This window comes from Azospirillum terrae (genome assembly GCF_053470425.1).
In genome coordinates this window covers 164076-216280 of the sequence record NZ_JBPXMR010000004.1, presented here as the reverse complement: position 1 = coordinate 216280, position 52205 = coordinate 164076, and the positions used below count along the sequence as shown (strand labels likewise).

At 68.7% G+C, this 52205-nt stretch carries 59 protein-coding genes and 1 tRNA gene (2 of these 60 cut by a window edge); 41 read left to right on the top strand and 19 right to left on the bottom strand.

Annotated features, from left to right (window positions below; all coding sequences use genetic code 11):
- The 8 genes from rplO to ACSVDD_RS13425 form a co-directional block, all read left to right on the top strand.
- Positions 1–290 carry the 3' portion of a 50S ribosomal protein L15 gene (gene rplO / locus ACSVDD_RS13460; protein WP_448189873.1) on the top strand. The gene continues 196 nt to the left of window position 1, outside the view, so the window shows 290 of its 486 coding nt (coding positions 197–486); its start codon lies off the left edge, out of view; it ends in the stop codon at positions 288–290.
- A 141-nt stretch (positions 291–431) separates the two neighbouring features.
- Positions 432–1772: a preprotein translocase subunit SecY gene (gene secY, locus ACSVDD_RS13455; RefSeq protein ID WP_448189872.1), complete on the top strand. Its 1341-nt coding sequence runs from the start codon at positions 432–434 to the stop codon at positions 1770–1772.
- On the top strand, positions 1769–2416 hold the full coding sequence (locus ACSVDD_RS13450; RefSeq protein WP_448189871.1) for an adenylate kinase: 648 nt from the start codon (positions 1769–1771) through the stop codon (positions 2414–2416). The genes secY and ACSVDD_RS13450 overlap by 4 nt, the downstream gene beginning before the upstream one ends.
- A 283-nt stretch (positions 2417–2699) precedes the next feature.
- Positions 2700–3068 (top strand): 30S ribosomal protein S13, encoded by a 369-nt coding sequence (rpsM, locus tag ACSVDD_RS13445; protein WP_448189870.1) that lies wholly within the window; start codon positions 2700–2702, stop codon positions 3066–3068.
- 12 nt (positions 3069–3080) lie between these two features.
- On the top strand, positions 3081–3479 hold the full coding sequence (gene rpsK / locus ACSVDD_RS13440) for a 30S ribosomal protein S11 (RefSeq protein WP_119830003.1): 399 nt from the start codon (positions 3081–3083) through the stop codon (positions 3477–3479).
- A 131-nt stretch (positions 3480–3610) separates the two neighbouring features.
- Entirely contained in the window at positions 3611–4630 is a 1020-nt protein-coding gene (locus ACSVDD_RS13435) for a DNA-directed RNA polymerase subunit alpha (protein ID WP_448189869.1), read from the top strand.
- Between the two features lie 145 nt (positions 4631–4775).
- Positions 4776–5195, top strand: a complete 420-nt coding sequence (gene rplQ / locus ACSVDD_RS13430; RefSeq protein ID WP_448189868.1) for a 50S ribosomal protein L17 — start codon at positions 4776–4778, stop codon at positions 5193–5195.
- 118 nt (positions 5196–5313) lie between these two features.
- Complete coding sequence (locus tag ACSVDD_RS13425) at positions 5314–5892, top strand: YqaA family protein (protein ID WP_448189867.1); 579 nt, start codon at positions 5314–5316, stop codon at positions 5890–5892.
- Between the two features lie 85 nt (positions 5893–5977).
- Here ACSVDD_RS13425 and ACSVDD_RS13420 read toward each other — a convergent pair whose 3' ends face one another.
- Positions 5978–6241 (bottom strand): hypothetical protein, encoded by a 264-nt coding sequence (locus ACSVDD_RS13420; protein ID WP_448189866.1) that lies wholly within the window; start codon positions 6239–6241, stop codon positions 5978–5980.
- A 118-nt stretch (positions 6242–6359) separates the two neighbouring features.
- Here ACSVDD_RS13420 and ACSVDD_RS13415 point away from each other — a divergent pair, with 118 nt between their 5' ends.
- The 6 genes from ACSVDD_RS13415 to ACSVDD_RS13390 all read left to right on the top strand — a co-directional run bounded on the left by ACSVDD_RS13415 (position 6360) and on the right by ACSVDD_RS13390 (position 10277).
- The gene (locus tag ACSVDD_RS13415; RefSeq protein ID WP_448189865.1) at positions 6360–6641 is read left to right on the top strand and encodes a hypothetical protein; all 282 of its coding nucleotides are present in this window, start codon (positions 6360–6362) and stop codon (positions 6639–6641) included.
- A gap of 18 nt (positions 6642–6659) precedes the next feature.
- Positions 6660–7994 (top strand): replication-associated recombination protein A, encoded by a 1335-nt coding sequence (locus ACSVDD_RS13410; RefSeq protein ID WP_448189864.1) that lies wholly within the window; start codon positions 6660–6662, stop codon positions 7992–7994.
- A gap of 35 nt (positions 7995–8029) precedes the next feature.
- Entirely contained in the window at positions 8030–8305 is a 276-nt protein-coding gene (locus ACSVDD_RS13405) for a BrnT family toxin (RefSeq protein ID WP_448189863.1), read from the top strand.
- 365 nt (positions 8306–8670) lie between these two features.
- Complete coding sequence (gene crcB / locus ACSVDD_RS13400) at positions 8671–9063, top strand: fluoride efflux transporter CrcB (RefSeq protein WP_448189862.1); 393 nt, start codon at positions 8671–8673, stop codon at positions 9061–9063.
- 3 nt (positions 9064–9066) lie between these two features.
- Positions 9067–9411, top strand: a complete 345-nt coding sequence (locus tag ACSVDD_RS13395) for a DUF190 domain-containing protein (protein ID WP_448189861.1) — start codon at positions 9067–9069, stop codon at positions 9409–9411.
- Positions 9408–10277 (top strand): hypothetical protein, encoded by an 870-nt coding sequence (locus tag ACSVDD_RS13390; protein ID WP_448189860.1) that lies wholly within the window; start codon positions 9408–9410, stop codon positions 10275–10277. The genes ACSVDD_RS13395 and ACSVDD_RS13390 overlap by 4 nt, the downstream gene beginning before the upstream one ends.
- Here ACSVDD_RS13390 and ACSVDD_RS13385 read toward each other — a convergent pair.
- On the bottom strand, positions 10274–10864 hold the full coding sequence (locus ACSVDD_RS13385; RefSeq protein ID WP_448189859.1) for a cysteine hydrolase family protein: 591 nt from the start codon (positions 10862–10864) through the stop codon (positions 10274–10276). The genes ACSVDD_RS13390 and ACSVDD_RS13385 overlap by 4 nt on opposite strands.
- A gap of 123 nt (positions 10865–10987) precedes the next feature.
- Here ACSVDD_RS13385 and ACSVDD_RS13380 point away from each other — a divergent pair, with 123 nt between their 5' ends.
- The 3 genes from ACSVDD_RS13380 to ACSVDD_RS13370 all read left to right on the top strand — a co-directional run bounded on the left by ACSVDD_RS13380 (position 10988) and on the right by ACSVDD_RS13370 (position 13434).
- Positions 10988–11983, top strand: a complete 996-nt coding sequence (locus ACSVDD_RS13380) for an RluA family pseudouridine synthase (RefSeq protein WP_448189858.1) — start codon at positions 10988–10990, stop codon at positions 11981–11983.
- 75 nt (positions 11984–12058) lie between these two features.
- Entirely contained in the window at positions 12059–12742 is a 684-nt protein-coding gene (locus ACSVDD_RS13375; protein WP_448189857.1) for an HAD-IA family hydrolase, read from the top strand.
- Positions 12739–13434, top strand: a complete 696-nt coding sequence (locus ACSVDD_RS13370) for an ATP12 family chaperone protein (protein ID WP_448189856.1) — start codon at positions 12739–12741, stop codon at positions 13432–13434. Before ACSVDD_RS13375 ends, ACSVDD_RS13370 begins: the two co-directional genes overlap by 4 nt.
- A 62-nt stretch (positions 13435–13496) precedes the next feature.
- On the opposite strand, the gene ACSVDD_RS13365 is transcribed toward ACSVDD_RS13370, so the two are convergent.
- Positions 13497–14108 (bottom strand): PRC-barrel domain-containing protein, encoded by a 612-nt coding sequence (locus ACSVDD_RS13365; RefSeq protein ID WP_448189855.1) that lies wholly within the window; start codon positions 14106–14108, stop codon positions 13497–13499.
- Between the two features lie 133 nt (positions 14109–14241).
- Positions 14242–15123 carry a CAF17-like 4Fe-4S cluster assembly/insertion protein YgfZ gene (gene ygfZ, locus ACSVDD_RS13360; RefSeq protein ID WP_448189854.1) on the bottom strand — a complete coding sequence of 294 codons (882 nt, stop codon included), beginning with the start codon at positions 15121–15123 and terminating at the stop codon, positions 14242–14244.
- Positions 15124–15307: 184 nt separating this feature from the next.
- On the opposite strand from ygfZ, the gene ACSVDD_RS13355 reads away from it, so the two are divergent.
- The 5 genes from ACSVDD_RS13355 to ACSVDD_RS13335 are packed head-to-tail and all read left to right on the top strand — an operon-like array spanning position 15308 to position 21137.
- Positions 15308–16849: an ABC transporter ATP-binding protein gene (locus ACSVDD_RS13355; protein ID WP_448190068.1), complete on the top strand. Its 1542-nt coding sequence runs from the start codon at positions 15308–15310 to the stop codon at positions 16847–16849.
- Positions 16850–16876: 27 nt separating this feature from the next.
- Positions 16877–17953 (top strand): ABC transporter permease, encoded by a 1077-nt coding sequence (locus tag ACSVDD_RS13350; protein ID WP_448189853.1) that lies wholly within the window; start codon positions 16877–16879, stop codon positions 17951–17953.
- Entirely contained in the window at positions 17953–18882 is a 930-nt protein-coding gene (locus ACSVDD_RS13345) for an ABC transporter permease (RefSeq protein ID WP_448189852.1), read from the top strand. Before ACSVDD_RS13350 ends, ACSVDD_RS13345 begins: the two co-directional genes overlap by 1 nt.
- Before the next feature lie 55 nt (positions 18883–18937).
- Positions 18938–20014, top strand: coding sequence for a BMP family ABC transporter substrate-binding protein (locus tag ACSVDD_RS13340; RefSeq protein ID WP_448190067.1), 1077 nt, complete (start codon positions 18938–18940; stop codon positions 20012–20014).
- Positions 20015–20072: 58 nt separating this feature from the next.
- Positions 20073–21137, top strand: coding sequence for a hypothetical protein (locus ACSVDD_RS13335; protein ID WP_448189851.1), 1065 nt, complete (start codon positions 20073–20075; stop codon positions 21135–21137).
- A gap of 13 nt (positions 21138–21150) precedes the next feature.
- Here ACSVDD_RS13335 and ACSVDD_RS13330 read toward each other — a convergent pair whose 3' ends face one another.
- A complete protein-coding gene (locus ACSVDD_RS13330; RefSeq protein WP_448189850.1) occupies positions 21151–21549 on the bottom strand; it encodes a hypothetical protein in 399 nt (132 codons plus the stop codon).
- A gap of 49 nt (positions 21550–21598) precedes the next feature.
- A complete protein-coding gene (corA, locus tag ACSVDD_RS13325) occupies positions 21599–22570 on the bottom strand; it encodes a magnesium/cobalt transporter CorA (RefSeq protein WP_448189849.1) in 972 nt (323 codons plus the stop codon).
- A 92-nt stretch (positions 22571–22662) separates the two neighbouring features.
- Between corA and ACSVDD_RS13320 the strand changes: the two genes are divergently transcribed.
- Both ACSVDD_RS13320 and ACSVDD_RS13315 read left to right on the top strand, forming a co-directional pair.
- Positions 22663–23133, top strand: coding sequence for a c-type cytochrome (locus tag ACSVDD_RS13320; RefSeq protein ID WP_448189848.1), 471 nt, complete (start codon positions 22663–22665; stop codon positions 23131–23133).
- A gap of 102 nt (positions 23134–23235) precedes the next feature.
- The gene (locus ACSVDD_RS13315; RefSeq protein WP_448189847.1) at positions 23236–23634 is read left to right on the top strand and encodes a hypothetical protein; all 399 of its coding nucleotides are present in this window, start codon (positions 23236–23238) and stop codon (positions 23632–23634) included.
- Positions 23635–23640: 6 nt separating this feature from the next.
- On the opposite strand, the gene coaD is transcribed toward ACSVDD_RS13315, so the two are convergent.
- A complete protein-coding gene (coaD, locus tag ACSVDD_RS13310) occupies positions 23641–24159 on the bottom strand; it encodes a pantetheine-phosphate adenylyltransferase (protein WP_448189846.1) in 519 nt (172 codons plus the stop codon).
- Positions 24160–24306: 147 nt separating this feature from the next.
- On the opposite strand from coaD, the gene ACSVDD_RS13305 reads away from it, so the two are divergent.
- The 6 genes from ACSVDD_RS13305 to ACSVDD_RS13280 all read left to right on the top strand — a co-directional run bounded on the left by ACSVDD_RS13305 (position 24307) and on the right by ACSVDD_RS13280 (position 31881).
- A complete protein-coding gene (locus ACSVDD_RS13305; RefSeq protein WP_448189845.1) occupies positions 24307–24882 on the top strand; it encodes a hypothetical protein in 576 nt (191 codons plus the stop codon).
- Between the two features lie 114 nt (positions 24883–24996).
- Positions 24997–28572, top strand: coding sequence for a pyruvate:ferredoxin (flavodoxin) oxidoreductase (gene nifJ, locus ACSVDD_RS13300; RefSeq protein WP_448189844.1), 3576 nt, complete (start codon positions 24997–24999; stop codon positions 28570–28572).
- Positions 28573–28587: 15 nt separating this feature from the next.
- Positions 28588–29589, top strand: a complete 1002-nt coding sequence (locus tag ACSVDD_RS13295; RefSeq protein WP_448189843.1) for a dihydroorotate dehydrogenase-like protein — start codon at positions 28588–28590, stop codon at positions 29587–29589.
- A 74-nt stretch (positions 29590–29663) separates the two neighbouring features.
- Positions 29664–30572: a ribose-phosphate diphosphokinase gene (locus ACSVDD_RS13290; protein WP_448189842.1), complete on the top strand. Its 909-nt coding sequence runs from the start codon at positions 29664–29666 to the stop codon at positions 30570–30572.
- Between the two features lie 127 nt (positions 30573–30699).
- On the top strand, positions 30700–31218 hold the full coding sequence (locus ACSVDD_RS13285) for a hypothetical protein (RefSeq protein WP_448189841.1): 519 nt from the start codon (positions 30700–30702) through the stop codon (positions 31216–31218).
- Positions 31219–31455: 237 nt separating this feature from the next.
- Positions 31456–31881 carry an OsmC family protein gene (locus ACSVDD_RS13280; RefSeq protein ID WP_448189840.1) on the top strand — a complete coding sequence of 142 codons (426 nt, stop codon included), beginning with the start codon at positions 31456–31458 and terminating at the stop codon, positions 31879–31881.
- A gap of 29 nt (positions 31882–31910) precedes the next feature.
- Here the strand turns inward: ACSVDD_RS13280 and ACSVDD_RS13275 are convergent, their stop codons facing one another.
- From ACSVDD_RS13275 to ACSVDD_RS13240, 8 genes are all read right to left on the bottom strand, one after another.
- Positions 31911–32159 (bottom strand): hypothetical protein, encoded by a 249-nt coding sequence (locus ACSVDD_RS13275; protein WP_448189839.1) that lies wholly within the window; start codon positions 32157–32159, stop codon positions 31911–31913.
- Positions 32160–32558: 399 nt separating this feature from the next.
- Positions 32559–32930: a response regulator gene (locus ACSVDD_RS13270; RefSeq protein ID WP_448189838.1), complete on the bottom strand. Its 372-nt coding sequence runs from the start codon at positions 32928–32930 to the stop codon at positions 32559–32561.
- A 263-nt stretch (positions 32931–33193) separates the two neighbouring features.
- A tRNA-Thr gene (locus ACSVDD_RS13265) sits at positions 33194–33268 on the bottom strand.
- Positions 33269–33336: 68 nt separating this feature from the next.
- On the bottom strand, positions 33337–35262 hold the full coding sequence (locus tag ACSVDD_RS13260; protein ID WP_448190066.1) for a polysaccharide biosynthesis protein: 1926 nt from the start codon (positions 35260–35262) through the stop codon (positions 33337–33339).
- A gap of 32 nt (positions 35263–35294) precedes the next feature.
- Complete coding sequence (locus tag ACSVDD_RS13255) at positions 35295–36248, bottom strand: UDP-glucose 4-epimerase family protein (protein WP_448189837.1); 954 nt, start codon at positions 36246–36248, stop codon at positions 35295–35297.
- The gene (locus ACSVDD_RS13250) at positions 36245–37264 is read right to left on the bottom strand and encodes an MraY family glycosyltransferase (RefSeq protein ID WP_448189836.1); all 1020 of its coding nucleotides are present in this window, start codon (positions 37262–37264) and stop codon (positions 36245–36247) included. The genes ACSVDD_RS13255 and ACSVDD_RS13250 overlap by 4 nt, the downstream gene beginning before the upstream one ends.
- Positions 37261–38472 (bottom strand): glycosyltransferase family 4 protein, encoded by a 1212-nt coding sequence (locus ACSVDD_RS13245; protein ID WP_448189835.1) that lies wholly within the window; start codon positions 38470–38472, stop codon positions 37261–37263. Before ACSVDD_RS13245 ends, ACSVDD_RS13250 begins: the two co-directional genes overlap by 4 nt.
- A 12-nt stretch (positions 38473–38484) precedes the next feature.
- Positions 38485–39468: an NAD-dependent epimerase/dehydratase family protein gene (locus ACSVDD_RS13240; RefSeq protein ID WP_448189834.1), complete on the bottom strand. Its 984-nt coding sequence runs from the start codon at positions 39466–39468 to the stop codon at positions 38485–38487.
- 131 nt (positions 39469–39599) lie between these two features.
- On the opposite strand from ACSVDD_RS13240, the gene ACSVDD_RS13235 reads away from it, so the two are divergent.
- Genes ACSVDD_RS13235 through ACSVDD_RS13225 form a run of 3 tightly spaced genes read left to right on the top strand, consistent with a single transcriptional unit; the run spans position 39600 to position 42066 of the window.
- A complete protein-coding gene (locus ACSVDD_RS13235; RefSeq protein WP_448189833.1) occupies positions 39600–39938 on the top strand; it encodes a hypothetical protein in 339 nt (112 codons plus the stop codon).
- An 11-nt stretch (positions 39939–39949) separates the two neighbouring features.
- Complete coding sequence (asnB, locus tag ACSVDD_RS13230) at positions 39950–41923, top strand: asparagine synthase (glutamine-hydrolyzing) (RefSeq protein ID WP_448189832.1); 1974 nt, start codon at positions 39950–39952, stop codon at positions 41921–41923.
- Positions 41920–42066 carry a hypothetical protein gene (locus ACSVDD_RS13225; RefSeq protein WP_448189831.1) on the top strand — a complete coding sequence of 49 codons (147 nt, stop codon included), beginning with the start codon at positions 41920–41922 and terminating at the stop codon, positions 42064–42066. The genes asnB and ACSVDD_RS13225 overlap by 4 nt, the downstream gene beginning before the upstream one ends.
- Here the strand turns inward: ACSVDD_RS13225 and ACSVDD_RS13220 are convergent.
- Positions 42063–43235: an aminotransferase class V-fold PLP-dependent enzyme gene (locus ACSVDD_RS13220; RefSeq protein WP_448189830.1), complete on the bottom strand. Its 1173-nt coding sequence runs from the start codon at positions 43233–43235 to the stop codon at positions 42063–42065. The genes ACSVDD_RS13225 and ACSVDD_RS13220 overlap by 4 nt on opposite strands.
- 267 nt (positions 43236–43502) lie before the next feature.
- On the opposite strand from ACSVDD_RS13220, the gene dcd reads away from it, so the two are divergent.
- The 3 genes from dcd to ACSVDD_RS13205 all read left to right on the top strand — a co-directional run bounded on the left by dcd (position 43503) and on the right by ACSVDD_RS13205 (position 45914).
- Positions 43503–44057 (top strand): dCTP deaminase, encoded by a 555-nt coding sequence (dcd, locus tag ACSVDD_RS13215; protein ID WP_448189829.1) that lies wholly within the window; start codon positions 43503–43505, stop codon positions 44055–44057.
- A gap of 69 nt (positions 44058–44126) precedes the next feature.
- Positions 44127–45419 carry a UDP-N-acetylglucosamine 1-carboxyvinyltransferase gene (murA, locus tag ACSVDD_RS13210; RefSeq protein ID WP_448189828.1) on the top strand — a complete coding sequence of 431 codons (1293 nt, stop codon included), beginning with the start codon at positions 44127–44129 and terminating at the stop codon, positions 45417–45419.
- A gap of 30 nt (positions 45420–45449) precedes the next feature.
- Positions 45450–45914, top strand: coding sequence for a DUF2948 family protein (locus ACSVDD_RS13205; protein WP_448189827.1), 465 nt, complete (start codon positions 45450–45452; stop codon positions 45912–45914).
- 292 nt (positions 45915–46206) lie between these two features.
- On the opposite strand, the gene ACSVDD_RS13200 is transcribed toward ACSVDD_RS13205, so the two are convergent.
- Positions 46207–46833, bottom strand: a complete 627-nt coding sequence (locus tag ACSVDD_RS13200) for a TIGR00725 family protein (protein WP_448189826.1) — start codon at positions 46831–46833, stop codon at positions 46207–46209.
- Between the two features lie 103 nt (positions 46834–46936).
- Between ACSVDD_RS13200 and ACSVDD_RS13195 the strand changes: the two genes are divergently transcribed.
- Positions 46937–47506, top strand: a complete 570-nt coding sequence (locus tag ACSVDD_RS13195) for a type 1 glutamine amidotransferase domain-containing protein (protein WP_448189825.1) — start codon at positions 46937–46939, stop codon at positions 47504–47506.
- A 48-nt stretch (positions 47507–47554) separates the two neighbouring features.
- Here the strand turns inward: ACSVDD_RS13195 and ACSVDD_RS13190 are convergent, their stop codons facing one another.
- Entirely contained in the window at positions 47555–48214 is a 660-nt protein-coding gene (locus ACSVDD_RS13190; protein ID WP_448189824.1) for a LuxR C-terminal-related transcriptional regulator, read from the bottom strand.
- 355 nt (positions 48215–48569) lie between these two features.
- Here ACSVDD_RS13190 and ACSVDD_RS13185 point away from each other — a divergent pair, with 355 nt between their 5' ends.
- Positions 48570–49259, top strand: coding sequence for a LuxR C-terminal-related transcriptional regulator (locus ACSVDD_RS13185; protein WP_448189823.1), 690 nt, complete (start codon positions 48570–48572; stop codon positions 49257–49259).
- Here the strand turns inward: ACSVDD_RS13185 and ACSVDD_RS13180 are convergent.
- Positions 49256–49723, bottom strand: coding sequence for a hypothetical protein (locus ACSVDD_RS13180; protein ID WP_448189822.1), 468 nt, complete (start codon positions 49721–49723; stop codon positions 49256–49258). The two genes, ACSVDD_RS13185 and ACSVDD_RS13180, sit on opposite strands and share 4 nt — an antisense overlap.
- Before the next feature lie 227 nt (positions 49724–49950).
- Between ACSVDD_RS13180 and ACSVDD_RS13175 the strand changes: the two genes are divergently transcribed.
- The 3 genes from ACSVDD_RS13175 to ACSVDD_RS13165 form a co-directional block, all read left to right on the top strand.
- Positions 49951–50385, top strand: a complete 435-nt coding sequence (locus ACSVDD_RS13175; protein ID WP_448189821.1) for a CBS domain-containing protein — start codon at positions 49951–49953, stop codon at positions 50383–50385.
- Positions 50386–50568: 183 nt separating this feature from the next.
- Positions 50569–51420, top strand: a complete 852-nt coding sequence (gene murI / locus ACSVDD_RS13170; protein WP_448189820.1) for a glutamate racemase — start codon at positions 50569–50571, stop codon at positions 51418–51420.
- Positions 51421–51497: 77 nt separating this feature from the next.
- Positions 51498–52205: the 5' portion of a PRC-barrel domain-containing protein gene (locus ACSVDD_RS13165; RefSeq protein ID WP_448189819.1), read on the top strand. Its footprint extends 192 nt past the window's final position; 708 of the gene's 900 nt are visible here — the first part of the coding sequence; the start codon lies at positions 51498–51500; its stop codon lies beyond the right edge, outside the window.

The window sequence follows — 52205 nt, the reverse complement described above, 5'->3', positions numbered from 1 at the left end:
TCTCCAAGCCGTTCCGCAAGGTGTACGCGGTCGTCAACCTGGGCATGATCCAGAAGGCGATCGAGGCCGGCAAGCTGGACGCCGGTCAGTCCATCGACGCTGTTGCTCTCGCGGCCGCTGGCCTCGTCGGCAAGGGCAAGGTGGACGGCGTGCGCCTGCTCGCCAAGGGCGCTCTCACGGCGAAGGCCAACTTCACCGTGACCGGTGCCTCCAAGTCGGCCATCGAGGCCGTCGAGAAGGCGGGCGGCAGCGTCACGCTGACCGAGCCGAAGGCCGAAGCGGCCGAGTGATCGGCCCTGTGATCGGTTAAGGCCCGCCCGACCAGGGCGGGCCGCTCCGGCACCAAGAAAAGACCAAGCGAGGGGCGGTCCGTCGGGCCGCCCCATCCGCACGATTGGCCCATCTGACGATTGGGACAGGGGACAGAAGCCATGGCATCAGCGGCCGAACAGCTTGCCGCGAACATCAACTTCGGCGCGTTCGCGAAGGCGACGGAGCTGAAGAAGCGCATATGGTTCACCCTGGGCGCGCTGATCATCTACCGCCTGGGCACGTACATCCCGCTGCCGGGCATCGATCCCAACATTCTGGCCGATGTGTTCCGCCGCCAGGGCGGTGGCATCCTCGGCATGTTCGACATGCTGGCCGGCGGCGCGCTGCACCGCATGACCATCTTCGCCCTCAACATCATGCCGTACATCTCGGCCTCGATCATCGTCCAGCTGCTGACCGCCGTGTCGCCGCAGATGGAAGCGATGAAGAAGGAAGGGGAGGCCGGCCGCAAGAAGCTCAACCAGTACACCCGCTACGGCACCGTGCTGCTGGCGACCGTACAGGCCTGGGGCATCGCGGTGGGCATGGAGGGCATGACCGGGTCGATGGGCGCCGCGGTGCTCGAACCGGGACTCTTCTTCCGTCTGACCGCCGTCATCACGCTGGTCGGCGGCACGCTGTTCCTGATGTGGCTGGGTGAGCAGATCACCGCCCGCGGCATCGGCAACGGCACCTCGCTCATCATCTTCGCGGGCATCGTGGCCGAGCTGCCGAAGGCGCTGGCCAGCACGCTGGAACTCGGGCGCACCGGCGCGCTGTCGACGGTGTTCATCATCTTCCTGCTGCTGATGGCGGTGGGCGTGGTGTTCTTCATCGTCTTCATGGAGCGCGCGCAGCGCCGCCTGCTGGTGCAGTATCCCAAGCGCCAGATGGGCAACCGCATGATGGGCGGCGAATCGACGCACCTTCCGCTCAAGCTCAACACCTCGGGCGTCATTCCGCCGATCTTCGCGTCGTCGCTGCTGCTGCTGCCGCTGACCGCGGTGGGCTTCGCCGGCGGCGAGGGGCCGGAATGGCTGCAGGCGGTGTCGCGCATCATCGCGCACGGCACGCCGGTGTACATGTTCATGTACGCCGCGCTGATCATCTTCTTCTGCTTCTTCTACACGGCCATCGTCTTCAACCCGACGGAGACGGCGGACAACCTGCGCAAGTATGGCGGCTTCATCCCCGGCATCCGGCCCGGCAAGAACACGTCCGACTATCTGGACTATGTGCTGACCCGGCTGACGGTGATCGGCTCCGGCTACCTGGTGGTGGTCTGCCTGCTGCCCGAATTTCTGATTGCCCAGCAGTCGGTTCCGTTCTATTTCGGCGGAACCAGTTTGCTGATCGTGGTGTCGGTGACGATGGACACGGTCGGGCAGATCCATTCCCATCTGCTGGCGCACCAGTATGAGGGGTTGATCAAAAAATCGAAGCTTCGGGGGAAGAAATGAATTTGATCCTGCTTGGTCCGCCGGGTGCGGGTAAGGGAACCCAGGCGCGTCGTCTCGAGGACACGCGCGGGCTCGTGCAACTCTCCACCGGCGACATGCTGCGCGCGCTCGTCGCCGGCGGCAGCCCGCTGGGCCAGCAGGCCAAGGAGATCATGACGGCCGGCAAGCTCGTCCCGGACGAGCTGGTCATCCAGATGATCTCCGATAGGATCGACCAGCCGGACGTCAAGACCGGCTTCATCCTCGACGGCTTCCCGCGCACGGTGGCGCAGGCCGACGCACTGGACAAGATGCTGGCCGCCAAGGGCCTGAAGCTCGACCATGTGATCGAGATGAAGGTGGACGACGCGGCTCTGGTCGAGCGCATCACCGGCCGCTACACCTGCGCCAAGTGCGGCAAGGGCTATCACGAGACGTTCGAGAAGCCCGCGGTGGACGGCGTTTGCGACGTCTGCGGCTCGACCGAGTTCAAGCGCCGCGCCGACGACAACGCCGAGACGGTGAAGACCCGACTCGACCAGTACCACGCGCAGACCGCGCCGATTCTCCCGTACTACAAGGAGCGCGGCGTGCTGAAGACGGTGGACGGCATGGCCGACATCGACGTGGTGACGACGCAGATCGAGGCGATCCTCGGTTCGTGACGGCCTCTCGGTCGACGTGATTTCCGTTGGGGGGTGGCCGCAAGCCGCCCCCCATTCGTTTTCGGGCCGACGACGCGGGGGAAGGGTAGGGCGCCGTGCGGGAATCCCGGCGCCGATCATTCTTGACAAACCGACCGATCTTTCTATAGTCCGCAGCCTCCCAAGGCCGAGCAGGCCTTTTGGGTGACATTTTGCGTCCTGAATCGCGCGCAACGGGTTCGGGACGTGATCGGTGTGTAGACAGCCCGCAAGGGGCTGTCGTTGAGATATCGAGGAGAGTAGCGTGGCGCGTATCGCTGGCGTCAACATCCCCGCACAGAAGCGTGTGGAGATCGGGTTGACCTACATTCACGGCATTGGCCCGGCCAAAGCCAAAGAGATCTGCGGCAAGCTGAACATCCCGGCCGAGCGCCGTGTGAACCAGCTGACCGATGACGAGGTGCTCCGCATCCGCGAGACCATCGACGCCGACTACCAGGTCGAAGGCGACCTGCGCCGCGCGGTGGCCATGAACATCAAGCGGTTGATGGATCTGGGCAGCTACCGTGGCCTGCGCCACCGCAAGGGCCTGCCGGTCCACGGTCAGCGCACCCACACCAACGCCCGCACCCGCAAGGGTCCGGCGAAGCCCATCGCCGGTAAGAAGAAGTAAGGATCTCCTCCCATGGCCAAGCCGTCAGCCGCTTCTCAGCGCCTGCGCCGTCGTGAGCGCAAGAACATCACCGCCGGCGTCGCGCATGTGAACGCCTCGTTCAACAACACGATGATCACCATCACCGACGCGCAGGGCAACACCATTGCCTGGTCGTCGTCGGGCACCATGGGCTTCAAGGGTTCGCGCAAGTCGACCCCCTACGCCGCCCAGGTGGCTGCCGAGGACGCGGGCCGCAAGGCCCAGGAGCACGGCATGAAGACCCTCGAGGTTGAGGTGAAGGGTCCCGGTTCGGGGCGTGAGTCGGCTCTGCGCGCTCTGCAGTCGGTCGGCTTCCAGATCACCTCGATCCGTGACGTCACGCCGATCCCGCACAACGGCGTTCGTCCGCCGAAGAAGCGTCGCGTCTGATCTAGAGATCGTCCCGCACCCGCGGGGCTCTCCGTTCCGGGACAGGCGGCCGCTGCCATCGCGGCCGCCGCTGCATTGGAACGGATGGGCCTCCGCGGGTTCGTGCCAACCCGATGGCAAGAGGTTTTCCCGTGGTCCTTCAGAAGAACTGGCAGGAACTGATCAAGCCCTCCAAGCTCGAGATCCAGCCGGGTGACGACGCCGAGCGCGTCGCGACCCTGGTGGCCGAGCCGCTGGAGCGTGGCTTCGGCCTGACGCTGGGCAACGCGCTGCGCCGCGTTCTGCTCTCCTCGCTCCAGGGCGCCGCCGTCACGTCGATCCACATCGACGGCGTGCTGCATGAATTCTCGTCGATCCCCGGCGTCCGCGAGGACGTGACCGACATCGTCCTGAACATCAAGACGATGGGCCTGCGCATGCACGGCGACGGTCCGAAGCGCATGCGCCTGCGCGCCGAAGGCCCCGGCGAGGTGAAGGCCGGCATGATCGAGTCGAGCGCCGACATCGCCGTCATGGACCCGGATCTGGTCATCTGCACGCTGGATGCCGGCGCGCGGCTGAACATGGAACTGACGGTCGAGACAGGCAAGGGCTACGTCCCGGCCAGCCAGAACCGTCCCGAGGACGCGCCGATCGGCCTGATCCCGGTGGACGCGCTGTTCTCGCCGGTGCGCAAGGTGTCGTACAAGGTCGACAACGCCCGCGTCGGTCAGGTCACCGACTACGACCGCCTGTCGATGACGATCGAGACCAACGGCGCCGTCCGTCCGGACGACGCGGTGGCGCTCGCCGCCCGCATCCTGCAGGACCAGCTGCAGCTCTTCATCAACTTCGAAGAGCCGACGCACGCGGTCGCCGAGGAGAAGCACGAGGAGGTTCCGTTCAACAAGAACCTGCTCCGCAAGGTGGACGAGCTGGAGCTGTCGGTCCGTTCGGCCAACTGCCTCAAGAACGACAACATCGTCTACATCGGCGATCTGGTGCAGAAGACCGAGGCGGAGATGCTCCGCACGCCGAACTTCGGCCGCAAGTCGCTGAACGAGATCAAGGAAGTGCTTGCCCAGATGGGCCTGCACCTGGGTATGGAAATCCCGAACTGGCCGCCCGAGAACATCGAGGAACTGGCCAAGCGTCTGGAAGAGCCGTACTAAGCACACGTCGCACCACCGGGGCCGGAAGGCCCCGGTGCTCCACCAGGGTCGCTTCGACCCGCCCCGCACCGTACCGAACAGAAGGGCGGTGGGGATCACCACCGGCTCCCCGAGGGGGGCCAAGCCATGAGAGGGGACCACCGCCATGCGTCACGGCGTTGCAGGACGGAAGCTCAGCAAGACCACCACCCACCGTAAGGCCATGTTCTCCAACATGGCGAACGCGCTGATCAAGCACGAGCAGATCAAGACGACGCTGCCGAAGGCGAAGGAGCTGCGGCCCATCGTCGAGAAGCTGATCACGCTCGGCAAGCAGGGTGGCCTGTCCAACCGCCGCCAGGCCTTCAGCAAGCTGCGCGACAAGGACATGGTGACCAAGCTGTTCGGCCCGCTGGCCGAGCGCTACAAGGACCGCAGCGGCGGCTACTGCCGCGTGCTCAAGGCCGGCTTCCGCTACGGCGACGCCGCCCCGATGGGCGTGATCGAGCTGGTCGACCGCGATCCGGAGGCCAAGGGCCAGGACAGCGGCCCGGTGCAGGTCGAAGAGGCCGAGGCCGAGTCGTAACAGCGGCTTCGCATCGCATTGTTGTTAAGGACGGGTATCCCCATATCCGTCGTGGATCGCCCCCTCTCCGGCCCGGCCGGGGAGGGGGTTTCTTCACCGGGAACCGCCTTACGGCCGCATGCTGAAACCGCTTTACAACTGGATTCTTCAGCGCGCCGCCCGCAAGGACGCGGTCTGGTGGATGTCGGCGGTGTCCTTCGCCGAAAGCTCCTTCTTCCCGCTGCCGCCGGACGTGATGCTGGTGCCGATGTGCCTGGCGGAGCCGAAGAAGCTGTGGCGGTACGTCAATATCTGCGCCTTCGCCTCGCTGATCGGCGGGGCCTTCGGCTATGCGCTCGGCTATTATCTGTTTGAAAGCGTCGGCCGGCTGATCATCGATTTCTACAACGCGCAGGAATCGTTCGGCCGCTTCCAGGAGATGTTCTCCGTCTACGGTCCGTGGTTCCTGATCCTCAAGGGCGTGACGCCCATCCCCTACAAATTGCTGACCATCACCGCCGGCTTCGCCAAGCTGGACTTCACCATCTTCATGCTGTGCTCGGTGGTGGCGCGGTTCTCACGCTTCTACATGATCGCCATCCTGCTGCACTTCTATGGGCCGCAGGTGCAGGAGATCATCGAGAAGCGCCTGATGCTGGTCACCACCGTGCTGCTGGTGATCGTCGTCGGCGGCCTTCTCAGCTTCAAATTTGTTTGATCTTATTTTCCTCAGGCGGCAGGCGGGGCCATCCGGCCCCTTGCCTTCGCGCCCATGTGGGCGCGGGGCCGCGGTCGCGGCCCTATCACCGCGGCACGCCCTGGTCCTGCCGGTTGCGCTCTTCCGGCGTCATCTCGGCGCGCTCGCGCCGGTCGCGCAGGACGATGACCGCCAGCGCCACGGCGATGAACAGCCCGCCGAGCGCCGGGAACACCGCCTCGCCGACGCTGAAGCCGGGCAACGCCAGCATGCGCCCGATCAGCATGAGCAGGCCGAGGCCGAGCAGGACGGCGAAGAACGCCACCGTCCCGAGCCGTCGCCTCGGCTTCCCGTTGGTGGGCGTATTCATTTGAGCCGTTCCCTTTCCACGTGCGTTCCCGGATAGTGGGCTGGCCCCGGTCCGGTTCCGGGGGCGTGGCGACGCGCCATCCGGGACACCATACAACGATAAGGAAACAGGTAAGCCGATGTTCCGTCCGATTCCCGCACTCGTGGCCGTTCTCGCGGTGGCCCTCCTGGCCGGCTGCGCCCAGTCCACGCAGCGCTCCTCTTCCCGCGGCCCCACGCCGGAGGCCGTCGCCGGGCCGGATTGCCGGGAGCATTGCGAGCGCGGCTACCGCGTGTGCATGGATTCGGCGACCCCCCGCCGCGGCACCGAGGACGAGCGCCGCAACCGCCTGTTCGGCCCGACCGCCGGCTGCGAGGATCAACTGCGTTCGTGCTTCCGGGGCTGCGCGCCGACGCAATGATGCGACTCGGGTGACTTGATGGCCCGCAAGGCGAGCGATACCGGGAACAGCTTGCCGGGAAACAGCCTGTTCGAGTCGGAGGCACCGCGCCCTCTGGCCGACCGGCTGCGCCCGCGCACGCTGGACGAGGTGGTCGGGCAGGAGCATTTGCTGAAGCCCGACGGCCCGGTCGGCCGCATGGTCGCTGCGCACCGCTTGGCGTCGATGATCCTCTGGGGGCCGCCGGGCTGCGGCAAGACGACCATCGCCCGGCTGCTGGCGCAGACCACGGATCTGCATTTTGAGCCGCTGTCGGCGGTGTTCTCCGGTGTTGCCGACCTGCGCAAGGTGTTCGAGGCCGCCAGGGCGCGCCGCGCCGCCGGGCAGGGCACGCTGCTGTTCATCGACGAGATCCACCGTTTCAACCGTGCCCAGCAGGACGGCTTCCTGCCTTACGTGGAGGACGGCACGGTGACGCTGGTCGGCGCCACCACCGAGAACCCGTCGTTCGAACTGAACGCGGCGTTGCTCAGCCGCGCCCAGGTGTTCGTGCTGAACCGTCTGGACGATTCGGCCCTGGAGAAGCTGCTGAGCCGCGCCGAGGCGGAGATGGGCAGTCCGCTGCCGGTGACCCCCGACGCCCGCGCCGCGCTCAAGGCCATGGCGGACGGCGACGGCCGCTTCTGCCTGAACCTGTGCGAGGAGCTGTTCGCGCTGCCGCAGGGGACTGTCCTCGATAACAACGCGCTGGCGACGACCATCCAGCGCCGCGCGCCGCTCTACGACAAGGCGCAGGAGGGGCACTACAACCTCATCAGCGCACTGCACAAGTCGCTGCGCGGCTCGGACACCGACGCGGCGCTGTACTGGTACGCCCGCATGCTGGCCGGCGGCGAGGACCCGCGCTACATCGCGCGCCGCCTGTGCCGCTTCGCGGTGGAGGACATTGGCCTCGCCGACCCCAACGCGCTGACCCAGGCCATGGCCGCGTGGGAGGCGTACGAGCGCCTGGGCTCGCCCGAGGGCGAACTGGCCATCGCGCAGCTGGTGATCTATCTCGGCACGGCGCCGAAGTCGAACGCCGCCTACACGGCGTATAAGGCGGCGGTGCGCGCCGCCGGCGAGACCGGCTCGCTGATGCCGCCCAAGCACATCCTGAACGCGCCGACCAAGCTGATGAAGCAGATCGGCTACGGCCAGGGCTACGCCTACGACCACGACACCGCCGAGGGATTCTCCGGCCAGAACTATTTCCCCGAGGGGTTGGCGCGGAAGGAGTTCTATCAGCCGGTGGAGCGCGGTTTCGAGCGCGAGATCAAGAAGCGGTTGGAGTACTGGGCGAAGCTGCGGGGGCGGAAGGCAGGGGAGGGGTGATTGACGCGCTCAACCGACGCGGGTAGCCTCGGCCCATGGATTTCGAATGGGACGACAATAAGAGCGCGTGGAACCTCCGCGAGCGCGGGCTGCCCTTCGAGGTCGCAACGAAGCTCTTCGACAATTCGACCCTGGAGTGGGATGATCGGAGGCGAAACTACGGCGAGCCGCGCATTTGCGCCATTGGCCGCATCGGCGAGCGCTGCTTTGCCTGCGTTTACACGTGGCGCGAGGACCGAAGGCGCATCATATCCCTGAGGAAGGCTTCGCCTGGAGAGAGCTATGCCTACCGTAAAACGTTCCTCGACTGACGTGGACCTCACCGGCTTCGACTGGTCGAAGGTGGACGCCACCTCTGAGGAGGATATTGCGCGGCAGATCGCCAGCGATCCGGACACGGCGCCAGATCTCTCCGCCACTTCCCCCAGCGATGTCCGCCGTGTGCACCCCACGTCCACCCGCGTCCGGATGAAGCGCGCGGCGCGTTGATTGTCCCCGGCGCGTTGGGCTGACACAAAGACCAGCGCGCAAAGCGTGCCGGCTTGCGGCCCAGCCAAGACAATGATAGGACTTAAGTCATCAAAGCGCTTGGCTGGAGGACGCGAATGAATCACTGCACCGATCCGCGTTTCATAGCGTTTCATAGTGTTTCATTCGCCGCCGGCCACCCCCACCCATGACCACCTATCTCCTGGTCGCCATCGGAGGCGCCATCGGGTCCATCGCCCGCTACTGGGCCTCGGGCGCCGTCGCCAACGCGTTCGGGGCGACGTTCCCGTGGGGGACGCTGGTGGTCAACATCGTCGGCTCTTTCATCATCGGCTTCGCTGCCACGCTGACCGGGCCGGATGGGCGGCTGCTGGTGCCCTCCGATGCCCGCGTTTTCGTGATGGTGGGAATCTGCGGCGGCTTCACCACCTTCTCCTCCTTCAGCCTGCAAACGCTGAACCTCGTGCAGGATGGGGAGTGGGCGCGGGCCGGGGCGAACACCATCGGGTCGTTCGCGCTGTGCATGCTGGCGGTGTGGGCCGGGCACGTCGCCGCGGCGTTGCTCAACAAGGGGGCCTGAGCCATGTCCGTTCCGGAAACCGCCACGCTGCTGCGCATCTTCGTCGGCGAGCAGGACCGCCACGGCGGGCTGCCGCTCTATGAGGCCATCGTCATGAAGGCGCGCGAGGCCGGGCTGGCCGGCGCCACGGTGATCCGCGCGGTGATGGGCTTCGGCGCCTCCAGCCGCGTCCACACCGCGAAGATCCTGCGCCTGTCCAACGATTTGCCGTTCGTCATCGAGATCGTCGACGCCGAAGACCGCATCCAGGCCTTCCTGCCGCAACTCGACTCCATGATGGGAAGCGGCCTCGTCACGCTGGAGAAGGCGACCGTCATCCGCTACGGCGACCGTCGTCCGGCGCCGTGACTTCCCGTTTCGAGCGCTTCGTCGCCATCGACTGGTCGGGCGCCCGAGGCAAGCGTTACGCCGGCATCGCGGTCGCCGAGTGCGGCACCGGCGACGCGCCGCCCACCCTCATCGACCCTCCCGGCGGCTGGTGGTCGCGGACGGCGGTGTTCGACTGGCTGCGCGCCGGGCTGGAGCGCGGGCCGGCGCTGGTCGGCATCGACTGCGCCTTCTCGCTGCCCTTCGCCGTCGCCCAGGCGTACTTCCCCGGCCGCGAGGCCTCGGTGTTCGACCTGTGGGACCTGATCGAACAGACCACCGCCGCGCACCCCGATTTCCTCGGCGGTCCCTTCGCCGAGCACCCGTCCTTCGCCGGCGGGTTCTGGAGCGCCGGCCGGCAGCCCTCCTGGTACACCGACCCGCACCGGCTGACCGAGCGGGTCTGCCGCGCCGATGGCTATGGCAGCCCGCAGAGCCCCTACAAGCTGATCGGTTCCAAGCAGGTCGGGCGCGGGGCGCTGGCCGGCATCCGTATGCTGCGGGCGTTGCGCGCGGCCGACCCGCGCGTCGCCGTCTGGCCGTTCGAGGAACCGGCGGCGGGTAAGACGCTGTTCGCCGAGATCTACCCGCGCCTGTTCCTCAAGCGCGCCGGCTTCGGCCTGAGGAAGATCCGCGCCCCGGCCGACGTGGATGCGGCGCTGCGGTATCTCGCCTCCCGGCCGGCGCAGCTGACAACGCCGGTCAGCGACCACGATGCCGACGCGCTGGTCTCCTCCGCCGGCCTGCGCTGGCTGGCGGATCGGCCGGAGGTGTGGGCGCCCGCAGCCATGGACGCCACGGCGCGCCGGCAGGAGGGGTGGATCTTCGGTGTCGGCGACCGGGCCTAGCCGATCATGCCCAACCCAACCATGTCCAGCATGGCCGCCGTCTCGACGATCCGCGCGTATTCGCCGTCCAGGTTGGCGAGCGACAGTTCGTGGACCTGTTCGGCGGTCCACAGCCGGCCGGTGCGGTCGCGCTTGCCGAAGGTGAAGCACGCGTCGGCCACCACATGGACGTCGAAGCCCAAATTGCCGGCCATGCGCGCCGTCGCCTCGACGCTGTTGTTGGTGATGACCCCGGCGATCACCAGCGTGGCGCAGCCGCGCTCGGCCAGCCACGTCTCCAGCCCGGTGCCGATGAAGGCGCTGTTGGTGGCCTTGCCCACCACCAGCTCGCCGGGGTGCGGCTGCGCCTCCGGCTTGAAGACGTGGCCGGCGCTGCCCGGACGGTATGTGGACTCCGGCTCATCGGAATCGTGGCGCACATGCACCACCGGCCGCCCCGTTCGCCGCCACGCCGCCAGCAGGGCGGCGACGTTGCCCTCGGCCTGCGGATTGTTGCGCGGCCCGTGCACGGCCCAGCGCGGGTCGTCGATGGCCTTCTGCACATCGATGACGATCAGGGCTGCGGTGGCGGGCAGGGTGGCGGGCATGGCGGTCTCCGGGTGGCGGCGGGGGCGCGCATGGTGCCATTGCGCGCCGCGACCGACCAGCCCGCGTGACAAGCGGGCGCGACTTCTGTCTAATCCGCCGCGGTTTTCGAGCGGAGCAGCACCATGAGCGCGGTTGAGACACGGACGGTTTCGGCGGACGAGGCGGACATCCGCCTGGACCGCTGGTTCAAGCGGCATTTCCCGGACCTCGGGCACGGCCACTTGCAGAAGCTGCTGCGCACGGGGCAGGTCCGCGTCGATGGCAAGCGCGCCGACGCCGCGACCCGGCTGGAGGCCGGTCAGGCGATCCGCGTCCCGCCGCTGGGTGTCCCCACCGAGGCGCTCGGCGCCTCGCGCGCCAAGCCGGCGCCGGTGATCAGCGACAAGGAGATCGCCGCCCTCCAGGCGCGCGTGCTCTACAAGGACGACGACGTGATCGCCATCGACAAGCCCGCCGGTCTGGCGGTGCAGGGCGGTACCGGCACGTCTAAGCACCTCGACGCCATGCTGGACGCGCTGCGCTTCGGCTCGAATGAGCGCCCCAGGCTGGTGCATCGCCTGGACAAGGACACCTCGGGCGTTCTGATGCTGGCGCGCACGGTGTTCGCCGCCAGCCGTCTGGCCGAGACGTTCCGCGGCCGCGATGCCCGCAAGATCTACTGGGCCGTCACCGTCGGCGTGCCGAAGCCCTATCAGGGCAAGATCGACCTTGCCCTGGCCAAGGAGGGCGGGTCGCACGGCGAGCGCGTCGCCACCGACGAGGACGAGGGCAAGAAGGCGATCACCTTCTATTCGGTGCTGGAGAACGCCGGCAAGCAGGCCGCCTTCGTGGCGCTGTGGCCGCGCACCGGCCGCACCCACCAGCTGCGCGTCCACATGGCGGCCATCGGCACGCCGATCCTCGGCGACGGCAAGTACGCCGGGCAGGACGCTTTCCTGCCGGGTGCCGAGGTGCCGCGGCAGTTGCACCTGCACGCCCGCCGCCTGATCATCCCGCACCCGCGCACCGGCAAGCCCATCGACGTGACGGCGCCGCTGCCCGAGCACATGCAGGCGACCTGGAAGTACCTCGACTTCAGCGCCAACCTGAAGGGCGACCCCTTCGCCGAGGTGGAATGAGGCACCTTGAGGGAGCGCCGCGCGCATCCCACCTGTGGTATCCCCCGCCGTCCGCATGATCGCGACCCGCCCCGCATGACCAAACCGCTCCGTCTCGCCCTGTTCGACTGCGACGGCACGCTCGTCGACAGCCAGCACGCCATCGTCGATTCGATGACGGAGGCGTGGCTTGCCCATGGGTTGGGCGAGCCGGACGCGCACGCGGTGCGCCGCGTCGTCGGGCTGTCGCTGGTGCCGGCGGTGGCGGCTCTGCTGCCGGCGCTGGAGACCGAGCGCCACATCGCCATCGCCGAGTCCTACAAGGACGCCTTCGCCACCCGCCGCCAGCGCGGCGCGGTCGAGGAACCGCTGTTCCCCGGCATCGCCGAGACGCTGGACGCGCTGGACGCGGCCGGCGTGCTGCTGGGGGTGGCGACGGGGAAGTCGCGGCGCGGCCTCCTGTCGGTGCTGGAGCGGCACGGGCTGACGGACCGCTTCGTCACCTTGCAGACCGCCGACGTCGGCCCCGGCAAGCCGCACCCGGAGATGGTGCTGCGCGCGCTGTCGGAGACCGGGGTGGAGGCGGCGTCCACGGTGATGATCGGCGACACCACCTACGACATCCAGATGGCGCGCAACGCCCGCATCGCGTCGGTCGGCGTGTCCTGGGGCTATCACGAGGTGCCGGAGCTGACGGCGGCCGGCGCCGACCGCATCGTCCACAGCGGCGGACTCGTCGCCGCGGCGGTGCTCGATTTGTTGGAAGCAGAGGCGAGATGAAGCGTTTCTACAAGACCGTGGGCGTCGAGGCGGTGGACGGCGGCTGGGACGTGCGGCTGGACGGCCGATCCGTGCGCAGCCCGGCGAAAGCGCCGCTGGTGTTCCGCTCCGAGCCGCTGGCCCGCGCCGTCGCCGCCGAATGGGACGCGCAGGTCGAGGAGATTCACCCGCTCTCCATGCCGATGATGCAGCTCGCCAGCACCGCGGTGGACGTGGTGGGGAAGAACCGCGCGTCCATCGTCGATGGCGTCGCCAAGTACGCCGAGACCGACCTGCTGTGCTACCGCGCCGAGCACCCGCGCGCCCTGGTGGACCGGCAGGCGCGGCACTGGCAGCCGCTGCTGGACTGGGCGACGCTGCGCTACGACGCGCCTTTGCACGTGCACGCCGGCCTGATGCCGAAGCCGCAGCCCGAGGACGCCACCCGCGCGCTGCGCAACGCCGTGGATGCCTACGACGACTGGATGCTGAGCGCCGTGCAGAGCGCCACGGACTCCTGCGGCTCGCTGATCGTGGCGCTGGCGCTGATCGAGCGCCGCATCGACGCAACGGAAGCCTTCGAGGCGTCCCAGGTGGACGAGAGCTTCCAGATCGAGCAATGGGGCGAGGACCCGGAGTCCGCCACCCGCCGCGCCGGCCTGCGCCGGGACATCGAGGCGGCGCGGCGGTTCGTGGAGTTGTTGACGGGGTAGGGGCTCTTTGAACGAAGAAACCCCCGCGGGGATGGCCGCGGGGGTTTCCTGGGGCGGAGGGATTACTGCTTCGGCTGGCTGCTGACCGGCGGGGTCGCCGGGCTGGTCGTGCCGGTGGTGCTGCGGTTGGCCGGCGCGGTGGTCGCGTCGTTCTTGACGGCACCGTTGCGGTTCCGGTTCAGCGACGTCATGCTGTCCGAGTACTTGAACTCGCTCATGTTCTTGACGTCGTCGCGGCTCAGGCTCGACAGTTGCAGACGGTTGTCCGCGTCGTTCCACTTCGCCTGATTGAAGTCGACCGCGACCTTCTTTTCGCCAATGCCGAGGAAACCGCCCGACGACAGGACGAGCTGCTTGGCCTGACCGGACGCCGGATCGAGGATGATGTCCTCGACCTCGCCGATCTTCTCGTTGTCCTTGCCGTAGACATTCTTGCCCAGCAGCTTTTCGGCGCTGGCGAGGGTCTGCTGGCCCGCGGCCGAACTGGCCGCACCGCTGTGCTGCGCCGTGGTCGGCGAGGTCGCCGCCGTGCCGCCCGTGCTGTCACGCTGCATCGTCGGCGAGTTGGTCGTCGTGCCACCGCTGCCGGTCGAGCCGCCGGTGCTGGATTGGGCGAAGGCCGCGCCGGTCATAAGGGCCAGCGTCGAAACGGCTGCGATCAGTTCCTTGCGCATGGTTCACTCCTCCACATTTTGCCCTGGCTTGTCCATGGCAGCTCTACAACACCGGAGGAAGCGAACTAATCCCGCTCGTTAAAATATCTTTCGGGGAAGACATCGGTCGAATGGGTAATGGGAACTCCCTCGTTCATGACGGTTTGCGCGGCACGACCGTGGTGTTGTCGGTCTTGAACATGAGGTCTTCTTTTTCGGCGCGGTCAAGATCTTCCAGGCGCAGCATGGCCAGCGCCCGATTCTGCAATCCACTTCGGATTTCTCCGGACTCCTTCTCGCCCAAGCAGACCGGCGTGCCGGGGGCCGGCAGGGGGCCGTCCAGCTCGACCGGCACAAGGCGCTTCTTGATCAGAGCCCGGTAGCGCGTGCGCGCCGTCAGCTCCTGGCCCATGTAGCAGCCCTTGTCCCAGGAGATGGCGTTCAGCGCGTCCAGGTTGTTTTCCAGCGGGATCGCCTTCTCCACCTCCATGTCGCGGCTGCCGTCTGGAACGCCCAGTTCCAGGCGCAGCCGGTCCCACGCCTCGAAGGGCAGGCGGTTGAAGCCCAACGCCTCAAGATCGGTGCCGGCCGGCAGCAGGGCGCGCGCGCCCAATGCCGCCGTGCGCGGGTCGGTGAAGGCGATGCCGCCGGCGAACGGCACGGCCGCGCCGGGCTCGGCCGGCAGGCCCAGCCGTTCAAGCGCGCCCGGACCGATCAGCGCCACCACCGTCAGCGTCGCCGTGCGGTCCTCCAGCGCGATCTTCGAGCGCAGCTTGTACATCTTCAGCCGGCGCAGAAGGTCGTCACGCCGCGCCGCTTCGACGTCCAGCAGGAACGCCGTGCCGTCCGATGCCACCATGAAGTCGTGCAGGTACTTGCCCTGGGGCGTCAGGAACAGGGTGTAGACGGCGCGCTCGGCCGACACCGCGCGCATGTCGTTGGACACCAATCCTTGCAGGAAGGCTTCGCGGTCCTCGCCGGTCACCGCCAGCACGCCGCGTTGCTCCAGAACCACGTATCCCATCGTCTCCGCCATGCCGTCCTCCGTCTCAGGCCTCAAACTTGGCCGGTCGCGGGGGCTTGGGCAAGGGCTTCGCGGCGGACGGCGGCACCTTCCGCATTCTGGAGGAGTTGACGAGGGGGCGGCAGCCGCGCTTAGGTGTCCGATGGGCGCATGTGCGCCGGTTCGACCTTCCGGAATCCGCCTCTTGGCTCCACAGATGACGCCCCGCCTCGACCTTCGCGGCATCACGAAGCGCTTTCCGGGCTGCCTCGCCAACGACCATGTCGATCTGGCGCTGCTGCCCGGCGAGATCCACGCCCTCCTGGGCGAGAACGGCGCCGGCAAATCGACGCTGGTGAAGATCATCTACGGCGTGCTGCACGCCGACTCCGGCACGCTGAGCTGGGAAGGCCGCGAGGTCACCATCGCCGACCCGCACGCCGCGCGCGCCCTGGGCATCGGCATGGTGTTCCAGCACTTCTCGCTGTTCGACACGCTGACGGTGGCCGAGAACATCGCGCTGGGCATCGAGGACAAGGGCGCCCTCAAGGATTTGTCCACCCGCATCCGCACGGTGTCCGAACGCTATGGCCTGGCGCTCGACCCGGAGCGGCACGTCTTCGACCTGTCGGTGGGCGAGCGCCAGCGCGTCGAGATCGTGCGCTGCCTGCTCCAGGACCCGCGCCTGCTGATCATGGACGAGCCGACGTCGGTGCTGACCCCGCAGGAGGTCGGCCGGCTGTTCGAGACGCTGAAGCGGCTGGCGGCCGAGGGCTGCACCATCCTCTACATCTCGCACAAGCTGGAGGAGATCCGCGCCATCTGCGACCGCGCCACGGTGCTGCGCGGCGGCAAGGTGGTGGCGACCTGCGATCCCCGGCAGGAGACGGCGCGCGGCCTTGCCGAGATGATGATCGGCGCCTCGCTGTCCACCCCCGACCGCGTCGCGAAGGTGGCGGCCGGCGCCCCGCGGCTGGAGGTGCGCCACCTGTCCACCACCACCGACGTGCCCTTCGCCACCGAGCTGAAGGACGTCTCGCTGGAGGTGCGCGCCGGCGAGATTCTGGGCATTGCCGGCGTCGCCGGCAACGGTCAGGCCGAACTGATGGCGGCGCTGAGCGGCGAGACGCTGGTCGGCGACGAGGATGCGGTGCGCATCGAAGGCCGCCCGGTCGGCAACCTCGGACCCCGCGCCCGGCGCGAGCTGGGCCTTGCCTTCGTGCCGGAGGAACGGCTGGGCCGCGGTGCGGTGCCCGAGCTGAGCCTGTCGGAGAACGCGCTGCTGTCCGGCTACGCCCGCGAGCCGCTGGTGCGCGGCGGCATGGTGCATTTCGCCCGGTCGCGCTCCTACGCCGAGCGCATCATCGACCTGTTCAACGTGGTCACGCACGGGCACCGCGCCGAGGCGCGCTCGCTGTCGGGCGGCAATTTGCAGAAGTTCATCATCGGCCGCGAGATCCTGCAAAACCCCCGGCTGCTGATCGTCGGCCAGCCAACCTGGGGCGTCGATGCGGGTGCGGCGGCGGCGATCCATCAGGCGCTCATCGATCTGGCGCGCAGCGGCGCCGCGGTGCTGGTGATCAGCCAGGATCTGGACGAGCTGTTCGTGCTGTGCGATCGCATTTCGGTGCTGTTCCACGGCCGGCTGTCGCCGTCCAGCCCGACGCACCAGACCACCGTCGAGCAGATCGGTTTGGCCATGGGCGGCTTGTTCGACGGCCCTGGCGAGGACGAGAAGGATGTCGGCCGTGTTGCGTGATCTTTCCGGTATCGCGGAGCCCCGCGCATGAGCTTTCTTCGTCTCGAACCGCGCGGCCAGTCCTCGCAGACCATGGTGTACCTCACCCCGGTCCTGGCGGTTCTGCTGACGCTCGCCAGCGGCTTCGTGCTGTTCTGGGCATTGGGCTTCGACCCGCTGAAGGCGTTGCACGCCTTCTTCATCCAGCCGCTGACCAGCCTGCGCGGCGTCGGCGAGCTGGTGATCAAGGCGACCCCGCTGGTGCTGATCGGCGTCGGGCTCGCCATCGGCTTTCGCGCCAACGTCTGGAACATCGGCGCCGAGGGTCAATTGACGCTGGGCGCCATCGTCGGCGGCGGCATCGGGCTGGCGTTCTACGGCGAGGGCGGCTGGTGGCTGCTGCCGCTGATGATCCTCGGCGGCATCGCGGGCGGCATGGCGTGGGCGGCGATCCCCGCGTGGCTGAAGCTGCGCTTCAACGCCAGCGAGATCCTCACCAGCCTGATGCTGACCTACGTGGCGATCCTGCTGCTGAATTTCCTGATCAATGGCCCTTACCGCGACCCGGAGGGCTTCGCCTTCCCGGAGTCGCGCATGTTCGAGCCCACATCGACCATGCCGCTGCTGATCCAGGGGACGCGCGTGCATTTGGGGGCGCTGCTGGCGCTGCTGGCGGTGGCCGGCGGCTGGGTGCTGATGAGCCGCACCTTCATCGGCTTCCAGATCCGCGTCATCGGCCTGACCCCGGCGGCGGCGGGCTACGCCGGCTTCAACCAGAAGCGCATCGTCTGGCTGACGCTGCTGCTGTCGGGCGGGCTGGCCGGGCTGGCGGGCTTGGGCGAAGTGGCGGGGCCGATCGGTCAGATCACGCCGTCGATCTCCCCCGGCTACGGCTTCACGGCGATCATCGTCGCCTTCCTCGGCCGGCTGCACCCGGTGGGAATCCTGCTGGCCGGGCTGCTCATGGCGCTTTCGTTCATCGGCGGCGAGGCGGCGCAGATCGCGCTGGGCCTGCCCAAGGCCATCACCGGGGTGTTCCAGGGCATGCTGCTCTTCTTCCTGCTCGCCTGCGACGTGCTGATCCGCTACCGCGTGCGCGTCGGCGCCGTGCGGAGGGTCGCCTGATGGAATTCGTGGCCTTCCTCGGCCCCGTGCTGGCGGCCATGCTGACCGCCGCCACGCCGCTGCTGTTCGCAGGGCTGGGCGAACTGGTGGTGGAGAAGTCGGGCGTGCTGAACCTCGGCGTCGAGGGGATGATGCTGGCCGGCGCGGTGATCGGCTTCATGGTGACGGCGACCACCGGCAGCTCGACCCTGGGCTTCCTGGCGGCGGCGGCGGCCGGGCTGGCGATGGGGGCGCTGTTCGGCGTGCTGACGCTGGGGCTGCTCGCCAATCAGGTGGCGACCGGGCTGGCGCTGACGCTGTTCGGCGTCGGGTTGTCGGCGCTGGTCGGGCAGGGCTATGTCGGCCGGCCCATCCAGGACGTGCCGGAACTGCGCATCCCGGGCCTCACCGACCTGCCGCTGATCGGGCCGGCGCTGTTCGGGCAGGATGCGCTGGTGTATCTGGGGCTGGCGATGGTGCCGGCGGTGCACTGGTTCCTGTTCTCGACGCGCGCCGGGCTGATCCTGCGGGCGGTCGGCGAGAACCACGCGGCGGCCCACGCGCTGGGCTACAAGGTGGTGCGCATCCGCTTCCTGGCGGTGCTGTTCGGCGGCGCCATGAGCGGCATCGCCGGGGCCTACCTGTCGCTGGACTACACGCCCATGTGGGCCGAGAACATGACCGCCGGACGCGGTTGGATCGCGCTGGCGCTGGTGGTCTTCGCCACCTGGAAGCCGGGGCGCGTGCTGCTCGGTGCGTGGCTGTTCGGCGGCGTCACCATCGCCCAGCTGCACATCCAGGGGCATGGCTTCGCGGTGCCACCGCAGCTCTTGTCGATGCTGCCGTATCTGGCTACCGTTCTGGTCCTGGTGATGATCTCGCGAGACGTCGCCCGCATCCGGCTGAACGCGCCGGCCTGCCTCGGCAAGGTGTTCCACCCGGACGCCTGACGGGTGGCCAGTTCTTTAACGACAAACAGGGAGCACTCACGTGAACAGAAGGACCATGGGCAAGGCGCTCCTCAGCCTCGCGGGCGCCGCGGTGGCGTTGGCGGTGGGCGCCGGTGGGGCGATGGCGCAGGACAAGCTGAAGGTCGGCTTCGTCTATGTCGGCCCGATCAGCGACCACGGCTATTCCTACCAGCACGACCAGGGCCGCCTCCAGTTGGAGAAGGCGCTGGGCGACAAGGTCACCACGACCTACGTCGAGAACGTGCCGGAAGGCGCCGACGCCGAGCGCGTCATCGAGCAGCTGGCCGCCCAGGGCCACAAGCTGATCTTCACCACCTCGTTCGGGTTCATGAACCCGACGCTGAAGGTGGCGCAGCGCTATCCCGACGTGAAGTTCGAGCACGCGACGGGCTACAAGCGCACGGCCAACCTCGCCACCTACTCGGCGCGCTTCTACGAGGGCCGCACCATCGTCGGCCAGATCGTCGGCAAGCTGACCAAGTCGAACATCATCGGCTACGTCGCCTCCTTCCCGATCCCCGAGGTGGTCAGCGGCATCAACGCCATGACGCTGGCGCTGCGCGAGGTCAATCCGAAGGCCGAGGTGCGCGTGGTCTGGGTGAATTCCTGGTACGACCCGCCCAAGGAGGCCGAGGCCGCCAAGGCGCTGATCGACCAGGGCGCCGACATCATCGTCCAGCACACCGACAGCCCGGCGCCGATCCAGGCCGCCGAGGAGCGCGGCCTGTTCGCCGTCGGCCAGTCGTCGGACATGACCCGCTTCGGCCCGAAGGCGCACCTGACCGCCATCGTCGACGATTGGGGCGGCTACTACATCAAGCGCACCAAGATGGTCCTCGACGGCACCTGGAAGTCGGAAGACACCTGGGGCGGCCTGAAGGACGAGATGCTGCATCTGGCGCCCTACAACCCGGCGATCCCGGCGGACGTGGTGGCGCTGGCCGACAAGACCAAGGCCGACATCATGTCGGGTGCCCGGCACTCCTTCACCGGCCCGATCAAGGACCAGTCCGGCAAGGAGGTCATCCCGGCCGGCAAGCACGCCAGCGACGAGCAGATCCTCAAGATGGACTATTTCGTCGAGGGCGTCGTCGGCAAGCTGCCGAAGTAAGGTGACGGCGGACGGGGGCGGCGCCCCCGTCCCCTGACCCCTGTTGGGAGGGGCGGCGTTGCAGGTCACGCAGGACGATCTTCGGGCCGCGGCCGACGCGGGCATCATCACGCCGGAGCAGACGGACGCGCTGCAACGTTTCCTGGAAGCACGCAGCACCGAAGCGGGCGGCCCGCGATTCGGTCTGGTGTCGGTCCTCTGGTACGCCGGTGCGCTGGTCATCATCGGCGCCATGGGCCTGTTCTCCACCATCGGTTTCGCAAGCTTCGGCAGCGGCTTCCTGCTGGCGACGGCGCTGGTCTATGCCGCGGGGTTTGCCGGAGTCGGGGCGGCGCTGTGGCGGCGGCCGGCGCCGTTCGAAATCCTGGGCGGGCTGCTCGTCGCCGTGGCCGTGACGATGGCGCCGCTCGCCACCTTCGCGGTGCAGGATCTGCTGGGCTGGTGGGAGGACAAGCCACCCGGCGCCTATCGTGACTTCTACATCTGGGTCAAGCAGAGTTGGGTGCCCATGGATCTGGCGACCATCGCCGCCGGGATCGCGGCGCTGTGCTGGGTCCGCTTCCCGTTCCTCGTCATGCCGGTGGCGGTGGCGCTGTGGTTCCTGTCGATGGACTTCGCCCATTGGGTGACGGGCGGGGCGCACGGCGAGTGGGAGTATTTTCGTCAGGTCACACTGGTGTTCGGGCTTGGCGTTCTGGCTGTCGCGTGGGTCGTCGATGTCCGGGCCAAGAAGGACTTTGCGTTCTGGCTCCACCTCTTCGGCCTGATGTCGTTCTGGGGCGGCCTGTCGAGCCTCGACAGCGGCAGCGAGATCGGGCGCGCGCTCTACGCCGTCATCAACGCCGGGCTCGTCGCGCTTTCGGTGTTCCTCAACCGGCGCGCCTACGCAGTGTTCGGTGCGTTGGGCGTGTCGTTTTACCTGGGCCATCTGGCCGAGACGGTCTTCCGCGATTCGCTGCTGTTCCCCTTCGCCCTGTCGCTGATCGGGGTGGCCATCATCGCGCTTGGGATCGTCTTGGTGCGGCGGGCCGAGGCCTTGCAGGCATGGATGCAGGCGCATCTTCCGGCTGGGGTGCTCGCCCTGCGCCCGGCCCATGCCCGCATCGCGAACGGTGCGCTGTAGAGCGGCTGTCCCTTCAGGCCGGCGGGTTGCGGCCAAGGACGCGCCAGCCCTCGTCGGCGATGCGCAGCACTTCGGGGCCTGAGCCGGCGGGATTGGGCTCCAGCGTGACCAGTTCGCGGTCTTCCAGCCACGCCCAGCGCGGCACCTCGGCGGTGGTCGGCACCCAGCCTTCGGCGAGGCGCTCCAGCACCGCGCGTTCGGCGCCGTCCACCTTGAACTTCGCCTTGGCCCTGGGGGCAGGGGCTGGTTCGGCGAGGGGAGGGGCGTCGCCACCGGCGCGGGCGCGGATCCACTCCGTCTGATAGGCGCGCAGGGCTTGCTCCAACTCGGCCAGCACCGGCTGGACCGGGCAGCGCAGGTAGGTCTCCAGCAGCGCGCGCAGCGCGGCGTCGGGGGTAGTGGGGTTGGTCATGGCGGCTCCGGTACCGGCGGTTGGCGACATACGATCACCCATCAATACACTACAACCACCCCGTCCGCTTGAAGCGCCAGTACAGGAACACGCACGCCGCCACGATGGCCGACAGCGCGGCGGGGTAGCCGTAGGTCCACTCCAGTTCGGGCATGTTCTTGAAGTTCATGCCGTAGATGCCCGCCACCGCGGTCGGCACGGCGAGGATGGCGGCCCAGGCCGCCAGCTTGCGCGTCACGTCGTTCTGCCGCGCCGAGGCCAGCATCATGCTGGCCTCGAAGGCGAAGGACAGCAGCTCGCGCAAGGACACCACCGCCTCGTTCGCCCGGATCACGTGGTCGTAGACGTCGCGGAAATACGGGTGCATCTCCTCGTCGATCATCGGCAGCGGGAAGCGCTCCAGGCGCGAGCACACCTCCATCATCGGCGAGGAGGCGCGACGCAGGCGCTCCAGGTCGCGGCGGACCTGGGCGATGCGCGCCACCTCGGCGGGCGTCGGTGGGCGGTGCAGCAGGCGCTGCTCCAGCTTCGACACGTCCTCCTCCAGCGCGTCCAACACCGGGAAGTAGCAGTCCACCACATAGTCCATGATGGCGTAGAGCACGAAGTCCACGCCGTGGCGCAGCAGATCCGGCGCGCTCTCGCACCGCGCGCGCACCGGCGAATAGGTTGCCGACGCGCCGTGCCGCACCGTCACCACATAGCCGCGTCCGGCGAAGACGTGCGTCTCGCCGAAATGGATGCGCCCGTCGGTCAGCCGCGCGGTGCGCAGCACCAGGAAGACGGCGTCGCCGTAGACCTCGATCTTCGGGCGCTGGTGGGCGTGCAGCGCGTCCTCGATGGCCAACTCGTGCAGGCCGAATTGCTGCTGCACCTGACGCAGCAGCGCCTCGTCCGGTTCCAGCAGGCCGACCCAGACGAAGTGGTCGTCGCGTTCCGCCCAGGCCCCTGCCTCTTCAACCGGAACGTCGGCGACGCGCCGTCCGTCGTGGTAGGCAGCGGACGCGACCACTGTGCTCATCGGTTCCCTCCCCGGGGACAAATCTGCTAGGAGCCTAGACGCGCCGCCCGCCTCGTGTCGAGATTCCGGTGCGCGTGAGCGGGAGTGCCTGGATGGGGTTGCGCGTCAGCGTCTGGTTGCTGGGGATCGCCGCGATGGCGGCGCTGCTGTACGCCCTGGTGGTGAGCGAACCGAGCGAGCAACTGCGGCCGGACGCCGGCAACGCGCCGCTGGTGGCGCTCGGCAAGCTGGTCTATGCCCAGCACTGCGCATCGTGCCACGGCGCCAAACTGGAGGGGCAGCCCAATTGGCGCGAGCGCCGGCCCGATGGCCGCCTGCCGGCCCCGCCGCACGATGCCGAGGGGCACACCTGGCACCATTCCGACGACCAGCTCATCGCCATGGTGAGCGAGGGCATGGCACCGTTCGCGCCGGCCGATTACGTCAGCGACATGCCGGCGTTCAAGGGCACGCTGAGCGAGCGCGAGATCGTCGCCGTGCTTGCCTACATCAAAAGCACATGGCCGCCCGCTGCCCGCGACCGGCAGGCGCGCGTCAGCGCCCAGGCCAAGCGCCCGAGCTAAGCGCCCAGGCAACAAAGTCCCGCGTCCGCTGTTTCTTCGCCGTGGGCCGGCGCAAGCGGGGCAATTCCGCCCGCCCGACCGGCGGGAAGGACGGCAGACGCCATGCATCGCACGCTGATGGCCGGTATGTCCCTGATGGCGCTGTTCGCCGTTGCGGGCTGTGTCCAGGACACTTCGGGAAGGCCTGTCACCAACGCCGGAAGCGCTGGGTTCGGGCGCATAGACGGTGCCTGCCAGCCGGGCAACATGGACCCCAACTGCATCAGCAGCAGCCGGCTCGGCTCCGCCGGCGCCAGTTGGCCGGACGGCGGCAACACCACCATGTACGGCACCAGCGACGACCCCGCCTTCGGGGTGCAGCCGCAGAATCGCCGCGGGACCGCCAACCGGCCGGGCGCCGGCATGCCGATCGAGCCGAGCAACAACCCGCCGAGCCTGTCGCCCGGCACGCTGTCGGGCAACGCCGGCAAGCGCACCACCGGCGAACCGGGAGGAAACTGAGGAGCCTCAGCCGGGCGGCGTCAGCCTCGCGGCGTAGCGGTCCTGCATGGCCGCCAGCACCGCGGGGGTGACGTAGCGGCCGACCACCTTTTCCCAGCCGACGTGTCCGACCAGACCGCGCACGAAGCTGGAGCTGACTTCGCGCAGCTCCCGCGGCGGCATCAGCGCGACCGTCAGCATCTCAGGCGCCAGATCGCCGTTCACGTGGCGCATCATCATCTCGTAGGTGAAGTCCGACTCGCTGCGGATGCCGCGCAGCAGGATGTCGGCGCCGCGCTTGCGGGCGAAGTCCACCAGGAACAGGCGCTCGAAGCTGTCCACCTCGATGTGCCCGTTTAGGCCCGCCTCGGCAATGCTGGTGCGGGTCAGTTCCAGGCGCTGTTCCAGCGGGAAGGTCGGCGTCTTGCCGGGGTTGACGCCGATGGCGACGATCACCCGGTCGAACAGCCGCGCGCCCTGCTGGATCATCCACAGGTGCCCTCGGGTGACCGGGTCGAGGCTGGCGGCGTAGATGGCGGTGGCCATGGGGGGCGCTCCGAAACGTCTGCCCAGTGGTAATAACACGGAAAAGCCTGTGGAAGAACGCAACCTGCGCGGACGGACGGGGGAGCTTCCCGCGGACCTTACGGCGCCCCAGATCAAGGGAAGGACCTCACTTCTGGAGAGCGCTCGATGTTCGATCCCGGGGACCTCGGCCGTATCACGCCCGACGAACAGGTGGACGCGCTGCGCACGCTGATCGCGGTCTTCGCCACCTCGGTGCAGCGGCCCGGCCAGCCGGCGCGGAACGCCGTCACCGCCGAGATCCTCGACATCCTCGACGAGGTGCCGCCCGATCGGGCGGAGCCTGTGGCGCAGCTCTTCACCATGATGGCGCTGCGCCTGCGCCGCCGCACCCGGCCGCGCAGCACCATCTTCCGCCAAGCCATCGAGACGGCGCTGCTGGCGCGCGCCTATCACGGCGCCGAGACGCCGGACGGCGAGGTGGCCTACCTGACGGCGGAGCGCCCGAGCCTCGCCGACATCGAGACCGCCTGCGGCGACCTGATGGAGCGTCTGGACGAGGTGCCCGAGGACGACCGCCCCGCCTGGATCACCGCCGAGGTGATCGCCGCCGCCCTGGTCCACGCCGAGGGCGACCAGCGCCTGGGCGGCCCCGACCGCGAGGTCGGTGATCTGGCGGTGGCGGAATTCCTGCTGCGGGCGACGGCGCAGTACCTCGCGGCGACGGCGAAGCGGGGGGCGTAGCACCCTCATCCTGCTGCCATACGCCGCAGCACAGGAACTGACATCGGTCATAGCAAACGGCCCACGGCCGGGCTCACACTCACCGGGCACGCACCGCCTGATGAGAGAAGCGCCATGCCGAAGTCTTCCGTCACCATCATGGACGGCAACGAGGCCGCCGCGTCGGTGGCCTACCGGGCCAGTGAGGTCATCGCCATCTACCCGATCACCCCGTCCTCGCCCATGGGCGAGCTGTCGGACGAGTGGTCGGCGCAGCGCAAAACCAACGTCTGGGGCGCCATTCCCCAGGTCATCGAGATGCAGTCGGAGGGCGGTGCGGCCGGTGCCGTGCACGGTGCGCTCCAGGCCGGCGCTCTGGCGACGACGTTCACGGCGTCGCAGGGCCTGCTGCTGATGATCCCCAACATGTACAAGATCGCCGGCGAGCTGACGCCGTTCTGCATGCACGTGGCGGCGCGCACGCTGGCGACGCACGCGCTGTCGATCTTCGGCGATCACTCCGACGTCATGGCCTGCCGGCAGACCGGATTCGCCATGCTGGCATCGGCCAACGTGCAGGAGGCGCACGACATGGCGCTGGTGGCGCACGCGGCGACGCTGGCGAGCCGCGTGCCGTTCCTGCACTTCTTCGATGGATTCCGCACCTCGCACGAGGTGAACCGGGTCGAGACGCTGGACGATTCGGACATCCGCGCGCTGCTGGACGACGGCGCGGTGAGCGCGCACCGGCACCGCGGGCTCACCCCCGACCGCCCCGTGCTGCGCGGCACGGCGCAGAACCCGGACGTGTTCTTCCAGGCCCGCGAGGCCGGCAACCGCTATTACGAGGCCTGCCCGGCAACGGTGCAGGAGATGATGGACCGGCTGGCCGCGCGCACCGGCCGCACCTACCACCTGTACGACTACGTCGGCCACCCGCAGGCCGAGCGCGTGGTGATTGCCATGGGCTCGGGCGCCGAGACCTGCGCCGAGACGGCGGCCTACCTCGCCGGCAAGGGCGAGCGGGTGGGCTGCCTGATCGTGCGCCTCTACCGGCCGTTCTCCATCGCCGAGTTCGTCATGGCGCTGCCGGAGACGGTGCAGCGCATCGCCGTGCTCGACCGCACCAAGGAGCCAGGCGCCGTCGGCGATCCGCTGTACCTCGACGTGGTCGCGGCGCTGGCCGAGGCGCGGGCGGCGGGCAGCCTGCATGCCGATCCGCTGGTGGTGGCCGGCCGCTATGGCCTGTCGTCCAAGGAGTTCACGCCCGCCATGGTCAAGGGCGTGTTCGACGAGTTGTCGCGCGACCGGCCGAAGCGCCGCTTCACGGTGGGCATCGTCGACGACGTGACGCACACCTCGATCCCCTGGGACCCGGATTTCGACACCGAGGGCGACGAGGTCCAGCGCGCGGTGTTCTTCGGCCTGGGTGCCGACGGCACGGTGGGCGCCAACAAGAACTCCATCAAGATCATCCAGGGCCACACCGGCCAGCACGCCCAGGCGTACTTCGTCTACGACAGCCGCAAGTCCGGCTCGACCACGGTGTCGCACCTGCGCTTCTCGCACAGGCCGATCCGGGCGCCGTACCTGATCCGTCAGGCGCAGTTCGTCGCCTGCCACCATTTCCCGCTGATGGAGCGCATGGAGGTGCTGGAGATCGCCGCCCCCGGCGCCACAGTTCTGCTGAACGCGGTCGGCACGCCCGAGGAGGTGTGGGCCAAGCTGCCGCACGAGGCGCAGCGGGCGTGCATCGACAAGAAGGTCGCCCTCTACACGGTGGACGCCAACGCGGTGGCGCGCGAGGCTGGCATGGGCCGGCGCATCAACACCATCATGCAGACGTGCTTCTTCGCGCTCGCCAAGGTGATGCCGCAGGACGAGGCGATCGACGACATCAAGGGCGCCATCCAGAAGACCTACGGCCGGCGCAGCGAGGAGGCGGTGAAGCGCAACTTCGCCGCGGTGGATCAAGCGCTCGCCCACCTGCGCCGCATCGACCTGCCCGAGCGCGTCACCGCCAGCCACGGCCGCCCGGCGCTGGTGCCCGACCACGCGCCGGACTTCGTCAAGCGCGTCTCCGGCGTCATCATCGCCGGCCACGGCGACAAGCTGCCGGTGAGTGCCTTCCCGGTGGACGGCACGTGGCCCACGGGCACCGCCAAGTACGAGAAGCGCAGCATCGCGCTGGAGGTGCCGGCTTGGCACGCCGAGCTGTGCATCCAGTGCAACAAGTGCGCGATGGTCTGCCCGCACGGCGTCATCCGCGTCAAGGCGGTGCCGGAATCGGCGCTGGCGCAAGCGCCGGAGGACTTCACCACGCTGGCATACAAGGGCAATGAATTCGGGGAGGCGCGGTACCGCTTGCAGGTGTCGCCGGCCGACTGCACGGGCTGCACGCTGTGCGTCGAGGTCTGCCCGGCCAAGGACAAGGCCAACCCGCGGCGCAAGGCGCTGGAGATGCGCCCCATCGAGGAACTGCACGCCGAGCAGGCCGCCTTCGACTATTTCCTGACGCTGCCCGAGGCGCCGCGCGAGCAGGTGCCGCTGACCGTCAAGCACACCCAGCTGTTCGAGCCGCTGTTCGAGTTCTCCGGCGCCTGCGCCGGCTGCGGCGAGACGCCGTACGTCAAGCTGCTGACCCAACTGTTCGGCGACCGGGCGGTGATCGCCAACGCCACGGGGTGCTCGTCGATCTACGGCGGCAATTTGCCGACCACGCCCTACACGACCAACGCCGAGGGGCGCGGGCCGGCCTGGGCCAACTCGCTGTTCGAGGACAACGCCGAGTTCGGCTTGGGCATGCGCGTCGCCATCGACCAGATGGGCGAGCAGGCGCGCGACCTGCTGGCCGAGTTGGCCGGCGACCTGGACCCCGCTCTGGTCACCGCGCTGCTGTCGGCGGACATGGCCGACGAGGCCGGCATCGCCGCCCAGCGCGCCCGCGTCGCCGAACTGAAGGCGCGCCTGCCGGCCATCGACGACCCGCTGGCGCGGCGGCTGGAGGAGTTCGCCGACTACCTCGTGCGCAAGAGCGTGTGGATCGTCGGCGGCGACGGCTGGGCCTACGACATCGGCTATGGCGGGTTGGATCACGTGCTGGCGTCGGACCGCGACGTCAACATCCTGGTCATGGACACCGAGGTGTACTCCAACACCGGCGGTCAGCAGTCCAAGGCGACGCCCATCGGCGCGTCCGCCAAGTTCGCCATGGCCGGGCGCTCGGTCGCCAAGAAGGACCTGGGGCTCATCGCCATGGCCTACGAGCACGTCTACGTGGCGCAGGTGGCATTCGGCGCCAAGGACTCGCAGACGCTGGCCGCCTTCGCCGAGGCGGAGAGCCACAAGGGGCCGTCGCTGATCATCGCCTACAGCCACTGCATCGCGCACGGCTACGACATGGCGCACGGGCTGAAACAGCAGAAGCTGGCGGTGGACAGCGGGCACTGGCCGCTCTACCGCCACGACCCGCGCCGGCTCAACACCGGCGAGGCGCCGCTGGAGCTGGACAGCGGGCCGCCCAAGGTCAAGCTTGGCGACTTCATGGCCGGCGAGGCGCGCTTCCAGGTCGTCGAGCGCGACGATCCAGAGCGCTTCCGCGAGCTGCTGAAGCGGGCCGAGGCCAACAACCACCTGAAATACGACCTCTACCAGCACATGGCGGGCTTCTTCGAACCGCTGCCCGGCGAAGACGTCGGCGACAACGACTAAGGCGGAGGAACGGCCATGGATTTGACGACCGACTACATGGGCCTGACGCTGGCCCATCCGCTGATGCCCGGCGCCTCGCCGCTGGTGGACGACATGGACGTGGTGCGCCGGCTGGAGGATGCCGGGGCCAGCGCCATCGTCATGCACTCGCTGTTCGAGGAGCAGATCACCGGCTTGCAGATGAGCGCGCTGGAGGCGCGCGAGAGCACGGACTTCCTCACCCCCGAGGCGCGCGGCTTCTTCCCGCCGCTGGACCGCTACGCCCTGGGGCCGGAAGCGTATCTGGGGCAGATTGCCCGCATCAAGGAAGCCGTGGCGGTGCCGGTGATCGCGTCCCTGAACGGCGTGACGCCCGCCGGCTGGACCCGCCACGCCAGCCTGATCGAGGACGCTGGGGCGGACGCGCTGGAGCTGAATGTCTACTTCATGGCGCTCGACCCGGAGGTGACGGCGCAGGGCATCGAGGACCGGCTGGTCGAGCTGGTGCGGATGGTCCGCGCGGCGGTCAGCATTCCGCTGGCGGTCAAGCTGTCGCCGACCGTCACCGCGCTGCCGGCGCTGGTCAAGCGCCTGGCGGGGGAGGGGGTGAACGGGCTGGTGCTGTTCAACCGCTTCTACCAGCCGGACATCGACGTGGAGTCGCTGGAGGCGGTGCCGACGCTGGAGCTGTCCCGGTCGCACGAGCTGCGCCTGCGGTTGCGCTGGCTGGCGGCGCTGTCCGGGCGGGTCACACCGTCGCTGGCCGCGTCCGGCGGGGTGCACACGGCGGTGGATGCGCTGAAGGCGGTGATGGCCGGGGCGCACGCCGTGCAGGTGGTCTCGGCGTTGCTCCAGCACGGGCCGGAGCATCTGAAGACGATGCGCGACGATCTCACGCGCTGGCTGGAGGAGCACGAGTACGAATCCCTGGCCCAGGCGCAGGGCAGCATGAACCTGCTGCACTGCCCCGACCCGGCGGCGTTCGAGCGCGGGAATTACCAGAAGATCCTGCAGGGGTGGAAACGTTCGGGCTGGTGAGATAGCCCCGCCTCCCTTGACCGCCACCGGACGCCTGCGCCAAGCTGCCCATCGTTTCGGCAACCGAGCCCATCATGTCGACCCTGAACTACACCCCGCCGATGAGCCGCTACACCGGCGTCTACGGTTTCCCGGAATCGGCGGACGGGGCGCGGCGGCTGGCCGACGTGCTGGGCGTGCCCTGCGCCATCGCCGAACTGCACCGTTTTCCCGATGGCGAGAGCCTCGTGCGCGTGCCGGAGCGCATGGAACGCGCCATCCTCTACCGCTCGCTGGACCGGCCGAACGACAAGCTGATCGAGCTGGTGCTGGCCGCCTCGGCGCTGCGGCGCGAGGGGGCCACGGAGCTGTGCCTGGTGGCGCCCTACATGGCCTACATGCGCCAGGACGCGGTGTTCCGACCCGGCGAGCCGGTCAGCCAGAAGGTGGTCGGCGCGTGGCTGGCCCAGCACTTCGACCGCATCCTCTGCGTCGAGCCGCACCTGCACCGCACCGGCCAGTTGGACGAGGTGTTTCCCGGCCGCCGCACCGACGCTCTGTCCGGCGCCCCGGTGATCGCCGCGGCGTTGCGCGGCATCGACGCGGACACGGTGATCGTCGGCCCCGACGAGGAGGCCGAACCGCTGATCGAGGCAACGGCGCGCGGCCTCGGCGTGTCGTGGACCTGCGGCCGCAAGGAACGGCGGGGCGACCGCGACGTGACGGTGGTGCTGCCCGAGACGGCGGACCTGCGCGGTCGGCCGGTGGTGATCGTCGACGACGTCATCAGCTCCGGCGAGACGATCTTCTCCTGCGCCCGCGCCGCCCGCGCGCAGGGTGCCGGCTCGGTGCGCGTGATGGCGGTGCACGCCCTGTTCACGCCGGAGACGGCGGCCCGTTTCCCGGCCGAAGGGATCGACAGCGTGCAGTCCTGCGACGGCGTCCCTCATCCCTCCAACGCGCTGCCGCTGGCGCCGATGATCGCCGAGGCGCTGGCGCGCTGAGCAGCCCCATGGTGAATCCGCGCGGGCGGCCGACCCTGCGCGGTTTTGCGCCTCCACATTGTTTGCTCTTCGGAGTATGACAAGGTGAAGACGCTGGGGTGGCAAGAGGTTCCCAATGGCGGAGAAGATGCCCGCGGATCCGCGGGCGGCGCACATCGTCAAGCAGATGGCGCGCAAGCTCCAGGGCGATATCGTTGAGATGGGCAAGCGGCGCAACGGCCCGCCGCCCAAGACCTTTCCGCAGTTCCGCGAGATCCGCAACAAGCACCGCGAGATCCAGGGCCTGATGTTCTCCATCCAGGAACGGATCGCGGAGAGTGGTGACCTGCTGCCACCCAACTTCGCACAGTGGCTGGTGCGCCAGAAACTCAACGAGTTGGCGTCCTTCACCGACATCAGCCACGCCTTCGTCAGCGACCCGCCCCTCGCGCTGACCCACTCGCTGGGCGCCTTCGACGTGCTGACGTCGGAGCAGGCGTCCTTCAACGAAGTGCTGGGCTATTTCGACATGATGCTCTTCGAAGCGGGCATCGACGACAAAACCGCCGACGAACTGGACGCCACCCGCACCAAGATCGAGGCGACGCTGGCGATGCTCGGCACGCTGCTGGAGCAGAGCCCGACACCGCTTCAGGAATTTGAATAAGACGGGTATTTTTATCTTTTCCCTCAGGCGGCAGGCGGCCCCATCCGGGGCCTTGCCTTCGCGCACACGTGTGCGCGGGGCTCTCAGCGGATCCAAAGGATCCGCCTGCCGCCAGTGCAAACCAAAGGTTTGCGCGAGAGGCCTCAACGGCCCAGTCGCGCTGTGCGCTCCCCTTGGAGCGCCGGCTCGCGGCCCTAGCTTCCTCGCCGTAAACGAACAACGCGAGGGAGGCACACCATGGTGATGCGCACGTCCGACGCCGAATGGCGTGGCGATCTGAAGAGCGGCAAGGGTTCCATGCGGCTGGGGTCCGGGGCCTTCGAAGGGTCGTACTCGTTCCCCTCACGCTTCGAGAGCGGCCAGGGCACCAACCCCGAGGAGCTGATCGCGGCGGCGCACGCTGGCTGCTTCTCCATGGCGTTCTCGCACGGGCTGTCGCAGGCCGGGCACGTGCCGACCCGCGTTCACACCACCGCGCGCGTGCATCTGGAGCAGTCCGGCGGCGGCTTCGCCATCACCCGCATCGAACTGGACTGCGAAGCCCAGGTCCCCGGCATCGACGAGGCCGCCTTCAAGCAGCAGGCCGACGAGGCGAAGAAGAACTGCCCGGTGTCGAAGGCGCTGGCCGGCACGGAGATCACGCTGAACGCCCGGCTGGTGTGAGCGTGGCCGGGGAGGGGGGGGCAGGGCTCTCACCCCTCAAGCACCACCTCGACCTCGCTCATGTCGCTGAGGCGGCGCGCAAGGCGCTCGGTGCACAGGATTTCCAGAATGCCGAAGGCGCCCGATGGGCCGATGGAGTGAAGTTCGCCGGCCATGCCCTGTTCGGAGATGAAGCGCTTCAGCCGCTCGACGTGCGTGTCCCGCTCGGAGCGGCCGCGCAGGCCGCTGGTGATGCGGCTGAACTGCACCTTGTAGGGCTTGTAGATCGATGGAGCCAAGGCGGCGCTCCCCGGCGCTGATGGCCGTTCCACATCGTGAGGGGCTGGATGCCGGGCGTTCCTAGCACGCAGGCAATAACCGATGCACGCCCCAAATCGCTCGACCCTGCGGCGAATTGTTCACAGGTTGCCGAGACGTTCGCTTGACACCGCCGAGCGGGGCCGACACCCGAAATTGCAGCCCAAAATGTGTGCGAATGCCGCAAAATCTCAGCGAATCTGCCATTTTTTGGTAAGCCTAAGTTTTGGGCAAGGGGTCCATGGTCCTTTATCTGTCACAGGGACAGTGATTCGTCCCGAGATTCGCCAACAGGGTTATCCACAGATTGTGGGGATAAGCCGAAGGCGTTAGCGTATCCATAGGGTTATAGGGGATGTTGGGTGCATTCCATGCGCCGGTCAGGCGACCCGCGTCTCGATCTGGCTGAGCATGAACAGCAACTCGTTCGGGGTGTACGGCTTGAGCATGCGGTGCCAGCCGCGCACCTGGATCGCCTCCCTCACCTCCGGCGACGAATCGCCGGTCAGGATGATCACCGGCACCTTGGCCTTGATGACGTCCATCGCCTCCGGCACCGCGTCCAGCGCGGTCGCCGTGCCGAGCCGGTAATCGCAGAGCAGCACGTCCGGGCGGATGCCGGATTCGGTGATCTTCCAGACGAGGTCATCGCCGGTCGCCCCGGAGATCACGAGATAGCCGGCCGCCCGAAGGAAGGCCTCCGTGCCCGCACGGACCAGGGCGTCGTCCTCGATGAGAGTGACCGTGATCATGGATCACACGGAGCGTTTCGAGTGCATACCGTCAAGCAGAGCATACGCTGCGCCGCGTGACAACCGTGCCAGACAGCATAGGCCGGGCTCGGAAAAAGGCCGGCCGCCAGCGGGGAAGGGGCGGCCGGAAAAGGAATGCACTGTGCATTTGATGAGCGCGACTCGAAACGGATTTCCAGCGTGGAAGGTTCCGTGTGCCGCAAAATTTCATCGGAGGGTGCGCTGCCAAACCCGGCGCGCGATGTCCGCGGAGGAGGGAAAAATGGTGCTGCCAGAGAGGATTGAACTCTCGACCTCTCCCTTACCAAGGGAGTGCTCTACCACTGAGCTACGGCAGCCCCGTCCTGCGGTGGCGCGGTTTATACGATAGGCTTTCGAACCACGCAACCACTAAAACAGCAAAAATTCAGGCCTGTGCATCGGCGCGCGGCGGCTCCGCCTCGGCGCGGAAATCGGGCACGATGTTGGCGATGATGGTCAGCACGCGCTCGGCGTCGCCGGAGCGCGACGCGGCCTCCAACTCGCCCAGCGCGCGGTTGAGCAGCGCGTAGTCGATGACCCGCGGCGAAGCCAGGAAGACGCCGTCCGCCTCGGTGCGCGTCGGCGCCTCGGCGGCGGACAGGATCTCCTCGAATAGCTTCTCGCCGGGGCGCAGGCCGGTAAAGTGGACCTTGATGTCCACCTCCGGCCGGTAGCCGGCGAGGCGGATCATCTGCCGCGCCAGATCGACGATCTTCACCGGCTCGCCCATGTCGAGCACCAGCACCTTGCCGCGCTCCTCGGCGCGCCCGGCGCCATGGGCGGAGGCTTGCAGCACCAGTTCCACCGCCTCGCGCACGGTCATGAAATAACGGCGCATGTCCGGGTGGGTGACGGTCAGCGGGCCGCCCTGCGCCAGCTGGCGCTGGAACAGCGGCACCACCGAGCCCGACGAGCCCAGCACGTTGCCGAACCGCACCGTCATGAAGCGCGTCGTCGCCGCCCCGTCGCGGCCCGGCAGCACGTCGAGCGCCTGACAGTAGGACTCGGCGAATCGCTTGGTGGCGCCCATGACGCTGGTCGGGCGGATCGCCTTGTCGGTCGAGATCATCACCATGGCGAGGCAGCCCGACGCCCGCGCCGCATCCGCCACGTTGCGGGTGCCGACGACGTTGGTCAGCGACCCCTCGGTCGGGTTTTCCTCGACCAGCGGCACGTGCTTCAGCGCCGCGGCGTGGAAGACCATGACCGGGCGGTGGTCCTGGAACAGGCGGGACACGCGGTCGCGGTCGCGTACGTCGGCCAGCACGGCGTGCACGGCCAGTTCGGGGAAGCGCTCGCGGATCTCCATGTCGATGCTGTAGAGGTTGAACTCCCCCGCATCGACGAGCACGAGGTCGCTTGGGGTCAGCGCCGCGATCTGACGCACCAGCTCGCTGCCGATGGTGCCGCCGGCGCCGGTGACCAGCACGCGCCGGCCGGCGATCAGCTCGCTGATGGCGCCGCGGTCGAGCACCGACTGCGGGCGGCCCAGCAGGTCCTCGATGGCGATCGGGCGCACCTCGATCTTGCCCTCGTCGAGGGCCGACTTGAACTCGGTCAGGCTGGGCAGGCGCGACAGGGTGAGGCCGAGCGACTCCGCCTCGTCCAGCAGCGCGCGGACGGCGGCGCCCGGCACCTCGGCGTGGCCTTTGGTGAGGATCAGGCGTTGCGGACGCTCGCCCTTGCGGTCCAGCGTTTCGACGATGCCGCGCAGATCGTCGGTGCCGCCGAGCACGGGGATGCCGCGGACGGCCTGACCCATGCGGCGGTTCTTGTCGTCAAGGATGCCGACCACGCGGTAGGCGGTGTTGCCGTGCGCCTGCGAGCGGATGAACAGCTCCGCCGCGTCGCCGACGCCCAGCAGCAGCACGGGGATGCGCGGTACGCCCAGCAGATCGTCGCGGATCGACAGGCGCCGGTCCTTGAGCAGCCGGTAGACGAAGCGCGGTCCGCCCAGCAGCACGATCTGCACCAGCCAGAGGATCGGCGGCAGCGAGCGGGGCAGGGAATCCAGGCGGGTCACCAGGAACATGACCAGCACGAAGGTCAGCACCGACACCGTGACGGCGCGCACGACGTGCACGAGGTCGGGGATCGAGGCGTAGCGCCAGATGCCGCGGTACAGCCCCAGCAGCACGAACACCACGCCGGAGATGCCCACCATCATGGGGGCCGCCACCATCAGCACGTCGGCGTAGCCGCCGAAGGCCAGCATGCCCACGCGCAGGTACATCGCCAGCACGAAGGCGAGGCCGGTCATCACGAGGTCGTGCAGGTAGACGAGGAACGCCCGCGGTGACGGGATGCGCATCATGAGACCTTCAAAACACTCTGGCAAAACACTCAGCCGTGCAAAGCTTTGAACCATTCGGCGGTGGCGTGCAAGCCGGACGCGGCGGCGACCGGCGGCGACCAGCCCAGCGCCGCGCGAATGCTCGTGTCCTCGACAACCAGCGAACCGCCTACCCGGTGCCACGCGTCGCGCTTGCCGAGCAGCGACGCCGCCAGCGCCAGCAGCCCCGGCGGGGCGGGCAGCAGCCGGGGCCGCACGCCCAGCCCGGCGCTGAGATGGCGGACGAGGTCGGCGGTGGACAGAGGCGCGCCGTCGCTGACCAGGAAGGTCTTGCCGGCAGCGTCGGGGTGGGTCAGGCAGGTGGCGACGGCGTCGGCGAGGTTGCCGACGAAGATCAGGCTGCGCCGGTTGTCCACCCAGGCCAGCGGCAGCGGGATGCGCTTTTGGCAGATCGTCAACAGGGTGCGCAAATTACCGGCGACGCCGGGGCCGTAGACCAGCGGCGGGCGCAGGATCACCGGATCGAGCACGCCGCGCGCACTCAGGGTTTCGAGGATCTGTTCGGCTTCCCGCTTTGACACGCCGTAGGGGGAGTGCGGGGCGGCGGGCGTGGCGTCGGTCACCGGCTCGGGCCGGCTTTCGTCCACCACCGCCTTGATGGAGCTGAGATAGACGAAGCGGCGCACGCCGCGCTCGGCCGCGGATTCAGCGAGGCGGCGGGTGCCCTCGGTGTTGGTGCGGCGGAATTCGGCCAGCGGGTCGGCGGCGGTGTCGCGCATGACGTGCACGCGGGCGGCGAGGTGAACCACCGCGTCCACGCCGTCGAGGGCGGCGTTCCAGTCGGTGTCCGGGCCGATGTCGCCGATAACGGTCAGTTCGGCGCCGGGGACTGGCGCGTCGGCGCGTCGGACGGCGGCGCGGACGTGGTGGCCGCGGGCGAGCAGCAGCGGGACGAGGGCGCGGCCGACGAAGCCTGTGGCGCCGGTGACGAGGACGCGCATCATCGCCTGCCTCCCTCTCCCCAGAGGGGAGAGGGAAATTGGCGTACCATATACCCCAGCAGCAGCACGACCACCGCCGCCCCCGCCGGCAGCGCCGTCCAGCCGATGCTCAGCGACGCGGCGGCCAGCACCACCAGGGCGGCGTTGGCGACGAGCACGGCGCGGACGACCTCGGCGTGGCTGCGGCCGCGCTGGGTGGCTTTCTGGTAGAAGTGTTCGCGGTGGGCCTGCCAGACCTTCTTTCCCTCGGCGGCGCGGCGCAGCAGCGTGAAGGTCGCGTCCGTCAGGAAGTACGCCGGCACCAGCAGCGCCGCCGGCCACACTCCGCTGGCCGCCACCGTCAGCAGCAGCCAGCCCAGCGCGTAGCCCAGCGGCACGCTGCCGACGTCGCCCATGAAGACCTTGGCCGGATCCCAGTTCCAGCGCAGGAATCCCAGTGCCGCCCCGGCCGCCGCCAGCCCGTACAGCGCAAGATCCGGCTTCAGCCCGACAAGCCCCGCCACCAGCGCCAGCCCGCCGCCGATGGTCGCCGCCTCGCTTCCGGCCAGGCCGTTGATGCCGTCCATGAAGTTGAACAGATTGACGAACCACAGCCACGCCAGCGCCGCCAGCACCCGGTCGAGCCACAGCGGCGCCAGCCCTTGCAGCACCAGCCCGTCCGCCGGCAGCGCCGCCAGGCCGACGGCCACCGCGGCGATCTGCGTCATGAAGCGCGGCGCCGGCCCCAGGCCGCGCCGGTCGTCGATCCAGGAAATCGCCATCAGCGCCGCCGCCCCGGCCAGGATCGGCAGCACCGTACGCAACCCGCCATGCTCCCCGCCGATCAGCGCCCAGGCCGGCAGCAGGGTCAGCATCACCCCCCAGCCGCCGCCGCGCGGGGTGGGGATGGTGTGGCTGGAGCGGTCGTTGGGGTGGTCGAGGATCGCCTTGTGGCGCAGGTACGCCGTTACCCGCCCGACCAGCAGCCAGGACGCCGCCAGCGCACCGCCCAGCACCATCAGGGGGACCAGCGCGGTCACGCCGCGATCTTCTTGGCGAGGCCGGCGAGCAGCGTGCGGTACAACTCCACCGTCTTGGCGCCGACGCGTTCCGAGGCCATGTCGGATTCGACCAGTTTCCGGCTCGCCGTGGCGAAGCGGCGGCGCAGTTCGGCGTCGCGCGCCAGCGTGCCGATGGCCTCGGCCAGCGCCGCGGCATCGTCCGGCGGCACCAGCAGCGCGTTCTCGCCGGCGTGCGCCACCTCGCGGCAGCCCGGCACGTCGGTGGCGACGATGGCGCGGCCGCAGCTCGCCGCTTCCAGCAGGCTCTTGGGCAGCCCCTCGCGCCGCGACGGCAGCACGGCGATGTGGGCGCGCTTCCACACCTCGCGCACGTCGGCGACGTTGCCCGGCAGCTCGATGCCCGGCAGGGCCTTCCAGCGTTCCAACTCGGCGGGCGGGATGGAGGTGGGGTTCTCCGGGTCGGGCGTGCCGGCGAGGATCAGCCGCAAATCCAGCCCTTGCGTGCGCAACGCCTGATGCGCCTCGACCAGCGGGCGGACACCCTTGTCTTCCAGCAGGCGGCCGACGAAGCCGATGGTGACCGGCTCTGCTGGCTCTGGCAGCACGGCGAAGTGCTTCACGTCGATGCCGGAGCCGCGGATCAGGCTGACGCTGTTCGGGTCGACCAGCTTGCGCTTCACCAGCAGGTCGCGGTCGTCGGCGTTCTGGAGGATCAGGCGGCTGTTCGGGCGCTTCAGCACGATGCTCAGCATCGGGCGCATCACCGTGCCGGCGACGCGGCCCTTCAGCCCGCCGTTGCCGAGGAAGGCCGAGCCCAGGCCGGTCACCGCGTTGACCACCGCCGGCACCCCGGCGGCGATGGCGGCCAGTCCGCCCAGCAGGATCGGCTTCAGCGCCACGTGGTGGACGATGGCCGGCCGCTCGCGGCGGTACACCGCGTCGATCTCGCGGATGGCGGCCAGGGCACCGGTGGGGCTGACGCTGCGGCGCTGCCAGGACAGCGGCACGACGCGGAAGCCCTCCGCCTCGATGCGCTCGCGGTGCTGGTCGACGCGGGTCGCCACCACCACGTCGAAGCCAGCCTTCTTCGCGGCGCGCGCCATGGGCAGGCGGTGCGACCAGAAATACCAGTCCTCGGTGACGAGATAGAGCAGCTTCGGCCGCGCCGGGCGCAGGGCGGACGGCTTGACGGGGATGCTGGTCTTGCGGCGGGCGGGTGCGGGCAACGGAGGGACGCCTTACGAAATGCCGTGATAGTCCTTGTACCACGCGATGAAGCGGGGAATTCCCACGCTGATCGGCGTGGTCGGTTCGAAGCCCAGGTCGCGGCGGCTCGCCTCGATGTCGGCGTAGGTGGCCGGCACGTCGCCGGGCTGCATGGGCTCCATCTGCTTGACGGCGGTGCGGCCCAGCGCCTGCTCGATCACGCTGATGAAGTCCAGGAGCTTCTCCGAGCTGTGGTTGCCCAGATTGTAGACGCGGTGGCGCACGCCATTGCCGTCGGGCTGCGCCGGGTTGTCCAGCGCCGCGATGATGCCGGCGACGATGTCGTCGATGTAGGTGAAGTCGCGCTGCATCTCGCCCGAATTGAACACCCGGATCGGCTGGCCGGCGAGGATGGCGTCGGCGAACAGGTACGCCGCCATGTCCGGGCGGCCCCACGGGCCGTACACCGTGAAGAAGCGCAACCCCGTGGCCGGGAAGCGGTACAGGTGGCTGTACGCGTGGCTCATCAGCTCGTCCGCCTTCTTGGTGGCGGCGTAGATGGACACCGGGCTGTCGACGCGGTCGTCCACCGAGAACGGCAGCTCCTTGTTGCCGCCGTACACCGAGGAGGACGACGCGTACACGAAATTCCTGATGTTCGGCAGGTTGCGCGCCATCTCCAGCATGCAGAGGTGGCCCATGACGTTCGCCTCGACGTACGCGTACGGGTTCTCCAGCGAGTAGCGTACACCCGCCTGCGCCGCGAGGTTGACGATGCCGGTGACGTCGGCCAACTCGGGCCGCAGCGCTTCCATGGCGGCGCGGTCGGAAATGTCGGCGCGGACGAAGCGGAACGCCGGGTTGGCGGTCAGTCGAGCCAGCCGCGCCTCCTTGAGCGCCACCGAGTAGTAGGCGTTCATGTTGTCGATGCCGAGCACGGTTTCGCCGCGCGCCATCAGGGCCGCGGAAAGGTGCGAACCGATGAAGCCGGCGGCGCCGGTGACCACGATCGTCATGTCGCTCACTATCCTATAAGGCAGACGCGTGCCGTTATGCCCCAGCCGGGCGCCGGACGCCAGCCGCTTGACAGCACCGCGGATCAGCCGATCTACTGCCGATCCGAATCCCCATGGCGGCGAAAAGACCCATGCCCCCCAAGAAGAATCCCCTCGGCCTGAACCCCCTTCAGCTGAAGACGCTGACGCTGCTCCAGGAGGTCGCGCGGCTTGAGAACGCGCCGGCCGATGGCGAGCCGGGCGCGTTCAAGATCACCAGCCTGCCGCACGCGCATGGCAACCATTTCCACCTCGGCGACGCCGTGGTGTCTGGCGCCGACGCCACCGGCCTGAACAACCCGGCGGTGTGGGTGGTGCTGGAGCGCAAGAAGCTGGTCCGCACCATCGACGGCGGCGTCGTGCTGACCGCCGACGCCGTGGCGTACGACACCGGCCTGCGCGACTCCATCCTGCACCGCTCCGATCACTAAGGCCGCCGGCTTTGTGCGGCTTCTGCGGTTTCCTGAGCGCCTCCCCTGGCCCTTTCTCTAACAAGGGGGGGATGGAGGCGGCCGTGCGCCGCATGAACGACACCATCGTCCACCGCGGGCCGGACGGCGACGGCGTTTGGGTGGACGAGGCGGCGGGCATCGCCCTGGCGCACCGGCGTCTGGCCATCGTCGATCTGTCGCCGCTCGGCCGCCAGCCCATGGAGTCCGCCGACGGGCGCTGGGTCATCGCCTACAACGGCGAGATCTACAATTTCCAGGATCTGCGCGCCGAGCTGGAGGCGCGGGGCCGGACCTTCCGCAGCCACTCCGACACCGAGGTTCTGGTGGAGGGCGTGTCTGCCTGGGGCGTCGAGGCGACGATGCGCCGGCTGGTCGGCATCTTCGCGCTGGCCCTGTGGGACCGGCAGAACCGGGCGCTGCATCTCGCGCGCGACCAGATGGGCGTGAAGCCGCTCTATTGGGGGCGCTTCGGCGGCACGGTGCTGTTCGGCTCCCAGCCTAAGGCGTTGCGCGCTCACAAGGATTTCCGCGCCGGGATCGACCGCGACGCGCTGACCGCGTACTTCCGCTTCGCCTATATTCCCGCGCCGCACAGCGTCTACCAGGGCGTCCACAAGCTGGAGCCCGGCTGCATCCTGACCTTCCGCGGCGGCGCCGAGCCGGTGCGCACCACCTACTGGTCGCTGGAGGCGGCGGTGCAAGCCGGCCTGTCCGACCGGCTGGATCTGTCGGACGCGGAGGCCGCCGACCGGCTGGAAGCGTTGCTGAAGGACGCCATCGGCCGGCAGATGGTGGCCGACGTGCCGCTGGGCGCGTTCCTGTCGGGCGGCGTGGACTCGTCGACGGTGGTCGCGCTGATGCAGGCGCAGTCGAGCCGGCCGGTGCGCACCTTCACCATCGGCTTCAAGGAAGCCGGCTTCGACGAATCCGCCGACGCCCGCGCGGTGGCGCAGCACCTCGGCACCGACCACACCGAACTGACCGTCGAACCCGCCCACGCGCTGGAGGTCATCCCGCGGCTGGCGGAGTGGTACGACGAGCCGTTCGCCGACTCCTCGCAGGTGCCGACCTTCCTGGTGTCGGAACTGACGCGCCGCTCGGTCACCGTCGCGCTGTCCGGCGATGGCGGTGACGAGTTGTTCGCCGGCTACAACCGCTATTTCCTCGGTTCGAAGCTGTGGCGGACCATGGGGCCGGTGCCGGGGGCCTTGCGCGGGGCGGCGGCGGGCCTGATCCGCGCGGTGCCGCCGGGGCGCTGGGACGCGCTGGTCGGCCGCCTGCCGGGCATGCCGCGTTTGGCCGGCGACAAGCTGCACAAGCTGGCGAGCATCCTGGGTGCGGCCGACGCCGACGCGCTGTACCGCGGGCTGGTCAGCCAGTGGCATCACCCCGAGGCGCTGGTGCTGGGCGGGCGCGAGCCGCACGGCCTGCTGTGGGACGAGCGCGTCGGCGCCGCCGTGCCGGATTTCGTCGAGCGCATGCAGTATCTGGACGCCGCGACCTACCTGCCGGACGATATTCTCGCCAAGGTGGACCGCGCCAGCATGGCGGTGGCGCTGGAGGCGCGGGTGCCACTGCTCGACCACCGCGTGGTGGAGTTCGCGTGGCGCCTGCCGCTCAGCCAGAAGATCCGCGGCGGGCAGGGCAAGCACCTGCTGCGCCAAGTGCTGTACCGGCACGTGCCCAAGGCGATGATCGAGCGGCCGAAGATGGGCTTCGGCGTGCCCATCGGGGAGTGGATGCGTGGCCCGTTGCGCGACTGGGCCGAGGATCTGCTGGACGAGCGCCGGCTGCGCGAGGACGGGGTGCTGGACGCCGCCACCGTCAGGCGCTTCTGGGCCGAGCACCAGTCCGGCCGCCGCAACTGGCAGCACCGGCTGTGGGCGGTGCTGATGTTCCAAGCCTGGAAGGCGCGCTGGGACACGGTCCCGGCCGCGGCCGAACTCCCGGCGAGCGCCGCATGACCGACGACGCCCCGAAATCCGGCAAGGTCAAGAGCCCCGAACGCCAGGACCGGCTGGCCGAGCGCCTGCGCGAGAACCTGAAGAAGCGCAAGGAACAGGCGCGGGCGCGGGAGGACAAGGACGGCGAAGAGACGCCGTCCTAGCCGGGCAAATCCTTCAACGCGGCGACGAGGCGGTCCAGATCCGAGGGCGTGTTGTAGAGGTGCGGCGTCACGCGCACGCCGCTGCCGCCGTCGATGGTGCGCTCGACCGTGAAGATCCGATGCGCGTGGAACAAGTGCTCCGCCACCTGCTTCGACTCCATGCCCTTCACCCGGAAGGCGGCGATGGCGCAGGACCGCTCCGCGGCACGCGGGGTGAGAACCTCGACGTGGTCGAATCCCGCGACGGCATCCACCCATCGGTTCTGAAGGAAGCGAAGCCGCGCCTCCTTGTTCGCCCCGCCCACCGTGCGATGGAAGGCGAGCGCGTCGGCAATCGCCAGCACCGGCCCCGCCGGGATGGTCCCGAAATGCCCGAGCCGGCGGATGTCGCCGGGGCCGAAGGTCGCGTCGCCGTACAGCGGCGCGATGTCGGCGATACGGTCCTTGCGGATGTGCAGCAGGCCGACGCCGAGCGGCGCACCGAGCCACTTGTGCAGGTTGACCGCCACGAAGTCGGCGGCAAGGTCGGGGAAACGGTACTCGATCTGTGCGAAGGAATGGGCGGCGTCCACCATCACGTCCACCCCGCGCCGCCGCGCCATGCGGGCGATCTTCGCGACCGGGAGGATCTGGCCGGTGGTGTGGATCATATGGGTCAGCAGGACGACGCGGCTTCTTGGCGTGATGGCGCGCTCGTAGAGACCGACGATCTCGTCGTCGTCCTGCGGGTGGAGCGGCAGGCGCACGCGGGCGATGACCAGGCCCTTGCGCTCGCGGACCATATCGAAGGTCGCGACGACACTGTCGTAATCGTGGTCGCCGAGGACGACTTCATCACCGGCGGCGAACGGGTAGCCCTGGATCAGGATGTTCATCGCCTCGGTGGTGTTCCGGGTGATGAGCAACTCGTCCTCGGCAGCGCCGGTAAAGGCGGCCAGTTGCCTGAGAATGTCCTCGTGCCGTTCCGGGTAGGTGCGGCGGTAGAAATGCGACGTCTCGGCGTTGACGAGGCGGTTGTAGGCTTCGAACGCCGTCATCACCGGCTTGGCCTGGATGCTGAAATAGCCGTTCTCCAGGTTCACGAAGTCGGTGGAGACCTGATACTGCGCGCGGATGCCGGCCCAGAACCGCTCGTCCGCGGGATCGATGTTCGCGCCTTCGATTTGCAATCGCCCCTCCCACTCATCGCGTTTGCCGATGCAGTCTGCAACGCACGGAGGTGGCCGGTACAGCGCAAAGGATGCCGCGCCGCTTCGTGGTCTCCCGGATGTCGCGATTTTGGACCTGTACCGCCGTCGAGCATCGCGGTAATGCTGCCTCGGCATTCGGAGTATGTGAGGCCGGCCGATCCGCGCGCTTGAGCCTCCAGCCTCCCTCCGCTACAACCCCCTGACCGATCTTTCGTAACCGATCTCTACGTACTGGGAGTGTGAGCCGTGGGCATCATGCCGGACAGCTGGATTCGCGAGATGGCCGAGACCAAGGGCATGATCGAGCCCTTCGTCGACCGCCAGGAGCGCGCGGGCGTGATTTCCTACGGGCTCAGCTCCTACGGCTACGACGCCCGCGTCGCCGACGAGTTCAAGATCTTCACCAACGTCGACAGCGCCATCGTCGATCCGAAGAAATTCTCGGAAAACAGCTTCGTCGATCGCAAGACCGACGTCTGCATCATCCCGCCGAACAGCTTCGCCCTGGCCCGCACAGTGGAATATTTCCGCGTCCCGCGCGACGTGCTGGTGATCTGCCTGGGCAAGAGCACCTACGCCCGCTGCGGCCTGATCGTCAACGTGACGCCGCTGGAGCCGGAGTGGGAAGGCCATGTGACGCTGGAAATCTCCAACACCACGCCGCTGCCCGCCAAGGTCTACGCCAACGAGGGGCTGTGCCAGTTCCTGTTCCTCAAGGGCGACACCGTGTGCGAGACCTCGTACGCCGACAAGTCCGGCAAGTACATGGGGCAGAAGGGCGTCACTCTGCCGCGTCTGTAGACGCGGCGGGGCGTCTTGTAATCCCGGTTCGTCGGCACCATCCCTACAGCACAGACACTCATAGGTCCCATGGATAGGATTCGCATCCGCGGCGGTAGTCCCCTGCGTGGCTCCATCGAAGTCGGTGGCGCCAAGAACGCGGCACTGCCGTTGATGACCGCCAGCCTGCTGACCGACGAGACGCTGGTTCTCAAGAACCTGCCGATCCTCGCGGACATCAACACGCTGTGCAACCTGCTGCTCCAGCATGGAGTGGCGATCCACCTCGCAGGCGCCGGCGGCAACTGCGCCGGGCGCGTGATCGAGCTGACCGCCCGCGACCTCACCAACACCACCGCCCCCTATGATCTGGTGCGCAAGATGCGCGCCAGCGTGCTGGTGCTGGGGCCGCTGGTGGCGCGCTGCCACGAGGCGCGGGTGTCGCTGCCAGGCGGCTGCGCCATCGGCGCGCGGCCGGTGGATCTGCACATCAAGGGCCTCCAGGCCATGGGGGCGGAGATCGAACTGGACCGCGGCTACATCGTCGCCAAGGCGCCGGGTGGCCTGAAGGGTGCCGAGTTCGTCTTCCCCAAGGTCTCCGTCGGCGCCACCGAGAATCTGCTGATGGCGGCGACGCTGGCGAAGGGCGAGACCGTGCTGGTCAACGCTGCCCGCGAGCCGGAAGTGACCGACCTCGCGCACTGTCTGGTCGCCATGGGCGCCGACATCCAGGGCATCGGCACCGACACGCTGCGCATCCGCGGCGTCGACCGGCTGCACGGCGCCACGCATTCCGTGGTGCCCGACCGCATCGAGACCGGCACTTACGTCATGGCCGCCGCCATCACCGGCGGTGATCTGGAGATCACCAACACGCGGCTCGACCTCATCCAGTCGGTGGTGACCACGCTCCAGCAGGCCGGCGTGACCTTCACCGACACGGAAAACGGCGTCCGCGTCTCCCGCGCCAACGGCGAACTGCACGGCGTCGATGCGATGACCGAGCCGTTCCCAGGCTTTCCGACCGACCTCCAGGCGCAGATGATGGCGCTGATGAGCACGGCGCGCGGGGCGGCGATGATCACCGAGACGATCTTCGAGAACCGCTTCATGCACGCGCCGGAACTGATGCGCATGGGTGCGCGCATCACCGTGCACGGCTCCTCGGCGCTGGTGCGCGGGGTCGAGCGGCTGACCGGCGCGCCGGTCATGGCCACCGATCTGCGCGCCTCGGTGTCGCTGGTGCTGGCCGGGCTGGCGGCCGAGGGGGAGACGACGATCAACCGCGTCTACCATCTGGACCGCGGCTATGAGCGGGTCGAAGAGAAACTGGCCGCCTGCGGCGCCGACATCGAGCGCATCGGCGGCGGCGGCGAGGACTAGACGCTGGAGCCCTAGGACGGGAATGGAGCCATGACCACGCCGATCCGGTTGCGCGCCGAGGACCAGGAAGACCTGAAGGTCGTTTCCGCCTGTCTGCAAGACGCCATCGTTCCCATTGGCGACATGTGCTACCTGCCCGACGAGAAGCGCTTCGTGGCGGTGGTCAGCCGCTTCCGCTGGGAGGCCAGTGACCGCCCGCGCGACGCCGAAGGCCCGACCGCCGAGGACGACGATCAGTACCCCTTCGAACGCGTGAACTGCGGTGTGCGGGTCGAGGGGGTGACCGGCGTCAAGATGCGGGGCCTGGACCTCAAGGACCGCAGGCAGTTCCTGGAACTGCTGTCGCTGGAGACGGCGGAGGGCGGTGGGGTGGTGCTGAACTTCGCCGGCGGCGGCTGCATCCGCCTGGACGGCCCATCGTGGCGCTGTCTGGTCGAGGATCTCGGCGAGCCCTGGCCGACCTCCTGCAAGCCCTGCCATCCCATTGAGGAGTAAAGGCGCGGCCAGGGATTTGCCCGCGCCGCGTGTCGATGCTATATTGTCGGAGGTGGCCGGTGGGTGCTGCGAACACCCACCGGCCGCCCCTTAGGTCTTCTTGCGGCGCCGCCGGATGATCGTGATCAGCCAGCCCCGCCACTCGAAGACCAGGAGAAAGGGCATCCTTTTCATGCCTTTTGCCTCCTTTGATGCGGCGGCCGGGGGATTCCGGCCGCCGTCATCATTTTTGCGCACATTCGTATGAAATAGCGACCTGAGATTGCGGGAGGTGACGGTTCGTCGCGTGTCGTTAGCCGGGGTGGTTCAGCGCCACGCGTGCCACGCGCGGCAGCAAGGTGTCCCAGCCCTCGAGTTCGACCGTGCCGGCCACCTTGGGCGCGCCGGCCAGGGCGAACACCGGACGGCCGAATTGCAGGCCGAAGGCGATCTCCGACAGCGTGCCGTTGCCGCCGCCCACCGCGATCAGGCACACCGCCGCGCGGGCGATCAGGGCGTTGCGGGCGACGCCGATGCCGGTGGCGATGGGCACGGTGACGTAGGGGTTGGCCGTGTTCCACTCCTCGCCGGGCAGCAGGCCGATGGACAGGCCGCCGGCCCGCGCCACGCCGCGGCACGCCGCCTCCATGACGCCGGACCGTCCGCCACACAGCACGACGAGGCCCATCTCCGCCAGCCCGGCGCCGATGGCTTCGGCCAGCGCCTCCTGCTCGGCGGTGGGTTCGCGCGGGCCGATGATGCCGACCGGCGGCCGGCACGGCGAACCGCTGTCGCGCTGGAGCCAGCGCACCACCTCGGCATCATTGACGGCGATGCCGTCCGGCGGGGGCGGGGCGGGCGTCCAGGTACGGTGCGCCGGGTCGAAGCGGCGTCCGGTGTCGTCCCACAGGGCGCGGCGGTCGGTGTCGAAGGTCCACATACGCCCAATATGCCACAGCCGTCCCGCTGGGGAAGCCCATGGAACCCCGCCGGAGCGCAAAGGTTGGAAGGGCGTATGCCAAATCGAAAGGGAGGATCGCATCATGGCGAAGAACCTGATCGGCAAGACCGTTGCCGTGCTCGCCACCGACGGCTTCGAGCAGTCGGAACTGACCGAACCGGTGAAGGCCCTGAAGGAGGCCGGTGCCACCGTGCACGTGGTGTCGCCCAAGAGCGGCGCCATCCAGGGCTGGAAGCATCACGACAAAGCCGACGCCGTGCCGGTGGACCGGACGCTCGACCAGGCGGACGCCGGGGCGTACGACGCGCTCATGCTGCCGGGCGGGGTAATGAACCCCGATGCCCTGCGGTTGGAACCGAAGGCAATCGCCTTCGTCCGCTCGTTCGCGGAGGCGAGCAAACCCATCGCCGCCATCTGCCACGGCCCGTGGACGCTGATCGATGCTGGCGCCGTGCGCGGCCGGCGTATGACGTCCTGGCCGTCGCTGAAGACGGACCTGACGAACGCGGGCGCCACCTGGGTGGACGAGAGCGTGGTGACGGATCGCGGTCTGGTCACCTCGCGCAACCCCAGGGATTTGCCGAACTTCTGCCCGAAGATGATCGAGGAGTTCGCCGAAGGCCGGCACGGCCGGCGCAGTGCGGCCGAGTAAACGGGCTTCCGCCCCCTCCCTCGCCCGAAGCGGGGGAGGGGGGATGTGCTACGCGCTGACCAGTGGCGACAGGCCGTTCTGGATGGCCCAGACAGCGGCCTGCGTGCGGTTCTGGGCGTTGATCTTCCGCATCACGTTCTTGAAGTGCATCTTCACCGTGCTTTCGGTGATGTGCAGGTTGCGGGCGATGGCCTTGTTGGACTGGCCGGCCAGCAGGCAGCGCAGGATCTGCACCTCGCGCTTGGACAGTTCGTTGTTGGCCGGGGTCGCGCGGGTCGGGGTCGGGCGCTCGTTGGCGGTGGCGATCAGCAGGCTTGCCACGTGTGTGGGGTAGACCACCTCGCCCAGCATGACCAGCTGCAACGAGCGCAGCAGGGATTCGCTGGACATCGACTTGTTGAGATAGGCGTCGGCCCCGGCCTTCAGCGCCATGGACAGCGAGCGGTCGACCACGTCGTCGGCGAGCACGGCGATGCGTGCGCCGGTGGCGGCGCGCAGCCGCTTGATGCCGCCCATTTCCTCCGCCGAGCCGTCCTGAAGCGCCATGACGATGAGGTCGGGCTCGGTGCCCCGCTCGACGGCCGTCGCCGCGTCGGACGAGTCTACAGCGTACTGGCAGATCCGGAAGGGACCGCTACTGATGAGAGTCCCAAGCGCGGCCGAGAACAGCCGGTCATGGTCTACGAGCATCACGTTCCAGGTGTCCATTAAGCTTCCTCCATGAGGTCGCGTGTGCGTTGGTCTTATGGTATAAATCGTTATTCGAAGAAGGTTGGTAAAAACAGAAAAACTATCTCATATTGCGTGGAAAATGCGGGCTTTACCCTGAATGCTGAAGTGTTTTATACGAGTGTCCGTTGGCGCTGCAAGGAACTTCCGTGTTGTAAGCGCGCAAGGCGCTCGACGTGATCGGTCAGCCGAGCCAAATCGAAAGTAGTAGTTTTCGATGGAATCGGAGAAGCCGCGGCGCCATGACAGCGAATAAGCTGCCTGAACCGGTGCGAATGCCGGTTTACCTGAACAGCCGCGGCAGGATGAAGGTAACGATACGATGGAAGTACAGGTGCGTTCGATTGGGGGTGAGAGGGCTGTGCGCGCCAAGGTGCGCAAGTTCCTCGTGGTGGACGATCACCCCCTGGTGCGGCATGGCTTCGCGCTGTCCGTGGGCGAGATCCATCCCGACGCCCAGGTCATCGAGGCCGGGTCGCTGGCCGAGGCGCTGGACATCGCGTCCCGCGTGCGCGACCTGACGCTGGTTCTGTTCGACCTCAATCTCGCCGACCGCCAGGGCCGCGACGGCATCCGCCGCATGGTCGAGACGCTGGGGACGGTGCCGCTGCTGGTGATCTCCGGTTCCGACGAGGTGGCGGACATTGTCGACAGCGTCCGCATGGGGGCCAAGGGCTACATCCTGAAGACGAGTTCGACCGCCGTGCTGGAGCACGCCATCTCGCTGGCGCTGACCGGCGAGACGTTCCTGCCGCTGCCGCGCGCCGTGCTGAGCGGCAGCGTGGCGGCCGAGGCGGCGCGCCCGACCGGGCAGATCCTCGATCGCCTGACCGACCGTCAGCGCGACGTCTTTCAGTTGCTGCTGGCCGGCCATTCCAACAAGGAGATCGCCCGCGAGCTGGGCGTCCTGGAAGGCACGGTGAAGGTGCACGTGCGCGCCATCATGCAGAAGCTGGGCGTGCGCAACCGCACCCAGGTGGCCGTGGTGGCCGCGCGCAGCGGCTGCTTCCCAGAAGAGGTCTAGGCGGAGGGCTGGTGCGCGCGGCGTGCCAGCCACACCCAGATGCTGGCGAGGAACACCGAGAGGAAGAACGCGGCGCCGAAAGTCGCGTAGATCATCGCGCCCAGCGACATCACCACCAAGGCCGGCAGGCTGAGCAGCAAGGTGGCGACGCTCTGGTTGACGCCGTCCACCTCGCCGAAATACTCGGGGAAGCGCTCGACCACGGTGGCGGTGGTGAACAGCAGGTAGAACAGCAGCGCGGTGCGGCTGCCGATCTGCAAGGCGATGTGAGGGCGGGACAGCGCCACCGCCAACGGAGGCCGAGGCCACGCGACCGCACCGGACACCACACCGCACAGCGCGGCGGCGACCTGCGCCAGCGGATCGGAGCGCAACCCGAGGATCGTCGTGTAGCCGACATAGCAGGCGAACGCCGCGAGCGCGACCGTCAGCGTGTACCCGAGTGCCGTGGCGATGTCCCGCATGCGCTCTCCGCCCCGCTGTCCGTCCCCGATCATAAAGGCTGCCTCCCTAGTGCCGGCCGGCGCGATGGGGGTAGCCCCTCGGCCATGGCGCTTCTTATGACCAAGATCCGACCTCTATTCCATTCGGTCGCGAATGGTCTTGGGACCATTTGTGTATTGCTCGATCCGGGCGCCCTGCGCATCATTCTTGCCGAGATACACTGTCGCACACCAAAGGGGGGAACAGCATGCCGAACCGGCCCATTCGCGAGATCGTCCGCAACCAGCGCATCGTCACGGTTTCCAAGACGGCGTCCGTCCGCACGGCGGCGCACATGATGAAGGAATGCAGGATCGGCGCTCTGGCGGTGGTGGACGGCGACCGGCTGGTCGGTATCTTCACCGAGCGCGATGCGCTGTTCCGCGTGCTCGCCGGCCAACTCGACCCCGACCGCACGACGGTCGCCGAGGTAATGACGCCGGACCCCACCACCATCAGCCCCGACCGCCCGATCATGCACGCGCTGCACATGATGCACGACGGCGCTTTCCGCCACCTGCCGGTGGTGGAGCGGGGCCGGCCCATCGGCATGGTGTCGATCCGCGACGCGGTTGGCCCGGAGATGGTCCGCTTCGAGCAGGAAGTCCACGAGAAGGAGGCCATCGCCGAAATCCTGGGCTGACGCATCGCGGATCATCGGACGGGGAGGGGCTGCATCGCGGCCCCTTTTTCCTGTCCGCAGGGCGTGCGGCGGGCTTCCCCCGCGGCCCGGTCGTGGCATACTGCCGCGCCCAACGTTCTCACACCCGTTTCCGGCGTCGATGCGGAAACTGGGGGTCATCCTTTCCCAGAGGGTTTTCATTCGGTGATCGGCGTCTTCGATTCCGGCCATGGCGGGTTGACGGTGCTGCGGGCACTGGTCGACGCCGCCCCCGGCCGGCCCTTCGTCTATCTGGGCGACCACGCCCACGCCCCCTACGGCCCGCGCAGCGATGAGGCGATCTACGCGCTGACGCTCGCCGGTGTGGAGCGGCTGTTCGCACAAGGCTGCGGGCTGGTCGTGCTGGCGTGCAACACCGCCTCGGCGGTGGCGCTGCGCCGCATGCAGCAGACGTGGCTGCGCGACGCCTATCCCGGCCGCAACGTGCTGGGCGTGCTGGTGCCCATGGTCGAGGCGATCACCCGCGTGCCGTGGATGGTCGAGGCGCCGCTCGCCGACCGACTGCCGGAGCCGCGCACGGTGGGCGTCTTCGCCACCGCCGCCACCGTCGCCTCCGGCTCCTTCCCGCGCGAGATCGGCAAGCGCGCGCCGGACGTCACCGTCGTCCAGCAGGCTTGCCCGGACCTCGTGCCGCTGATCGAGGAGGGCGCGCCCGACGACGCCATCCGGCCGGCGGTGCGCGGCTGCGTGGCGGACCTCGTCCGCCAACTGGATGGGCAGCGGCTCGATTCGGTGGTGCTCGGCTGCACGCACTACCCGCTGGTGGCGCACCTGTTCGCCGAGGCCCTGCCGGTCGGGGTCGAGGTGCTGTCACAGCCCGCCCTGGTGGCCCGCTCGCTGGAGCATTACCTGGAGCGCCACCCGGAATACGCACCGTCGCCGCAGACTGATCCCGTGGGCCGGCACTTCTTCACCACCGGCGATGCCGGGTGGGTCAGCGCGCTGGCCGGCCGCTTCTTCGGACGCCCGACTCCGTTCGAGACTCTGCGTCCCTGAGCCTGTCCGGCGGGGAACCTCCGCCTTGGCCGAGCCGTTCAAGGGGCACATGTTCCGTCCGGACGGAGAGCCCCCGCATGCGATTGCGACAGTACCCCCGCAGCCTCGGCCTGCTGGGCGTGGCGTTGTTCCTGAGCGCGGCGCCGGTTTCCGGTGTGGCCGTTTCCGGTGTGGCCTGGGCGCAGCAGCCGCCGTGCCCCGACCTCGACCGGCTGGACCAGCGCATTGCCGCGCTGGAGGCCGGCGGCACCCTGGCCCCGCCGCCGACTCCGGCCGAGATCGGCGGCCTGCGCGCGCTGCGGCAAGCGGCGGTGCGGCTGGGCCAGACCGGCAACGCTGACGGCTGTGCCGTCCAGGTGCGCAAGGGGCTGGCGATGGCGCGCAGCATCGAGGCACCGCACGCCATGACCGGCAAGGAGCTGGAGCGAATCAAGCTGTATGGCGCGCAGGGCGAGGACGTCGGCTCCATCGACGACGTGATGCTCGACCCGGCCAGCGGCCGCATCGCCTACGCCGTCGTCGAGGTGGGCGGCTTCCTCGGTCTCGGCCAACACAAGATGCCCGTGCCCTGGGCGGCCTTCGCCGCCAACCCCAACGGCGAGGGGTTGGTGCTCAACGTATCGAAGGAACGCCTGAGGGGCGCCCCGCAACTCAGCGGCTCCGACCGGCCAGCCATGGCCGACCGCCAATGGGCGATGGCCGTGCACACCTATTACGGCGTCCCGCCCTACTGGGTGCAGGACGCCACGGCGCTGCCGCCGGCGGAGGCGACGGTCGGCAGCGGC

What these genes read in the sequence shown, in the direction of transcription:
- ACSVDD_RS13260 (WP_448190066.1), bottom strand. Translation starts at nt 35,262, where the DNA reads ATGCGCATCCCGTCACCGCGGGCGTTCCTCGTCTACCTGCACGACCTC.
- ACSVDD_RS13380 (WP_448189858.1), top strand. Translation starts at nt 10,988, where the DNA reads ATGAGCGCGGTTGAGACACGGACGGTTTCGGCGGACGAGGCGGACATC.
- ACSVDD_RS13410 (WP_448189864.1), top strand. Translation starts at nt 6,660, where the DNA reads ATGGCCCGCAAGGCGAGCGATACCGGGAACAGCTTGCCGGGAAACAGC.
- ACSVDD_RS13415 (WP_448189865.1), top strand. Translation starts at nt 6,360, where the DNA reads ATGTTCCGTCCGATTCCCGCACTCGTGGCCGTTCTCGCGGTGGCCCTC.
- rplQ (WP_448189868.1), top strand. Translation starts at nt 4,776, where the DNA reads ATGCGTCACGGCGTTGCAGGACGGAAGCTCAGCAAGACCACCACCCAC.
- ACSVDD_RS13280 (WP_448189840.1), top strand. Translation starts at nt 31,456, where the DNA reads ATGGTGATGCGCACGTCCGACGCCGAATGGCGTGGCGATCTGAAGAGC.
- corA (WP_448189849.1), bottom strand. Translation starts at nt 22,570, where the DNA reads ATGAGCACAGTGGTCGCGTCCGCTGCCTACCACGACGGACGGCGCGTC.
- ACSVDD_RS13175 (WP_448189821.1), top strand. Translation starts at nt 49,951, where the DNA reads ATGCCGAACCGGCCCATTCGCGAGATCGTCCGCAACCAGCGCATCGTC.
- ACSVDD_RS13450 (WP_448189871.1), top strand. Translation starts at nt 1,769, where the DNA reads ATGAATTTGATCCTGCTTGGTCCGCCGGGTGCGGGTAAGGGAACCCAG.
- ACSVDD_RS13385 (WP_448189859.1), bottom strand. Translation starts at nt 10,864, where the DNA reads ATGCCCGCCACCCTGCCCGCCACCGCAGCCCTGATCGTCATCGATGTG.
- ACSVDD_RS13425 (WP_448189867.1), top strand. Translation starts at nt 5,314, where the DNA reads ATGCTGAAACCGCTTTACAACTGGATTCTTCAGCGCGCCGCCCGCAAG.
- ACSVDD_RS13330 (WP_448189850.1), bottom strand. Translation starts at nt 21,549, where the DNA reads ATGACCAACCCCACTACCCCCGACGCCGCGCTGCGCGCGCTGCTGGAG.
- rpsK (WP_119830003.1), top strand. Translation starts at nt 3,081, where the DNA reads ATGGCCAAGCCGTCAGCCGCTTCTCAGCGCCTGCGCCGTCGTGAGCGC.
- ACSVDD_RS13420 (WP_448189866.1), bottom strand. Translation starts at nt 6,241, where the DNA reads ATGAATACGCCCACCAACGGGAAGCCGAGGCGACGGCTCGGGACGGTG.
- ACSVDD_RS13375 (WP_448189857.1), top strand. Translation starts at nt 12,059, where the DNA reads ATGACCAAACCGCTCCGTCTCGCCCTGTTCGACTGCGACGGCACGCTC.
- ACSVDD_RS13315 (WP_448189847.1), top strand. Translation starts at nt 23,236, where the DNA reads ATGCATCGCACGCTGATGGCCGGTATGTCCCTGATGGCGCTGTTCGCC.
- crcB (WP_448189862.1), top strand. Translation starts at nt 8,671, where the DNA reads ATGACCACCTATCTCCTGGTCGCCATCGGAGGCGCCATCGGGTCCATC.
- ACSVDD_RS13190 (WP_448189824.1), bottom strand. Translation starts at nt 48,214, where the DNA reads ATGGACACCTGGAACGTGATGCTCGTAGACCATGACCGGCTGTTCTCG.
- ACSVDD_RS13225 (WP_448189831.1), top strand. Translation starts at nt 41,920, where the DNA reads ATGACCGACGACGCCCCGAAATCCGGCAAGGTCAAGAGCCCCGAACGC.
- ACSVDD_RS13240 (WP_448189834.1), bottom strand. Translation starts at nt 39,468, where the DNA reads ATGACGATCGTGGTCACCGGCGCCGCCGGCTTCATCGGTTCGCACCTT.
- ACSVDD_RS13200 (WP_448189826.1), bottom strand. Translation starts at nt 46,833, where the DNA reads ATGTGGACCTTCGACACCGACCGCCGCGCCCTGTGGGACGACACCGGA.
- ACSVDD_RS13195 (WP_448189825.1), top strand. Translation starts at nt 46,937, where the DNA reads ATGGCGAAGAACCTGATCGGCAAGACCGTTGCCGTGCTCGCCACCGAC.
- ACSVDD_RS13295 (WP_448189843.1), top strand. Translation starts at nt 28,588, where the DNA reads ATGGATTTGACGACCGACTACATGGGCCTGACGCTGGCCCATCCGCTG.
- ACSVDD_RS13285 (WP_448189841.1), top strand. Translation starts at nt 30,700, where the DNA reads ATGCCCGCGGATCCGCGGGCGGCGCACATCGTCAAGCAGATGGCGCGC.
- ygfZ (WP_448189854.1), bottom strand. Translation starts at nt 15,123, where the DNA reads ATGGCGGAGACGATGGGATACGTGGTTCTGGAGCAACGCGGCGTGCTG.
- murA (WP_448189828.1), top strand. Translation starts at nt 44,127, where the DNA reads ATGGATAGGATTCGCATCCGCGGCGGTAGTCCCCTGCGTGGCTCCATC.
- coaD (WP_448189846.1), bottom strand. Translation starts at nt 24,159, where the DNA reads ATGGCCACCGCCATCTACGCCGCCAGCCTCGACCCGGTCACCCGAGGG.
- ACSVDD_RS13235 (WP_448189833.1), top strand. Translation starts at nt 39,600, where the DNA reads ATGCCCCCCAAGAAGAATCCCCTCGGCCTGAACCCCCTTCAGCTGAAG.
- ACSVDD_RS13370 (WP_448189856.1), top strand. Translation starts at nt 12,739, where the DNA reads ATGAAGCGTTTCTACAAGACCGTGGGCGTCGAGGCGGTGGACGGCGGC.
- ACSVDD_RS13340 (WP_448190067.1), top strand. Translation starts at nt 18,938, where the DNA reads ATGGGCAAGGCGCTCCTCAGCCTCGCGGGCGCCGCGGTGGCGTTGGCG.
- ACSVDD_RS13355 (WP_448190068.1), top strand. Translation starts at nt 15,308, where the DNA reads ATGACGCCCCGCCTCGACCTTCGCGGCATCACGAAGCGCTTTCCGGGC.
- ACSVDD_RS13180 (WP_448189822.1), bottom strand. Translation starts at nt 49,723, where the DNA reads ATGCGGGACATCGCCACGGCACTCGGGTACACGCTGACGGTCGCGCTC.
- secY (WP_448189872.1), top strand. Translation starts at nt 432, where the DNA reads ATGGCATCAGCGGCCGAACAGCTTGCCGCGAACATCAACTTCGGCGCG.
- ACSVDD_RS13305 (WP_448189845.1), top strand. Translation starts at nt 24,307, where the DNA reads ATGTTCGATCCCGGGGACCTCGGCCGTATCACGCCCGACGAACAGGTG.
- ACSVDD_RS13345 (WP_448189852.1), top strand. Translation starts at nt 17,953, where the DNA reads ATGGAATTCGTGGCCTTCCTCGGCCCCGTGCTGGCGGCCATGCTGACC.
- ACSVDD_RS13405 (WP_448189863.1), top strand. Translation starts at nt 8,030, where the DNA reads ATGGATTTCGAATGGGACGACAATAAGAGCGCGTGGAACCTCCGCGAG.
- ACSVDD_RS13365 (WP_448189855.1), bottom strand. Translation starts at nt 14,108, where the DNA reads ATGCGCAAGGAACTGATCGCAGCCGTTTCGACGCTGGCCCTTATGACC.
- ACSVDD_RS13395 (WP_448189861.1), top strand. Translation starts at nt 9,067, where the DNA reads ATGTCCGTTCCGGAAACCGCCACGCTGCTGCGCATCTTCGTCGGCGAG.
- ACSVDD_RS13320 (WP_448189848.1), top strand. Translation starts at nt 22,663, where the DNA reads ATGGGGTTGCGCGTCAGCGTCTGGTTGCTGGGGATCGCCGCGATGGCG.
- ACSVDD_RS13290 (WP_448189842.1), top strand. Translation starts at nt 29,664, where the DNA reads ATGTCGACCCTGAACTACACCCCGCCGATGAGCCGCTACACCGGCGTC.
- ACSVDD_RS13255 (WP_448189837.1), bottom strand. Translation starts at nt 36,248, where the DNA reads ATGATGCGCGTCCTCGTCACCGGCGCCACAGGCTTCGTCGGCCGCGCC.
- nifJ (WP_448189844.1), top strand. Translation starts at nt 24,997, where the DNA reads ATGCCGAAGTCTTCCGTCACCATCATGGACGGCAACGAGGCCGCCGCG.
- ACSVDD_RS13350 (WP_448189853.1), top strand. Translation starts at nt 16,877, where the DNA reads ATGAGCTTTCTTCGTCTCGAACCGCGCGGCCAGTCCTCGCAGACCATG.
- ACSVDD_RS13205 (WP_448189827.1), top strand. Translation starts at nt 45,450, where the DNA reads ATGACCACGCCGATCCGGTTGCGCGCCGAGGACCAGGAAGACCTGAAG.
- ACSVDD_RS13270 (WP_448189838.1), bottom strand. Translation starts at nt 32,930, where the DNA reads ATGATCACGGTCACTCTCATCGAGGACGACGCCCTGGTCCGTGCGGGC.